Annotated in this window: 40 protein-coding genes (1 of these 40 only partly in view); 14 read left to right on the forward strand and 26 right to left on the reverse strand. The window is 66.1% G+C overall.

All coding sequences use genetic code 11. The features are described 5' to 3' along the window. From AC1DCU_RS11345 to AC1DCU_RS11390, 10 genes are all read right to left on the reverse strand, one after another. A protein-coding gene (locus AC1DCU_RS11345; RefSeq protein WP_032976023.1) for an aspartate aminotransferase family protein crosses the window boundary here: on the reverse strand, positions 1-943 show its 5' portion. 458 nt of this gene lie to the left of the window's left edge; 943 of the gene's 1,401 nt are visible here — the first part of the coding sequence; it begins with the start codon at positions 941-943; the stop codon falls past the left edge of the window. A 48-nt stretch (positions 944-991) separates the two neighbouring features. Then, positions 992-1,678 (reverse strand): MtnX-like HAD-IB family phosphatase, encoded by a 687-nt coding sequence (locus AC1DCU_RS11350; RefSeq protein WP_025873783.1) that lies wholly within the window; start codon positions 1,676-1,678, stop codon positions 992-994. 162 nt (positions 1,679-1,840) lie between these two features. Continuing rightward, positions 1,841-3,043, reverse strand: coding sequence for a DegT/DnrJ/EryC1/StrS family aminotransferase (locus AC1DCU_RS11355; protein WP_032976024.1), 1,203 nt, complete (start codon positions 3,041-3,043; stop codon positions 1,841-1,843). Continuing rightward, positions 3,040-3,438, reverse strand: coding sequence for a DMT family transporter (locus tag AC1DCU_RS11360; protein WP_025873781.1), 399 nt, complete (start codon positions 3,436-3,438; stop codon positions 3,040-3,042). The genes AC1DCU_RS11355 and AC1DCU_RS11360 overlap by 4 nt, the downstream gene beginning before the upstream one ends. After that, on the reverse strand, positions 3,435-3,794 hold the full coding sequence (locus tag AC1DCU_RS11365) for an EamA family transporter (RefSeq protein ID WP_032976025.1): 360 nt from the start codon (positions 3,792-3,794) through the stop codon (positions 3,435-3,437). Before AC1DCU_RS11365 ends, AC1DCU_RS11360 begins: the two co-directional genes overlap by 4 nt. Before the next feature lies 1 nt (position 3,795). Next, positions 3,796-4,632: an alpha/beta hydrolase gene (locus AC1DCU_RS11370; RefSeq protein WP_025873779.1), complete on the reverse strand. Its 837-nt coding sequence runs from the start codon at positions 4,630-4,632 to the stop codon at positions 3,796-3,798. A 79-nt stretch (positions 4,633-4,711) separates the two neighbouring features. Further along, entirely contained in the window at positions 4,712-6,091 is a 1,380-nt protein-coding gene (locus tag AC1DCU_RS11375) for a sensor histidine kinase (RefSeq protein WP_025873778.1), read from the reverse strand. Next, a complete protein-coding gene (locus AC1DCU_RS11380; RefSeq protein ID WP_025873777.1) occupies positions 6,088-6,759 on the reverse strand; it encodes a response regulator in 672 nt (223 codons plus the stop codon). The genes AC1DCU_RS11375 and AC1DCU_RS11380 overlap by 4 nt, the downstream gene beginning before the upstream one ends. Positions 6,760-6,889: 130 nt before the next feature. Then, entirely contained in the window at positions 6,890-8,014 is a 1,125-nt protein-coding gene (locus tag AC1DCU_RS11385) for a metallophosphoesterase (protein WP_032976027.1), read from the reverse strand. A 74-nt stretch (positions 8,015-8,088) separates the two neighbouring features. Beyond that, positions 8,089-8,538, reverse strand: coding sequence for a winged helix-turn-helix transcriptional regulator (locus tag AC1DCU_RS11390; protein WP_032976028.1), 450 nt, complete (start codon positions 8,536-8,538; stop codon positions 8,089-8,091). A gap of 79 nt (positions 8,539-8,617) precedes the next feature. Between AC1DCU_RS11390 and AC1DCU_RS11395 the strand changes: the two genes are divergently transcribed. Next, on the forward strand, positions 8,618-9,799 hold the full coding sequence (locus AC1DCU_RS11395; protein ID WP_032976030.1) for an MFS transporter: 1,182 nt from the start codon (positions 8,618-8,620) through the stop codon (positions 9,797-9,799). Between the two features lie 40 nt (positions 9,800-9,839). Here the strand turns inward: AC1DCU_RS11395 and AC1DCU_RS11400 are convergent, their stop codons facing one another. After that, complete coding sequence (locus tag AC1DCU_RS11400; RefSeq protein ID WP_032976031.1) at positions 9,840-11,255, reverse strand: GGDEF domain-containing protein; 1,416 nt, start codon at positions 11,253-11,255, stop codon at positions 9,840-9,842. A 287-nt stretch (positions 11,256-11,542) separates the two neighbouring features. Between AC1DCU_RS11400 and AC1DCU_RS11405 the strand changes: the two genes are divergently transcribed. Further along, positions 11,543-13,789: a TonB-dependent siderophore receptor gene (locus tag AC1DCU_RS11405; protein WP_442251705.1), complete on the forward strand. Its 2,247-nt coding sequence runs from the start codon at positions 11,543-11,545 to the stop codon at positions 13,787-13,789. Between the two features lie 45 nt (positions 13,790-13,834). Here the strand turns inward: AC1DCU_RS11405 and AC1DCU_RS11410 are convergent, their stop codons facing one another. Next, positions 13,835-14,761 carry a hypothetical protein gene (locus AC1DCU_RS11410; protein ID WP_032976034.1) on the reverse strand — a complete coding sequence of 309 codons (927 nt, stop codon included), beginning with the start codon at positions 14,759-14,761 and terminating at the stop codon, positions 13,835-13,837. A gap of 221 nt (positions 14,762-14,982) precedes the next feature. Here AC1DCU_RS11410 and AC1DCU_RS11415 point away from each other — a divergent pair, with 221 nt between their 5' ends. Beyond that, a complete protein-coding gene (locus AC1DCU_RS11415; RefSeq protein WP_032976035.1) occupies positions 14,983-15,957 on the forward strand; it encodes a cation diffusion facilitator family transporter in 975 nt (324 codons plus the stop codon). A 27-nt stretch (positions 15,958-15,984) separates the two neighbouring features. On the opposite strand, the gene nfi is transcribed toward AC1DCU_RS11415, so the two are convergent. Further along, positions 15,985-16,665, reverse strand: a complete 681-nt coding sequence (gene nfi / locus AC1DCU_RS11420; RefSeq protein ID WP_025873770.1) for a deoxyribonuclease V — start codon at positions 16,663-16,665, stop codon at positions 15,985-15,987. A 94-nt stretch (positions 16,666-16,759) separates the two neighbouring features. Here nfi and gpmA point away from each other — a divergent pair, with 94 nt between their 5' ends. Beyond that, positions 16,760-17,509 carry a 2,3-diphosphoglycerate-dependent phosphoglycerate mutase gene (gpmA, locus tag AC1DCU_RS11425; RefSeq protein WP_032976037.1) on the forward strand — a complete coding sequence of 250 codons (750 nt, stop codon included), beginning with the start codon at positions 16,760-16,762 and terminating at the stop codon, positions 17,507-17,509. Positions 17,510-17,572: 63 nt separating this feature from the next. Here the strand turns inward: gpmA and AC1DCU_RS11430 are convergent, their stop codons facing one another. Both AC1DCU_RS11430 and AC1DCU_RS11435 read right to left on the reverse strand, forming a co-directional pair. Next, entirely contained in the window at positions 17,573-18,385 is an 813-nt protein-coding gene (locus AC1DCU_RS11430; protein ID WP_442251706.1) for a hypothetical protein, read from the reverse strand. Positions 18,386-18,410: 25 nt separating this feature from the next. After that, positions 18,411-19,388, reverse strand: coding sequence for a 5'-nucleotidase (locus AC1DCU_RS11435; protein WP_081794552.1), 978 nt, complete (start codon positions 19,386-19,388; stop codon positions 18,411-18,413). 179 nt (positions 19,389-19,567) lie between these two features. Here AC1DCU_RS11435 and AC1DCU_RS11440 point away from each other — a divergent pair, with 179 nt between their 5' ends. After that, positions 19,568-21,658, forward strand: a complete 2,091-nt coding sequence (locus AC1DCU_RS11440) for a M13 family metallopeptidase (protein WP_032976040.1) — start codon at positions 19,568-19,570, stop codon at positions 21,656-21,658. 81 nt (positions 21,659-21,739) lie between these two features. Here the strand turns inward: AC1DCU_RS11440 and AC1DCU_RS11445 are convergent, their stop codons facing one another. From AC1DCU_RS11445 to AC1DCU_RS11470, 6 genes are all read right to left on the reverse strand, one after another. Further along, positions 21,740-22,300: a hypothetical protein gene (locus tag AC1DCU_RS11445; protein ID WP_032976041.1), complete on the reverse strand. Its 561-nt coding sequence runs from the start codon at positions 22,298-22,300 to the stop codon at positions 21,740-21,742. 99 nt (positions 22,301-22,399) lie between these two features. Next, positions 22,400-23,005 (reverse strand): HD-GYP domain-containing protein, encoded by a 606-nt coding sequence (locus tag AC1DCU_RS11450; protein ID WP_025873766.1) that lies wholly within the window; start codon positions 23,003-23,005, stop codon positions 22,400-22,402. Positions 23,006-23,187: 182 nt separating this feature from the next. Continuing rightward, positions 23,188-23,703 carry a hypothetical protein gene (locus tag AC1DCU_RS11455; protein ID WP_032976043.1) on the reverse strand — a complete coding sequence of 172 codons (516 nt, stop codon included), beginning with the start codon at positions 23,701-23,703 and terminating at the stop codon, positions 23,188-23,190. A gap of 82 nt (positions 23,704-23,785) precedes the next feature. Further along, positions 23,786-27,250: a transcription-repair coupling factor gene (gene mfd / locus AC1DCU_RS11460; protein ID WP_478014170.1), complete on the reverse strand. Its 3,465-nt coding sequence runs from the start codon at positions 27,248-27,250 to the stop codon at positions 23,786-23,788. A gap of 126 nt (positions 27,251-27,376) precedes the next feature. After that, the gene (locus AC1DCU_RS11465) at positions 27,377-27,922 is read right to left on the reverse strand and encodes a GNAT family N-acetyltransferase (protein ID WP_025879325.1); all 546 of its coding nucleotides are present in this window, start codon (positions 27,920-27,922) and stop codon (positions 27,377-27,379) included. Between the two features lie 95 nt (positions 27,923-28,017). Next, positions 28,018-28,875, reverse strand: coding sequence for a 23S rRNA (adenine(2030)-N(6))-methyltransferase RlmJ (locus AC1DCU_RS11470; RefSeq protein ID WP_025879326.1), 858 nt, complete (start codon positions 28,873-28,875; stop codon positions 28,018-28,020). A gap of 35 nt (positions 28,876-28,910) precedes the next feature. Here AC1DCU_RS11470 and creB point away from each other — a divergent pair, with 35 nt between their 5' ends. The 7 genes from creB to AC1DCU_RS11505 all read left to right on the forward strand — a co-directional run bounded on the left by creB (position 28,911) and on the right by AC1DCU_RS11505 (position 36,808). Next, positions 28,911-29,636: a two-component system response regulator CreB gene (creB, locus tag AC1DCU_RS11475; protein ID WP_081794553.1), complete on the forward strand. Its 726-nt coding sequence runs from the start codon at positions 28,911-28,913 to the stop codon at positions 29,634-29,636. A gap of 3 nt (positions 29,637-29,639) precedes the next feature. Beyond that, complete coding sequence (creC, locus tag AC1DCU_RS11480; RefSeq protein WP_025879328.1) at positions 29,640-31,100, forward strand: two-component system sensor histidine kinase CreC; 1,461 nt, start codon at positions 29,640-29,642, stop codon at positions 31,098-31,100. An 81-nt stretch (positions 31,101-31,181) separates the two neighbouring features. Next, positions 31,182-32,495 (forward strand): cell envelope integrity protein CreD, encoded by a 1,314-nt coding sequence (gene creD / locus AC1DCU_RS11485; RefSeq protein WP_032976046.1) that lies wholly within the window; start codon positions 31,182-31,184, stop codon positions 32,493-32,495. Positions 32,496-32,505: 10 nt separating this feature from the next. Next, complete coding sequence (locus AC1DCU_RS11490) at positions 32,506-32,916, forward strand: hypothetical protein (protein WP_032976047.1); 411 nt, start codon at positions 32,506-32,508, stop codon at positions 32,914-32,916. Between the two features lie 257 nt (positions 32,917-33,173). Next, complete coding sequence (locus AC1DCU_RS11495) at positions 33,174-34,730, forward strand: M28 family metallopeptidase (protein WP_051584977.1); 1,557 nt, start codon at positions 33,174-33,176, stop codon at positions 34,728-34,730. Between the two features lie 154 nt (positions 34,731-34,884). Beyond that, positions 34,885-36,288: a glutamate--tRNA ligase gene (gltX, locus tag AC1DCU_RS11500; RefSeq protein WP_442251708.1), complete on the forward strand. Its 1,404-nt coding sequence runs from the start codon at positions 34,885-34,887 to the stop codon at positions 36,286-36,288. Between the two features lie 34 nt (positions 36,289-36,322). After that, a complete protein-coding gene (locus AC1DCU_RS11505; RefSeq protein ID WP_025879333.1) occupies positions 36,323-36,808 on the forward strand; it encodes a Fur family transcriptional regulator in 486 nt (161 codons plus the stop codon). 139 nt (positions 36,809-36,947) lie between these two features. On the opposite strand, the gene AC1DCU_RS11510 is transcribed toward AC1DCU_RS11505, so the two are convergent. The 4 genes from AC1DCU_RS11510 to AC1DCU_RS11525 form a co-directional block, all read right to left on the reverse strand. Next, positions 36,948-38,111 carry an HlyD family secretion protein gene (locus AC1DCU_RS11510; protein WP_032976052.1) on the reverse strand — a complete coding sequence of 388 codons (1,164 nt, stop codon included), beginning with the start codon at positions 38,109-38,111 and terminating at the stop codon, positions 36,948-36,950. A gap of 10 nt (positions 38,112-38,121) precedes the next feature. After that, the gene (locus tag AC1DCU_RS11515) at positions 38,122-39,795 is read right to left on the reverse strand and encodes an MFS transporter (RefSeq protein ID WP_032976053.1); all 1,674 of its coding nucleotides are present in this window, start codon (positions 39,793-39,795) and stop codon (positions 38,122-38,124) included. Then, positions 39,795-40,361 (reverse strand): TetR/AcrR family transcriptional regulator, encoded by a 567-nt coding sequence (locus AC1DCU_RS11520; protein ID WP_025879336.1) that lies wholly within the window; start codon positions 40,359-40,361, stop codon positions 39,795-39,797. The genes AC1DCU_RS11515 and AC1DCU_RS11520 overlap by 1 nt, the downstream gene beginning before the upstream one ends. Before the next feature lie 303 nt (positions 40,362-40,664). Further along, positions 40,665-42,863: a TonB-dependent receptor gene (locus AC1DCU_RS11525; protein WP_032976054.1), complete on the reverse strand. Its 2,199-nt coding sequence runs from the start codon at positions 42,861-42,863 to the stop codon at positions 40,665-40,667. A gap of 133 nt (positions 42,864-42,996) precedes the next feature. Here AC1DCU_RS11525 and AC1DCU_RS11530 point away from each other — a divergent pair, with 133 nt between their 5' ends. Together AC1DCU_RS11530 and AC1DCU_RS11535 are read left to right on the forward strand one after the other, a co-directional pair. After that, positions 42,997-43,410: a MerC domain-containing protein gene (locus AC1DCU_RS11530; RefSeq protein WP_025879338.1), complete on the forward strand. Its 414-nt coding sequence runs from the start codon at positions 42,997-42,999 to the stop codon at positions 43,408-43,410. A 110-nt stretch (positions 43,411-43,520) separates the two neighbouring features. Continuing rightward, complete coding sequence (locus AC1DCU_RS11535; protein ID WP_025879339.1) at positions 43,521-43,703, forward strand: 30S ribosomal protein THX; 183 nt, start codon at positions 43,521-43,523, stop codon at positions 43,701-43,703. Positions 43,704-43,785: 82 nt separating this feature from the next. Here the strand turns inward: AC1DCU_RS11535 and AC1DCU_RS11540 are convergent, their stop codons facing one another. Then, positions 43,786-45,051: an alkaline phosphatase family protein gene (locus AC1DCU_RS11540; protein ID WP_032976055.1), complete on the reverse strand. Its 1,266-nt coding sequence runs from the start codon at positions 45,049-45,051 to the stop codon at positions 43,786-43,788. Between the last annotated feature and the right edge of the window lie 490 nt (positions 45,052-45,541).

Consider the following 45,541-nt stretch of genomic DNA (forward strand, 5'->3'; position numbering starts at 1 on the left):
GCTCTTCGCGCGCCCACAGGCCAGACAACGGGTTGAGGCCATTGGTCAGCGCCTTGCCGAACACCAGCACGTCCGGGGTGACATCGAAGTGTTCGATGGCCCACAGCTTGCCGGTGCGCCAGAAGCCCATCTGGATCTCATCGACGACCATCAGGATGCCGTACTTGTCCAGCACGCGCTTGAGGCCCTTGAAGAAGTTGCGCGGCGGAATGACGTAGCCGCCGGTGCCCTGGATCGGCTCGACGTAGAACGCGGCGTACTCGGCCTGGCCGACCTTGGGATCCCACACGCCGTTGTACTCGCTTTCGAACAGGCGCTCGAACTGGTGCACACAGTGGTCGGAGTACTCGTCCGGGGTCATGCCCTTCGGGCGACGGAACGGATACGGGAACGGGATGAACATCGCGCGTTCGCCGAAATGGCCGTAGCGGCGGCGGTAGCGGTAGCTGGAGGTGATCGACGAGGCGCCGAGGGTGCGGCCGTGGTAGCCGCCTTCGAAGGCGAACATCAGGCTCTTGCCGTTGCGCGCGTTGCGGACGATCTTCAGCGAATCCTCCACCGCCTGCGCACCACCGACGTTGAAGTGCACACGGCCATCAAGGCCGAACTTCTCGTGCATGTCCACCGCGATGGTCTTGGCCAGCTGCACACGGGTGGGGTGCAGGTACTGGCTGGCGACCTGCGGCAGGGTGTCGATCTGGTCCTTCAGCGCATTGTTCAGGCGCTGGTTGGCGTAACCGAAGTTGCACGCCGAGTACCACATCTGCAGATCGAGGTACGGGGTGCCGGCGGCATCGAACATGTAGCTGCCTTCGCAGCGCTGGAAGATCTTCGGCGGATCAACGTAGTGCACGGTGTCGCCGAAGGAGCTGTAGCGGGCTTCATCTGCCAGCAGCTGTGCATCGGTGATGGCGGCATCGGCGTTCTTGTCAAAAATATTCATCGGTTCGATTCCGGAGAGGGCATTCAAAGGAAGCAACGGGCGGAGCGATCAGGCGGTGGCGAGCAGCCGCGGAAGCGAGGGCTGAAGCAGGCTGCCGTCGAGCAGGCGCGGCAGCAGCGCAGTAGCGTCGTGGAAGGTGTCGATGGCGGCGTGGGGAATGCCGGCGTCGGTGCAATGGGCAATCAGGCGACGCTTGGCGAACACGAAATCGGCGTGTTCGGATACGCAGAAATCGGAGGCGCCATCGCCGATCATCAGCACGCGGGGAGCTTCGTCAGCACGCGCCTGCGCCGCGCAGGTGCACTTGCAGGTGCCGCTGCGGCAGCCTTCGGCCTGGTAGGGAGATTCAAGCTGCCAATGGCCGTCAGACCAGCGCAGGTGATTGGCCACCACAGGCAGCGGCGGCAGGCCGTGATTGGCGAGGATGCGATGGATTGCGTAGTCCAGGCCGTCGCTGACGATGCGCAGTGGCAGGCCCAACGCCTGCGCGCGTTTGACGAAAGCGGCGAAGCCCGGATCGATCCGTACCTGGTCCAGGTGTGCATCGAGGGTGGCCGGATCAAGCTTCAGCAGGCGGACCTGGCCCTGCATGCATTCACGCGAACCGATCTCGCCTGAGCGCCACTGGTCTTCCAGCTGCTGCCAACCGGGCTGGCCGAAGTTTTCCAGCAGCGAATCAATGACGTCCTCGAGGCTGATGGTGCCATCGAAGTCACACAGGATGCTCCATTGCATGGGCAGCTCCGTCGATGAAGAGAGGCCTTGGCACGATGCCGGCGACGGGGCCAATGTAGGCAGGCCGTCTTTCTCGTTCCTTTCCACCTGAAAGCCCGAACGGAGGCACTCGGGAAGCGTTCAGCCAGTGAGCGCGAAGCAGGCTTTGCCCGGCTTCAACCTCTACTGACCAGCCAGTACCTTCACGATCTCGCAGCTGTCTTCGTGGGTCAGCCAGGGGCTGTTGCCCACGGTCAGGGAGCGGGCGGCGAAGTCGCGGGCATTGGGTACGTCCGCGTCTGCGACGACGCCTCGCAGATAGGCATAGTCCGGCAGGGCGTGGATGAACATGCGGCTGACACCCAGGCCGCGCTGCCACAGCGATGAAAGCGCTTTGTCACGCGCAAGTTCGCTGGGCAGCAGCAGCATCAGCATCGGCCAGGTGCCAAGAGTGCCAGGCATCCCGTCCACCACTTCAACGGCAGGCAGCGATTCCAGCTGCACGCGCAGCTGCAGCGCGCGCAGGCGGGCGGCCTGCAGGAAGGCGGGCAGGCGCTGTGCAGCGTGTGCCCCGACGTTCTGCCGCCAGCGGCTGACGCGATGCTGCGGAATATCCAGTGGAAACACATCACCCACCGCAGCTTCCAGGTCGCCACGGCGCAGGGCACGCCGCAGCGGATTTCCATACACCAGCGACAGCAGGGAAGGGCGGTAGCAGGCCGCCAGGCCCAGCAGCTGCAGGCTGCGCGTCAGCTCCCAGCGCGGGTTGAAGGGCGTGTGTCCTGCGGCCTGCTCGATCAATGCCGCACGCAGTTCTTCATCACGTGTCAGCAGCAGGCCGCCCTCATGCAGGCTCAGGCCCTTGCCGGCGGCCAGGCTGAAGAAGCCGATGTCGCCGCGCAGGCCGACGCTGTTGCCGGCCACGCGTGCACCCAGTGCCTGTGCAGCGTCCTCGATCACCCACGCACCGACGCGGTGCGCAATGGCACATGCGCGATCAACATCGGTGATGCGCCCGCCCAGATGCGTGGGAATGATCGCCAGCGTGCGTGCATCGGCTGCGGCGTGCAGCGCCACCGGGTCGAAATCGAAATGGTCGCGGCGGGTATCGCACAGGTGTATGCGCAGGCCTAGGCTGTGCACGGCAATCGGTACCAGCGGACAGGTATAGGCCGGCAGGATCACCGTATCGCGCTGCGGCGCGCGCCTGCGCAGGGTGCGCAGGGCGATCAGCAGGGCATGGGTGCCCGAGCAGGTCAGCTGCAGCGGCGGCGTGCCCAGCTGCCCGGCCAGAATCGTGCACAGGTCGCCGCCGCCGGGAAGGAAATCGCTGGCCTGCAGGGGCAGGCCAGCGGTGGGAGGCAACTCGCGCGACAGCAGGCTCACGGGGCCGCTTCGGTAACTGCATGCGGATCATCCGCCTCGGCACGGCCCAGGCAGATGATGCCGGCCACGATCAGCACCGCACCGATCAGGTGATGCAGCGTCAACGGTTCGTGCAGCAGCCACGCCGACAGCAGCAGCACGCTGATCACTTCCAGGTGTGAGGCCGCGAACGCAGGGCCGATCGGCGCGTGCCGCAGCAGGCTCATCCAGGTGAAGAACGCGCCGACGTAACCGAGCATCGCGCCGTATACCCAAGGCTGTGACAGCACGCGCAGCAGCCATGCGCTGTTGGCCTCGACCGGCAGCGCGGCGTCTCCGGCATACTTGAAGCACAGCTGGGCCAGGGTGTCGAAGGCCATCAGCAGCGGGAAGCCGACCAGGTACAGCCGCCTCATGTTCCGGCTCCGACCACGGCAACGCCGGCGCTGACCAGCAGCATGCCGGTCACCCGCAACGGCGTCAGCCGCTCGCGGAACAGGATGCGGCCGGCCACCATCAGCGCGACGATGTTGATCGAGCCGAGCAGCACGCCCTGCGACAACGGCACCAGCGACAGGAAGGCGATCCAGGCGACGAATTCAAGCACGTAGCAGGCGATGCCCAGCCACAGCCAGGGACGGCCGAACATGTGTTTCCAGCGCTGCAGGCCTTCGACATCCTGCGGGTCGCTGGCGGCAGCCTTGAAGGCCAACTGGCCGCCGGTATCGAGCACCACGTTGACCAGCCACAGCAGGGTCGCAAGCGATCCCATCTCAGGCGACCGCCTGCAGCACGCCCGCACGTTCGCCGATGTCGCTGAAGAAGCGCGCGCTGCGGCGGATCACTTCGCGCCGTTCGCGATCGATGGTGATCATGTGGTAGCTGTCTTCCAGTACAACCAGTTCGGTCGGTCCGCTGACGCGCGAGATCACCAGTTCGGCATTGCCCATGCTGGCCACGTCATCCTCGCGGGCATGCATCACCAGGCATGGTGCCGTGACCTGGTGCAGGTGACGGCGTGTCCAGGTGCTCAGTGCACGCATTTCGGCCAATGCATGCCACGGGTTGCCTGGCAGGCCGGCAGCGGCACTGTCACCAGAGAGCATGGCGGCGCTGACCTGCGCACGCAGGCGCTCGTCGCGCAGGCCGTACGGCGGCTCTTCCATGAACATGCGGTCGCGGCCGATCCCCAGGCGCTTGAACCACGGCAACAGGAACGAGAAGCGTGCGACCGCCGGAATGTTCCAGCCGTCGTAGCGGAAGGTGGCGCCGTACACCCCCACGCCGGAGACCCAGTCCGGCCGCCGCGCGGCCAGCGCCAGCGCCAGTACCGCCCCCATCGACAGGCCGCCGACGAACAGCTGGTCGACCTTGCCACGCAGGTCCGCCGCCGCGTCTTCCACGCCCTGGTACCACTGTTCCCAGCGGGTCTGCAGCAGGTCTTCGACGCTGCCGCAGTGACCCGGCAGCTGCACGCCATGCACGCTGAAGCCCGCGTTGTTCAGCCCTTTGCCCAGCATGCGCATTTCGGCGGGCGTGCCGGTCAGGCCATGGATCAGCAGGACACCCTGCGGGCCACCGGGAAGAAAGAACTCATGGGATGCAGGCACCAGTCGGCTCCAGCGCGGCAGTCGGGAAGGCCAGCATCGCAAGCGCGATTTTCGGCAACCTTTCAGCGGTTCGTCTGGATCAAGGGCCCTTCAGCAATGGTATGGTGATGGACACCTTCAGGCCACCGCCGGGACGGTTGAGGTAGCCCAGGCGTCCGCCCAGGTGCTCGACGGCCTCATGGGCGATGGCCAGGCCCAGGCCGGTGCCGCTGGCTGCAGTGCCGGGCGCACGGAAGAAGCGCTCCCCCAGCCGCGACATCACGTCCTCGGGCACGCCCGGGCCATTGTCTTCGACGTACAGCTCGACATCGTTGTCGTCCAGGGCCTGCACGCCGACGGTGACGGTCGCATCCGCGCCGGCGTAGCGCAGGGCGTTGTCGATAAGATTGTCCAGCGCCTCGTGCAGCAGTGCGCCGTTGCCCAGTATCCGCACCGGCTGCTGCGGACCCAGGTAGCCCAGGTCGATGCCATCGCGGATCGCTTCGGGCACGCGCATGCCCACCCATTGCGGCACCAGCTCGGACACATCCAACGCCTCCACCGTCTCCGGCACGGTCTGTGCCCGGCTCAACGCCAGCAGCTGGGTGCTGACGCGTGCAGTGCGCTGGTTGAGCCGGCGGATGTTCTGCAGCGCTTCGCGCACGGTCTCTGGATCGCCGTGCGCCAGTGCCTGGTCCACGTGCAGTGCCATGCCCGCCAACGGCGAGCGCAACTGGTGGGCGGCGTCGGCAATGAAGCGGTTCTGCAGCGTGATCATTTCCGCCTGCCGCGCGAACAGGCCATCGATGGTGCTGATCAGGGGCTGGATTTCCTCGGGCACGTCCGCGTCGGAAATCGGTGCCAGCTCGCCGCGGCGCTGGGCCAGGCGCGAGGTCAGCGGGGTCAGGATACGCAGGCCGTGGGTGACGCCGAACCAGACCAGCGCGGCCATTCCCAGCGCCAGCATGGCCATCAGCGGAATGACGATCATCAGGATTTCGCGCGCACGCTGGCGACGGTCGGCCATGCTTTCGGCCACGGTCACTGCCAGCTGGTCCTGCGGATCGTTCATCGCCTGGGTGCAGACCGTCGACATGCGCACCTGCTGGCCGTTCAACTCACCTTCGTACAGCGCCGGGTGCGTACCGCTGCAGTCCTGCGAGGGCGCATAGGCGCTGAAATCTGCGTTGCCGGCGATGGTGCCCAAGCGGCTGCTGTCGACGTTGAAGTAGCGATGACCGTCGGGGTCGTACTCGATCAGAAAACGTGCCTGCGGAGACAGGTCGCTGCTGACCGGCATCGTGCTGAGCATCTGTGCGAACGACACCGTGTCATCGGTCAGGTTGCGGTCGTGGATGCGGTTGGAGTAGTCCAGCGCCACGTAGTAGGCCAGCAGCGTGTTGAAGGTCAGCAGGCCCAGCATCGGCAACGCCAGGAAGGCGAGCAGGCGCCGGCGCAGGCTGGGCGGTCCGCTGATCACGCGCTGGCGTCTTCCAGCATGTAACCCAGCCCGCGCACCGTGCGGATGCCCATACCACCCGGCTGCAGCTTGCGGCGCAGGCGGTGCAGGGCGATGTCCAGGCCGTTGTCGGTCAGGTCCTGGCCCCAGTCGCATAGGGCCTCCACCAGCTGCGCACGCGAGACGATGCGCTCGGCACGCACCGCCAGGGCGGACAGCAGGCCGAATTCGCGCGCGGTCAGCTCCAGCGTCTGCTCGTCTATCCACACCCGGTGCCCGGTCAGGTCCAGGCGCAGCCGGCCGATGCGCAGGTCGGGGTTGCCGTTGCTGGTGACCCGGCGCAACTGCGCGCGCACGCGTGCTTCGAATTCGTCCAGGGCGAAGGGCTTGACCAGGTAGTCGTCGGCTCCCAGGTCGAGCACGCGCACGCGCTCGGCCAGGCCATCGCGTGCGGTGACCACCAGCACGGCCAGGCCATCGCCGCGCTGGCGCAACCGCTGCAGCACATCGCGGCCGTCCAGCTGGGGCAGGCCCAGGTCCAGCACCAGCAGCGCGTACTGGGTGGAGTTCAGGGCGGCATCGGCATGCGCGCCGTTGTCCACGTGGTCGACCACGTGGCCCTGCCGGCGCATCGAGGCGCACAGGCCAGAGGCGATGTCCGGATCGTCTTCTGCGATGAGTACGCGCATGCGCGGGGCTCCTGGGGGCGGATGGGCCGCCCGCTGGACAGGGCGGGCCTCTCGGCTGCCGAGGGTAGCGGCAAACGGGGGGAGGTGGCAGGCGTGAGGGGGCCAGGCGCACCCGGCGCTGGCCCTTCGTTCAGTCCTGCAGGCCAGGCTGGCCCTTGGCCAGCGGCACCCGCGATCCGTCCAGCAGGCCGCGGCTGAGCTTGCCGTCCTCGATGAACAGCAGTTCGCCGTTCTCGCCATTCTTGATGCTGCTGTCGATGGCAATCACGCGGCCGTCGTGGAAGCTGCTGACGTGTGGCATCGAGGTGTGGCCGACCACGATGCGCTTGAGCTGGAGACGGTCGAGCACCGCCTGTACGCCCTGGCTGTCCAGGCGCCCGTCGAAGTAGCCGCGGTACCAGATCGGGCTGGTCTTGCCGTCGTACAACGGTGCGGTGACGGGGTCTGCCTTCACCTCGGCCTTGGGAATGCCCAGCGAGGCCTGGTAGGCGGCATTGGTGTGGGCCGGGTCCAATGCCATCTGCACCGCTTCGGGCGAGATGCCGCCATGCAGGAACAGGGTATCGCCGATCTGCAGCAGCACCGGCCACGTGCGCAGCCACTGGCCGATCACCGAGTCGGCAGCATACAGCTGCGGATAGCTGCGACCGAGCAGCTGCGCGCTGCGCAGGTATTTCGGATTGACGTAACGCAGGTCGTCGTACAGCACCATGGTCTCGTGGTTGCCGAGCACGAAATGCACCGCGCCACCGGCGGCGGCCGCCTGCTGCTGCAGGCCATACAGCAGCCAGAACGCTTCGGTCACCTGCGGGCCGCGATCGAACACGTCGCCGGCGATCACCAGCGTATCCGTGCCCAGTGCCCAGCGGTCCTGCGTGTCGATCACCCGGTTGGCGCGCAGCAGGCGGACCAGCAGCGCGTACTGGCCGTGGATGTCGGACACGGCGACGATGCGTGGCACGGCCGGCAGTATCGATGCCGACGGCGCGTTCGGCGGCAGCACATGCACCGCATGCGGGTAGCCGCAGCGCGCGGCAACCTCCGTGCCATCGGTGCCGGCCTGCACGCTGTGGGTTTCCACCTGGTCCTGGCAGATCCACTGCGCTTTCAGCTGCGCGCCTTCACGGAACAGGTAAGGGCCGTCGCTGTCCACGTGCTCTGCAGGTGCTGCCACGTCGCGGGCAGAGGCCAGTGGTGCGGCCAGCAGCAGGACCAGTGGCAGCAGGATCGACAGGGTTCGGGCGTGGTTCGGCATCGGCGGCATCCAGCGGCAGGAGACGAGCGATGCTAACCGTCCACGGACGCCATCGGTGTGCGCGAACGGGCGGATCAGGCCCGGCCGCCTTCCCCCTTGAGCTTGCGCACGCGGGTATCGGCGGCGCGCACGGGCTGGCCGTCACGGCCATGGGGTTGCATGTAGGGCAGTGGCCGGCGGCTGCTGGATTCGATCAGTTGCGAGTGCGCTTCGCCAGCAGCGAAGCAATGCCGTTCTCCCCATTGGCGCAGGGCCACCAGCAGCGGAAACAGGTCCTGGCCGGCCGCGGTCAGCACATAGTCGTGGTAGGCGCTGCCATCGGCGGCGGGCTGCTGCACCAGCAGCCCCGCCTCGACCAGGCGCCGCAGGCGGTCGCTGAGGATGTTGCGCGCCGCGCCCAGGCTGCGCTGGAAATCGCCAAAGCGACTGACGCCATCGAAGGCATCGCGGATGACCAGCAACGCCCAGCGGTCGCCGAGCAGATCGGCGCTGCGGGCCACGGGGCAGGGGCTGTTGGCGTGCATGGCGGACTCCCTCGATTGTGGTTGCAGTTTAAAACCAGTGGCGCTACCGTGCACCTGGTTTCAAAATGCAACCACACTGATGATGCCTTCGCTGTCCCGCCCCGTGTTGGGCCTGCTCGCCATTGCTGCCGGTGCCAGCGTGGCCAATGTCTATTTCGCGCAGCCGTTGCTGGAGCGCCTGGCCCGCGATTTCGCCCTGGATGCCGCCGTGGCCGGTGCAGTGCTGGCTGCCACCCAGGCCGGCAGCGTGCTGGCCCTGCTCGGGCTGCTGCCGTTGGCCGACCGTGGCGACCGCCGTCGACTGCTGCGGGTGCAACTGCTGGCGCTGGTGGTGGCGCTGCTATGGCTGGCCGCCGCCCGCAGTACCGCGTGGTTGCTGTCGGGCATGCTGCTGGCGGGTCTGCTGGGTACCGCGCTCACCCAGGGACTGATCGCCTACGCCGCCAACCTCGCTGCACCGGAGCAACGCGGGCGGGTGGTCGGCATGGTCCAGGGCGGCGTGTTCATCGGCCTGCTGTCGGCACGCGTGGTCTCAGGTGCGGTAGCCGCCGTAGCGGGATGGCGCGCGGTGTACCTGCTGTCGGCATTGCTGATGGCGGCGCTGGCACTGCTGCTGTGGCGGCGCCTGCCGCACGTGCCGGTGCCCGCAATGCCGCCGTCGTGGCGCAACCTGCTGCGTTCGATGGCCGATATGCTGCGGCAGGATCGCGCGCTGCGCGAACGCGGGCCGCTGGCATTGTTCCTGTTTGCCGGTCTCAACGTGTTCTGGGCCGCGGTGCCACTGCCGTTGTCGGCGCCGCCGTTGAACTGGTCGACCGCCGCCATCGGCGCGCTGGGCCTGGCCGGCATCATCGGCGCACTACTGGCAGCGCGGGTCGGGCACTGGATGGATCGTGGCCTTGCCCACCGGGTGAGCCTGGGGGCGCTGCTGCTGATGCTGGTCGCCTGGCTGCCGTTGCTGGGCCTGCCGTACTCGCTGGCCCTGTTGCTGCTGGGCGTAGTGGTGCTGGATCTGGGCGGGCAGGCGTTGCATGTGTCCAACCAGGCCCTGCTGCTGCGTGCACCGGCCGAACAGCATGGACGCCTGGTGGCGCTGTACATGATGTTCTATGCCGTGGGCAGCGGTGTGGGGGCTGCGGCAGGCACCTGGACGCAGGCGCGCCATGGGTGGCCGGCGGTGTGCGCGCTGGGCGCGGGCATCGCGCTGCTGGCACTGACGTGGTGGGCGACGTGGCGCATACCGCGCAAGGACGCTGCGTAGCGTCGAGACCGTCCGGCGCCACGTCACGCGCGCTGCAGGCTCAACGTTGCAGCGCGCGTCGTCCCGGAGCTTCCGGCAGTGCGTCGTCGGCCACCACCACCCGGTTGCGGCCCTGTCGCTTGGCGGCATACATCGCCGCGTCGGCGCGCGCCATCAGCCGCTCGTAATCGGGATGCCCATCGTGTCCGGCCACGCCGATGCTCGCGGTCAGCGCCAGCGTCTGTCCGTTGGGCAGGGTGATCGGCGACTGTGCGATCTGCCGGCGCAGGCTTTCGGCGATCACCTCCGCCTGTGACTCGCTTGCCGCCACCAGCACCACCACGAACTCCTCGCCGCCGTAGCGGAACAGGTAGTCGCTGCCTCGGGTCTGCTGGCCGAGCAGGGCTGCGACGTGCTGCAGCGCGCGGTCGCCGGCGTCATGACCGTGGCCATCGTTGATCGCCTTGAAATGGTCCAGGTCCAGCAGCAACAACGAGAACGGCGTGTGGTTGCGCGTGGACAACTCGATCTCACGACGTAGCACGGTCGGCAGGAAGCGCCGGTTGAGCAGGTTGGTCAACGCATCGCTGCCCGCATCCAGTTCACCGATGCGTTCGAACAGCAAGGTCATCAGGTTGCGGATGGTGGCCAGGTCTTCGCGGATCATCGGCAGGGCGGTCAGCCGCCGTGCCGGATCTTCATCGGTGGCGCGCTGCAGGCGGTTGTCGATGCGGGCCATCAGCTGGCCCACCTGCTGCGTCTCGCTGCTTTCGCCGAAGCTGGGAATGCCCTTGTGGGTGAACCACAGGCCGAATTCCGAGCTCGCCAGACTGGCGTTGTCGGCACCGGTCGCATGGCCGGCGAGGGTGTACAGCAGGCTGTTTTCCCAATCCAGCAGCAGGGCGCGCTGGCGCTCGCGCTCGGTGCTGACGTTCTGCACCAGCGAGAACAGCCGGTACGCCGCATCGGTGCGCGAAGAGCGCTCACGGGCGTGCGTATAGGCCAGCGTCATGCCTTCCATGGCGATGTCCATGATCGCGCTGAGGCAATCGATGGCGGCGAAGGCGGTGTCGTTGTCAGCGGCATCGGCGCGCAGGCGGATGAACAGCTCGTGCTTGAGTACGCGCGCACCGCGGGCCACCAGGTCCACCGGAATACCGACCCGTGCGTGCACATCGCCGATCACCCGTTGTGCGGCGACGGTAGCGGCAATGCCATCCGCATCGGTGGTCAGCAGCTGGGCCAGCCAACGCTGCATCGCCGGTTGCAGGCGCTGCTTGACCTGTTCGTGGGACAGGAAGCGGCGCGCACGCGTGTCCTGCAGCAGCACTTCGTAGAAGCGCTGCGCCAGCGTCGGCGGTGCATCGGCGGCCACGGCATGCAGCAGCGCGGCGGCGGCGGGGCCGGCCAGCAGCAGACACTGCTGCCAGGCCTGAGCCAGCGGTTGGCTGGCTTCGTCCAGTTGGGGTGTATCCACGTCGATCTCTAACGGCGCACAACAGACCACGGTATCGGCCGCAGCTGTCGACGGTTGATGGCAGGGAAGCCGGCCAGTTTAAGCGCCATGCAGGCCGAAAAACGCGGATGAAGCACATGCCGGCCGATGCCGCAATGCGTTGACGCATTTGAGAATCACTCGCATTTATGAAAAAATGATGGCAGGAACCGGCATGCGGGCATCCCGCAGTGATCGTTCCGCCTCCCCCGTCGCCGCCTCGTGCCCTATGCCAGAGGCTTCCGTTGCCCTGCCAGAAGGTTCAGAACATGCCTGCAAACACTCTTTCACCGCGCCCGCTGGCGCTTGCCATCGCTGCGCTGCTGGCCACCGCTGCCGTCACCGCCCATGCGGAAACCGATGCCACCGATATCGACACCGTGCATGTCACTGCCTCGCAGATCGCGCGGCAGGCGCTGGGCACTTCCACCATTACCGCCGAGGACATCGCCAAGCGGCCGCCGGTCAACGACATCGCCGAACTGCTGCGGACGATGCCCGGTGTCAATCTGACCGGCAACAGTGCATCGGGCCAGTACGGCAACAACCGGCAGATCGATCTGCGCGGCATGGGGCCGGAAAACACCCTGATCCTGATCGACGGCAAGCGCGTGGGTGCACGCGACGCGGTGCGCATGGGCCGCAGTGGCGAGCGCAACACGCGCGGCGATACCAACTGGGTGCCGGCGGAAATGATCGAACGCATCGAAGTGCTGCGCGGCCCGGCAGCGGCACGCTATGGCTCGGGTGCCTCCGGTGGCGTGGTCAACATCATCACCAAGCGCCCGACCGGCGACCTGACCGGTGCGGTTGACCTGTACGGCCTGGTACCCGAACACAGTGCCGAGGGCGGCAGCGAACGCCTCGGCCTGCAGCTGAGCGGGCCGATGACCGACACGCTGTCGTTCCGGTTGTACGGCAACCTCAACAAGACCGATGCCGATTCGCTGGATCTCAACCGCGACTTCGCCACCGGTGCCAATGCGGTACCGCCAGCGGGCCGCGAAGGCGTCAAGAACCGCGACGTCAACGCGCTGCTGCGTTGGGACGTGACCGCCAACCAGGTGGTCGAGTTCGAGGCCGGTACCAGCCGCCAGGGCAACATCTATGCCGGCGATCGTGCGGTCAGTACCACTGGTACCTCCACCGGTGTCGACCTGGCCGCGCTGGCCGAGCAGCAGGCCGAGACCAACCGCATGTATCGCACCACCGGCGCGATCACCCATCGCGGACGCTGGGGCGATGTCAGCTCGCGGCTGACGGCAGCGGTGGAAGGGGTGAACAATTCGCGCATCAACGAAGGCCTGGCCGGCGGTCCGGAAGGCAGCTTCAATGGCGCCGACTGGTCGACCTCGCGCCTGCGCAACTACCAGCTGGACGGCGAGGTCAGCTTCCCGACCACCCTCGGCGGCGCGGAGAACGTGTGGACGCTGGGCTTCGAGTACCTCGACAGCCGACTGACCGATCCCTATTCGATGAGCCAGTCCAGCAGCAGCGGTGGCGGCATTCCGGGCCTTTCGGCCGATCGTGCACGCGGCAAGTCCGAGGCACAGACCACCGCCGTCTACGTGGAAGACAACATCTATCTCGGTGAACGCTGGATCGTGACCCCGGGCCTGCGTTTCGACCATCACAGCCAGTTCGGCAACAACACCAGTCCGAGCCTCAACGCGCAGTTCCGGCTCAACAGTGACTGGGTGGTCAAGGGCGGCATCGCACGCGCGTTCAAGGCGCCGAACCTGTACCAGTCCAACCCGGACTATCTGTATTACACCCGTGGCAACGGCTGCCCGAACGCGTTGCCGAGCCTGGGCGCCGGCTGCTACATGCAGGGCAATGCGGATCTCAGGGCAGAGACCAGCCTGAACAAGGAACTGGGCGTGGAGTGGGCACCGCAGAGCGGCTGGCAGGCCTCGTTGACCTATTTCCACAATGACTACAAGGACAAGATCCAGGCCGGTTACACCCAGATCGGCCTGACGGCCGACCGCAAGGGCCGCATCTTCCGCTGGGAGAACGCACCCAAGGCCATCGTGCAGGGGCTCGAGGGCAACCTGGTGATCCCGCTGCTGGGCGAGCAGGGTGACCGCCTGAAGTGGAGCAACAACTTCACCTACATGGTGGAGAACGAAAACAAGAGCACCGGCCAGCCGCTGTCGGTGATTCCCAAGTACACCGTCAACACCATGCTGGACTGGCAGGCCACCGAGCAGCTGTCGCTGCTGCTGACCGGCACCTTCTACGGCAAGCAGGAACCGGCCACGGCCAACATCAACAACGATCCGCGCTGCACCGCCAACTGCGATGCGTCCACCGTGCTGCAGACCCGCGGCGCGTACAACGTCTGGGGCGTGAGCGCGCGCTACAAGGTGACCGACACGGTCAGCGTGGGCTTCGGCGTCAACAACCTGGCCGACAAGCGCCTGTTCCGCGAGGCCAACAGCAGTGACGCCGGTGCGGCGACCTACAACGAACCCGGCCGCGCGTACTGGGCCAGTCTGCGTTTCGGCTTCTGATCCGATGAGCGCTGCGCCGGGAGGGTTCCGGCGCAGCCTGATGGCTTACTTTACCTGGCGGCAATCGCGAAGGTGGACACCACCGGTGTCCATCTTGTCGACCACGCCGTCCAGCTTCACCCAGTCGTTCTCGCGCAGGGTGGCGCCCAGCGCCATCTGATCCGGGGCCAACGCACAGTGAACGGTGAAATTGGCATTGTTGTTGTCGTTCGACTGGCGCCCGCCGATGCCACCGATGCCCTTCATCTTGGTGACCAGATAGCCCACCTCGATGGTGTTTGTAAAGCGGTTGGGCTGGGCGGTGTAGACCTGGCCATCGATGATGAAACGACGGCCGAAATACTTGACCAGCAACGGCTGGTACATTGCTTCCGTGTCGGGCGGGGTGCTGGAGCCGGAGAACAGCGCCTTGAGCGGTGCGGTATTGATTTCCCGCTGCAGCCGCTTGGAGTCCTTGCCCATTTCGGTGGACATGCCGACCGCGGTGGCCTGGATCGGCTTGTCGAAGCCACTGGAGACACGCACGGCTTCGGCGATCGCCTCGCCCTCGGGGCCGGTCTTGAGCTTGTCCAGCCAGCCACACAGCGCGCTGCGTGCGTCCTCTTCCTTGGCGGTCTGCCCCCGTGACAGTTTGGTGCCGACCGCCACGTTGCCGCCATTGGAGGCGGTGATGACGCTGACCAGCGGCACCTTCGTGTCGGTCTGCAGCACGTACATCTGGCCTTCCGTCTCGGTGATGACGTCACCGCTGACGAAATTGTTGCCCTCATCAAGTGCCGCCTTGCGCAGCTGGCCCAGCGCACTGCGCGGCTTCAGGCCGGGAAGAGTGACCTCGGAGGTAAAGAACTGGCCATTGCGGGGGTCACCTACCGAGCGGAAATTCTGCTGGCAGGTCTTGGCCGAGGCGCTTGCGGCCATGCCCAGCGTACAGGCCACGGCGACGGCGACCCAGGGAGTCTTGGTAGTCCACATGTTCCGAATTCCTTGTGCTTGTGTGTCCATTGCGGGCAGCCACGCCGAGGCGATACGGCTGCCCGTCCCCGTCCAGAGGGGATGCGGCCATCATAGTGTGGCCCGGCACGGGCGCAAGCCGCAGCGACCCGCGTCGCGGATTCTGCAATGTTATAAACACCGTGATAGTTTCCCGACACCCGCCGGCGTAGCCTGACTCCCATCGCCAAGGAGCTGTTGCCATGGGTCACGACCACGATCACCTGCCATCCGAGATCCGCCACGAGAAACCCTTGTGGTGGGCGCTCGGCCTGACCTCCACCTTCCTTGTCGTGGAGGTGGTCGGTGCGTTCTGGACCAACAGTCTGGCACTGCTGTCCGATGCCGCGCACATGGCTACCGACACCCTGGCGCTGATGATCGCGCTGGTGGCCGTGCGGCTGAGCCGGCGCCCGCCGGATGCGCGCCGCACCTACGGTTATGCACGTCTTGAAGCACTGGGCGCGATGATCAACGGCGCAATGCTGTTCGTGGTTGCCGGCTACATCCTGTGGGAAGCCATCGGTCGCTTCCGCCAACCGCAGGAGATCGCCTCCACCGGCATGCTGGTGATTGCAGCGGTCGGCCTGGTGATCAACATGATCTCCATGCGCCTGCTGCAGGCCGGCAGCGGCGAGAGCCTCAACGTGAAGGGCGCCTACCTGGAAGTGTGGGCCGACATGCTCGGCTCGGTGGCGGTGATCGCCGGCGCGCTGTTGATCCAATGGACCGGATGGAAGCCGATCGACCCGATCCTGGCCGTTCTGATCGGTTTGTGGGTGCTGCCGCGCACGTATGTGCTGATGCGCGAGGCCATCAACGTGCTGCTGGAAGGCGTGCCCAAGGGCATGGACGTGGCCAGGGTCCGCGACCGCCTGTCCGACCACGACGCAGTGCTGGACGTGCATGACCTGCACGTGTGGGCGCTGGCGTCCAGCACGCCGGCACTGACCGCGCACATCGTGATGCGCGAAGGCGACGACGCCGACCGCCTGCGGCGCGAACTCGGTGATCGCCTGCACGATGATTTCGGTATCGAACACGTGACCTTGCAGATCGAAGCCGACCACTGCGGCGAAGCCTGTGGCCAGCCGTCGGCGACGAGGGACGACGATCACGCCGGGCACGATCATGCAGCTGCCGATGCGCAGGGCCATCGCGGTCACGTGCATCGCTGAAGCGGGTGTGGCGGCCGGTGCCCGGCGCTACCTCTGTTCGTCGCGCCGCGAGGCCAGCCGATCCGCCAGCCGGGTCGGCTCGGGCAGGCGATAGCCGCGCAGCGTGCGCTGTACCCAGGCCAGCGCGGTATCGGCACTGACCCGATGCCCGCCGGCGACGAACAGCGGCTTGCAGCGAAGCTTGCTGCGCAACACCCAGCCGAGCTGCTCGCCGCCGTCCAGCAACGGCGTGTGCGCGCCGGCCTCAGGGTCGGGCTCGATGAAGCGGCCCACCAGCTTCGATTTGGCCACGCCGATGCTCGGCAGGTCGGTCACCACGCCCAGGTGTGCGGCAATGCCCAGCCGGCGCGGATGGCTGATGCCATGGCCATCGACGAACACCAGGTCCGGTGCGCGCGGCAGCAACGCCAACGCAGCCAGCAGCGCCGGCAGTTCGCGGAAGCTGAGCAGGCCCGGGATATAGGGCATCACGGTGGGGATGCGGGCGATTTCCTGCGCCACCGGCTGCAGGGTGTCCGCGTCGAGCAACACGGCCGCAGCGCGGGTGATCGCGCCGTCTTCCTCGAAGCCGACATCCAGCCCGGCCAGCCAGCGCACGGTAGCGGGCAGCCGGTCCTGCCGCTGCACGCGGGTCGCCAGCTGCTTCTGCTGTTCGCGGGCGGCGCTGACGCTGCCTTCCCAGCGCCCGGGGTCGATCAGTGTATTCATCGGCCACAGGATGACATCCACACCGCCACGGCGCGGTGAGCGGGCGCCGGGGCTACAATGGCCGCCTGCCTTTCCTCGCGTTGGAGACCCTGCAGTGACCCGTAAACTCGTACTGTTGCGCCATGGCCAGAGCCAGTGGAACCTGGACAACCGCTTCACCGGCTGGGTCGATGTCGATCTGACCGAGCAGGGGCGCCGGGAAGCGGCTGCCGCCGGCCGCCTGATGCGCGAGGAAGGCCTGCAGTTCGACGTCGCCCACACCTCCGTGCTCAAGCGCGCCATCCACACCCTGCAGGGTGCGTTGGCCGAGCTGGAGCAGGACTGGCTGCCGGTGAACAAGTCCTGGCGCCTCAACGAGCGCCACTACGGTGGCCTGCAGGGCCTGGACAAGGCCGAGACCGCCGCCAAGCATGGCGAGGACCAGGTCAAGGTGTGGCGCCGTTCGTACGACATCCCGCCGCCGGCGATGGACCTGGAAGATCCGGGCCACCCGATCCACGACCGCCGCTATGCCGGGCTGGATCGCAACGCGCTGCCGGGCACCGAATCGCTGGCCACGACGCTCGACCGCGTGCTGCCGTACTGGCACGACGCCATCGCGCCGCAGTTGAAGGATGGCAGGACCGTGCTGGTCACCGCCCACGGCAACTCGCTGCGCGCGCTGTACAAGTACCTCAACAACGTCTCGCGCGAGGAAATCCTCGAGCTGAACATCCCGACCGGCATTCCGCTGCTGTTCGAGTTGAACGACGACCTCACCGTGAAGTCGTTCCGTTACCTGGGTGACCCGGAAGCGGCACGCAAGGCCGCCGAAGCCGTGGCCAACCAGGGCAAGGCCAAGTAAGAACGAAGGGCCGGCGCAAGCCGGCCTTTCTAAGACTTGGAGTTTCAAGACCGAAGAAGCTAGTCAAAACGGAATATCATCGTCTTCAATGAAGCGGGTGCTGGGACGAATGGGTTCTCTGCGGGTAACAAGAAGATCCTTGTGAAGCTTCATCCATTGGATGCCTTCAGGAGTTATTTGGTAGTGCTTGACGGGGTATGTTTGCCCGTTTGAATCCTCCTCAACAAGGCTCCGGGAAATTAGGAAACTCTTTTCGGTCAGTGTCGCGACGCCGAGGGCGATGCCCACCTCAGTTAAGCCGGCGCTTGAGAGCTTTCTATCCAGTTCCCAGTGGCTGATGCTTCCGATTTCGGTGGGCCAGAATGCAAACGCCAAGGACAAGACCGCGATCTCATTTGCATCAAGGTCTGTGTTGTTCGCGATGTTGGGATTCAACGTTGGCGCAAGCTGTGATCGTTGCTCGTTGCGCAATTCGTGTTGAATGAGTTTGACAAGATTGGCTTCCAGTTCTTCGTAGCCGCTTCTGGAGTCAGTTCGGTAAAAGACAACAGGTCGATGTTGAACATCAAAAGGAAGCCTGGGGCGCTTTCCTTTTTCACAGAGTATGACAACAGGTCGATTGAGGGCTAGTGCGTAACCGAGTTCTAGCCAGACGTTGGGGTTGTCTTCGGAAACTTCGGCGATACAGGTGGATGCGCTGGCGATTGCGCTTTCAATTTTTTCAATTATCGGATTTAGACCAAGGATTTCATCTGCTCTTTGAGGCTCCACTTCTGCAAGAAGAAGTGCCGGGCGTATGGTCTCTCTATATCTTCGGTCGTAGACGTTCCCATCGAAAGTCTGAATCACAAAGCAGGTCGGTTTTGCCTGTTGCATGTGAGGTTCTCTTGGGTGATCCAATTTATTGACCGGTCGCCGCTAGCTCTTCCGTCTGTGGCGATGTCGTCTTCGGTTTGTTCGTTATTCCGAAGGGAATGTGTACAGATGGTGCGGCTTGGCTTGCTGCGGCAAGGTGCAGTGATTGATCGTCGAAAAATATATGAGGCTTGAGGACTTCGAGGATCAAGCGTTTTTCAATTCCACCCAAGAAGAATGCGTCGTTTACAATTACGCCCCAACTCTTCAGTGTGTTGATTGCGCGCTCATGCGATGGAGCATTTCGGGCGGTGACGATGGAGACACGAAGCCTATTTTTGTATGTTGGGTCCGACTTCCTTTTCAGCTCCTCGGCCTTCTGGATTGTTGAGATCTTGAGGAGGAACTGCTTTAGTGGGCCGCCACCGTGAGGTTCCATGACATTGGCTGTCTCGTGAGTGTGGAATTGCGCAAGGTTTCCATTCTGCATCACGGTTTCGGATGAGTCGTCAGCAAGAACTCCATCGAAGTCGAAGGCAATGCGAAGTGTTGTGTCGCTTGGGTCGTCAATTTTCTTTGAATCCATTACATATCCGGCCGGCAGTCCAAGTGCAATCGCTTCGAGAACATCGCTCTGATTGCCTGATAGGAATAGGGATATGTTGAGCGCAGGCACATATGCGTAGGGCGAAAGGCCTTGCTGAAAAATTGCGCGAGAGATGCTCAAGTTGTGGTGGGCAATTGAATTCATCACCCGAAGTCCCGTATCTGGATCATTACGAGATAGAAGGACGACTTCGACCAGCGGAGCGTGGGGGGCGGGACTTAGGTCATTGAGAGAGAGAAGGCGTCGGATGAAGGAGAAAGCCATTCCCGGCTGGAGTGCATCGTTCCTGTGCTGCTCTTGATATGTGCGATAGGCTTCCTCCCCCTCGTTTCGAAAGACCCTATCCGACTCGCTCAAGTCGAACATTGCACTAGATGCGACACCTACCACCAAACGATCCTTTAGTTCGTAAGGCATATCTTCTCCATTTTTTATGATTTTTGCGGTAGATCCGATTGGGGCGATGTTAGCAAGCACGATAGCGGAAAACCCCAAAGGCGAAATCCAACAGCTGTGGAGCCTGCGGCGTGACCTTTGGCCGGTCCCCACCATCGCCGCAGCGGCTACGCTGGACGATTCGCCGTTGGAGACACGCCATGAACGTCCGTAATCTGGTCCCGCTGGGCCTGACCATCGCCATCGCCGCTTCGCTCGCCGCCTGTGGCAAGAACGAGACCGCGCCCGCTGCCGACGCCGCCAAGCCGGCGTTCGACCAGTCGCAGATCAAGACCGCGCTGATCAGCCTCAACAGCGCCGATCTGGATCCGTCCATCGCCGCGTGTACCGACCTCAACGGCTTCGTCAACAGCAAGTGGCTGAAGGCCAACCCGGTGCCGGGCGACCAGACCACCTGGGGCAGCTTCGAAATCCTGCGCGAGCGCTCGCTGGAAGTGCAGCACGCGCTGGTGCAGCAGGCCGCCGCCAGCCAGGCCAAGGCCGGCTCGGTGGAAGCCAAGATCGGTGACATCTGGAAGACCGGCAACGACGAAGCGAAGATCGAGGCCGCCGGCCTGGCGCCGCTGCAGCCGACGCTGGACAAGATCACTGCGCTGAACGACACCGCCGCCATCACCCAGTACCTGCGCGACAGCCAGGCGCAGGGCCAGGGCGTGCTGTTCTCGCTGTTCGCCAATGCCGATTACAAGGATTCGGCCAACGTCATTGCGTACGTCGGCCAGGGCGGCCTGGGCCTGCCGGAGAAGGGCTATTACTTCGACGACGCGCAGGCCAAGATCCGCGACGCCTACGTGGCCTACATCGCGCAGGTGCTGACGCTGTCCGGCGTGGACGCGGCGCAGGCTGCCGAACAGGCCAAGGCGGTGATGGCGTTCGAGACCCGCCTGGCCAAGGCCTCGATGTCGCGCATCGAAATGCGTGACCCGGCCAAGCGCTACAACCCGCTCAGCGCCGCCGACGCGGACAAGCTGACCCCGAACTTCAGCTGGACCGCGCTGTTTGACACCCTGAAGGTGCCGGCCGCGCAGAAGTTCTCGCTGGCCCAGCCGGGCTTCTTCAGCGAAATGGACAAGATGCTGGCCGACGTGCCGGCCGCCACCTGGCAGTCCTACCTGCGCTTCCACACCATCGACGACGCCTCGCCGTACCTGAGCAGCCAGTTCGAGAAGGCCAACTTCGAGTTCTACGGCAAGACCCTGCGCGGCCAGCAGGAAATGCAGCCGCGCTGGAAGCGCGTGCTGGAGTCGGTGAACGGCGGCATGGGCGAAGCCCTCGGCCAGCTGTACGTGGACGCGGTGTTCCCGGCCGAATCGAAGGAGGCCATGCAGCACCTGGTGCAGAACCTGTCGGTGGCGCTGAAGGCGCGCCTGGAGCAGCTGCCGTGGATGGGCGAGGAAACCAGGAAGAAGGCACTGGAAAAGTGGGCCAGCTTCACCCCGAAGATCGGTTACCCGGACAAGTGGCGTGAGTGGACGGGCCTGCAGACCAACGGTGACAGCTACCTGGGCAACATGCAGGCAGCGCGTGCGTTCAACTACCGCTACATGCTGGACAAGATCGGCAAGCCGGTGGACAAGACCGAGTGGGGCATGACCCCGCAGACCGTCAATGCCTACTACAACGCCACCAAGAACGAGATCGTGTTCCCGGCGGCGATCCTGCAGGCACCGTTCTTCGATGCCAAGGCCGATCCGGCATTGAACTATGGCGGCATCGGGGCGGTCATCGGCCACGAGATGATGCACGGCTACGACGACTCGGGCAGCCAGTTCGCCGCCAACGGCAACTTCGACAACTGGTGGACCGACAGCGACCGCAAGGCCTTCACCGAACGCACCGACCAGCTGGTCGCGCAGTTCGACGGCTATGAATCGGTGCCGGGCGTGTTCGTGAAGGGCAAGCTGACCCTGGGCGAGAACATCGGTGATCTGGGTGGCCTGACCGTGGCCTACGATGCCCTGCAGATGGCGCTGAAGGAGAACCCGAAGGCGAACGTCGAGGTGGACGGTCACAGCCAGGACCAGCGCTTCTTCATGAACTGGGCCACCGTGTGGCGTCGCAACTTCACCGACGGTGAGCTGCGCGTGCGCCTGAACACCGATCCGCATGCACCGGCGAACTTCCGTGCCAACGGCGCGCCGTCGAACATGCCGTCCTATGCCGCCGCGTTCCAGTGCAAGGCCGGCGATGCGATGGTGCGTGCGGACGACAAGCGCGTGGTGATCTGGTAAGCGATCGCCGGTAACGCGTGAAGCAGAAGGCCCGGCGAATGCCGGGCCTTCTCGTTGCAGTCGGCTAGAACAGGCGGCAGATCAGCCCGGGCATTTCAGGTACTGAGACAATGTGGCCTGCCATGCGCTGGCCGGGTCGAAGCCTGGCACCAGGCCACCGCCCTTGCCGGTGAAATTGGACATGCCATGGGCCAGCATGTAGGTCGGGGTGTACGAGGGCGGCCCCATGCGCTTGCTGAAGGTGCAGATGCCAGCGACGTAGGCTGGCGCCTTGTCGGGGCTCAGCTGCGCCTTCAATGCGCTGTCGAAGCGACCGAGATTCTCCTCGCCCATGGCCGAACCGGCCATCGCCTTGAGCGCGTTGTAGGCAGCGTGTCCCGTCTCGTCTGCGACGCGCTGGCGATCGAAATGAGCGAACACGCCGGCGATGTTGTAGAGATCGATGGCGTCCTGCATGCGTCCATCCTGCACGCAGCGCGGCAGGGCATTCATCAGGGTGGCAGGTGAGGTGCCAGCGGTGACCTGGTTGCGCGACAGGCATGCGGCGGCTGGCGCGGTGCCATCCTGCTGGGCCTGCGCGAACGGCGCCAGGGCCAACAGCAACAAGCCCAGCGGTGCGGCGATACGGGTGTTTCCTTTCATGGGTGATGCTCCTCGTAAGCAGGGCCGTCTGCGGCCGACCCTCAGCTTGCGGGGATCGGCGCGGCTGCGCAAGCGAGGCGCCGTCCAGCCGGTGAAGGCTCAGGCCAGCGCCGGCTCGTTCCTGAGCATGCCGTGGAAACGCTGCAGCACGTAGGGATCGATCAGGCCACCGGCCTGCTCATCGAGGATCCGCAGCACCGTCTCGTGCTCCATCGCCGCGCGGTAAGGGCGCACGCTGGTCATTGCATCGTAGGCATCGGCAATGGTGACGATGCGGGCGCCGAGCGGAATGGCCTCGCCGTGCAGGCCATCGGGATAGCCGCTGCCATCGAACGCTTCATGATGGGCACGGATCAGTCGCGCGACCGGCGCGGCATCACTGCGGCCGGTGGCCAGGAAAATGTGCTCGCCGCGCACCGGGTGCTCGCGCATGATCGCGCGCTCTTCGTCGCTGTGCCGGCGCGGGCTCAGCAGTACCTCGTCGGGGATGCCGATCTTGCCGATGTCGTGGAAGCGTGCGGCCAGGCCGACCTGCGCACAGGCGTCCTCATCCAGGTCGCAGTGCAGGGCAAGGTGCTGCGCAAGAAGGCCCACGCGGTCACAGTGGTGGCGGGTATAGGCATCACGCATCTGCAGTGACATCGACAGGGCGTCGATCAGGCAGGCCTGCGCGTGCAGGAGGTCGGGAGGTCTGGGCTGGGGCATCGGAACTGGCGGCGCGGCGAAGCTGCGCAGAAAACGGAAAGGCCCGCGAGAGCGGGCCGGGGCGGCGCATAGGGTACCCGCATCGGTGTCACGCGGGGGGCATCGACGGTCCCGCGTGGGGCTGTGCGTTCAGTCGCATGCAGCATTTGGCCCCGGCCGCATCGCAACCGGGGCTGCGCGGATCAGCCGGTGGTCTGCAGGTGGATGCGATGGGCTTTGGCGAAGGCGTCCTGCGCGTCGCTCAGGGTCTGCATGTCTTCGTCCATCCTGGTCACGGCCTCATCCAGCGTCTGCAGCAGCGGGGTGACCTGTTCTTCGCTGTAGCCATCGGGCAGGGCGGCCAGCTGTTCCATCACGGCGAACATGTGTTCGGTGCTCTTCAGGGAATCGAGCAGGTTCTGGTGCAGTGCGTCGGCGTCCTTGCCATGGGTGAACTGCTGGACGAAGACCAGCCGGTCGGCGATTTCCTTGTGCGCGTTCTTCAGGCCGAAGCGATGCTGCTGCATGCTCTTGCCGTCCTGCAGCGACGCATGGAAGGACTCGCCGTTCGGGCCGTTGGTCCATTGCTCGACCACGCTGACCGTGCCGTTCCAGCTGGCGACATTCTCATGCAGGTAATCGCGGTTGCTCATGCCGCTGTGGCAGGCCGCAAGCAGGCCCAGGCTGGTGGCGAGCAGAAGGGGGGCGAAACGATTCACGGCAACACTCCTTGTCGCGGGCGCAGGAAACGGAAAGGGCGCCGGTCTGCCGCCCGCGGCGGACCGGCACCCTGCAGATCGATCAGCGCAGGGCCAGGGTCAACAGCAGTGCCCGCGCGGCATTGAAGCGGTCTTCGGGCAGCGGCAGCGGATGCTTGACGCGCAGCTTGTCCGGACCGTCCATGGCATAGAGGTTCGGTTGTTTCTGGATCAGCTGGATCACCGCCATCGGATCGATGTTCGGCTTGGATTCGAACACGATGCGGCCACCGTTCTCGCCCAGGTCCAGCTTGCGGATGCCCAGCGAGCTGGCCTGCAGCTTCAGCTCGGCAATGGCGAACAGGTTCTTGGCCGCATCCGGCAGCAGGCCGAAGCGGTCGATCATCTCCACCTGCAGTTCGCGCAGCGCATCGCTGTCGCGCGCGCTGGAAATGCGCTTGTACAGCGTCAGGCGGGTGTGCACGTCCGGCAGGTAGTCGTCCGGAATCAGCGCCGGCACGTGCAGCTCGACCTCGGCGCCCCGCGCTTCTTCGCCGGCATCGATGTCGGGCAGATGGCCCTGCTTGATGCTGCGCACTGCGCGTTCCAGCAGCTCGGTGTACAGGCTGAAGCCCACTTCGGCCATCTGCCCGCTCTGGTCCTCGCCCAGCAGTTCGCCGGCGCCGCGGATTTCCAGATCGTGGGTGGCCAGGGTGAAGCCGGCGCCCAGTTCGTCCATCGAGGCGATCGCTTCCAGGCGCTTTTCCGCATCCGGCGTGATCGAACGACGGTCGGGCACGACCAGGTAGGCATAGGCGCGGTGGTGCGATCGACCGACGCGGYCACGCAGCTGGTGCAGCTGGGCCAGGCCGAAGCGGTCGGCACGGTTGATGATGATGGTGTTGGCGTTGGGGATGTCGATGCCCGATTCGATGATCGTGGTCGACAGCAGCACGTTGAAGCGCTGCTTCTGGAAGTCCAGCATCACCTTTTCCAGCTCGCGCTCGGGCATCTGCCCATGGGCGATGCCGATGCGCGCTTCGGGCACCAGCTCGGACAGCTCGCGCTGCATGCGGCCGATGCTTTCCACGTCGTTGTGCAGGAAATACAGCTGGCCACCGCGTGCCAGCTCGCGCTGGAAGGCTTCGCGCAGCAGCGCGTTGTCCCACTGGGTGATGAAGGTCTGCACCGCCAACCGGTTCGGCGGCGGGGTGGCGATGATCGACAGGTCGCGCAGGCCGGCCATGGCCATGTTCAGCGTACGCGGAATCGGCGTGGCGGTCAGGGTCAGCAGGTGCACGTTGGCGCGCAGTGCCTTCAGCGCCTCCTTCTGGCGCACGCCGAAGCGCTGCTCCTCGTCGACGACGACCATGCCCAGGTCCTTGAACTTCACGTCCGGCTGCAGCAGGCGATGGGTACCGACGATGACGTCGATGGTGCCGGCGGCGACCTTTTCCAGCTCGGCCTTGATCTCCTTGGTGCTCTTGAAGCGCGACAGCACCTCGACCTTCATCGGATAGTCGGCGAAGCGGTCGCGGAAATTGCGGTAATGCTGTTCGGCCAGCAGCGTGGTCGGCACCAGCACCGCCACCTGCTTGCCAGCGCTGGCGGCAGCAAATGCGGCACGCACGGCAACTTCGGTCTTGCCGAAGCCCACGTCGCCGCAGACCACGCGGTCCATCGGCTGGCTGCTGGCCAGGTCACGCAGGGTGGCGTCGATGGCGGCCAGCTGGTCCGGGGTTTCCTCGAACGGGAAACCGGCGGCGAACGGCTCGTACATCGCGCGGTCCACCTGCAGTGCCAGTCCGGCACGCGCCTGGCGGCGGGCCTGGATCTCCAGCAGTTCGGCGGCCACATCGCGCACCTTCTCGGCGGCCTTGCGCTTGGCCTTGCTCCACTGTTCGCCACCCAGCGAATGCAGTGGCGCGGTTTCGGCGGACGCGCCGGAATAGCGGCTGATCAGGTGCAGCTGTGCGACCGGCACGTACAGGCGGTCGCCCTTGGCGTACTCGATTTCGAGGAACTCGCCGGGCATGCCGCCGACGTCCATCGCGATCAGTCCGCGGTAGCGGCCGACGCCATGGTCCTCGTGCACGATCGGCGCGCCTTCGGTCAGTTCGCCCAGATCGCGGATGATCGCTTCCGGCTCTCGTCCGGCGCGGCGCGTGCGACGGGTGCTGCCGGCGCGCTCGGGGAACAGCTGGCGTTCGGTCAGCACCGCGATGTGCGGCGCATCCAGGGCGAAGCCGTCTTCCAGCGGCGCCACGGCAATGGCGAAGCGTTCGTCGCTGGCCAGGAAGGACAGCAGGTCGGCCACCACCGGTGGCTTCAGCTCGGCGGCCTGCAGCACTTCCAGCAGGGCCTCGCGACGGCCCGGCGAATCGGCGGCGATCAGCACCCGGCCAGGGTAATGGCCAAGGAAGGATTTCAGCGCGTCACCGGCCGGTGCTTCACGCGCGGCCACCGGCAGCGGCGGCAACGGCTGGTCGCCCAGCGCATGCGCCTCGGCGATGCGGGCGTGATCGGCAGCCCATACTTCGATGCGCGGTGCGTCGTTCAAACGCTCGCGCAGCAGGTCCGGCGACAGGTACAGCGCCGACGGTGGCAGCAGCGGCCGTTCAACGTCATGGCGGCGTTGCTCGTAGCGCTCGCCGGTCTGCGTCCAGAACGTCTCTGCCGCTTGAGCGGCGCCCACGCAGACGACCGGCAGGCTGCCGGCAGGCAGGTAGTCGAACAGGGTGGCGGTGCGCTCGAAGAACAGCGGCAGGTAATACTCGATGCCGGCCGGGGCCAGGCCCGATTTCAGGTCCTGGTACAGCGAACTGCGTCGGGTATCGACGTCGAAGCGCTCGCGCAGGGTCGCCAGCACCCGGGCGATGCTGGCGTCGTCCATCGGTACTTCGCGGCCGGGCAGCATGTGCACCGCCTCGACCTTGTCCAGCGAGCGCTGGCTTTCCGGATCGAACGCACGGATCGAATCGATGTCCTCGTCCAGCAGTTCCACCCGCAGCGGCTCGTCGGCGCCCATCGGGTAGACGTCAAGCAGGCCGCCACGCACGGCGAAATCACCCGGGTCCATCACCTGCGGCACGTTGCGGTAGCCGGCGCTTTCGAGGCGACGCTTCTCCGCTTCCAGGTCCAGGCGCTGGCCGACTTCAAGATTGAAGCTGCCGCCGATGACATAGCTGCGGGGAGCCAGATGCTGCAGCAGGGTCTGCACCGGCACCACCACCAGGCCGCGCTTCAGCGTGGGCAGGCGGTGCAGGGCCGACAGGCGCTGCGAAATGATGTCCGGGTGCGGGCTGAAGCGATCGTAGGGCAGCGTCTCCCAGTCCGGGAACGCCACCACCGGCAGGCTCGGGTCGCCTCCCAGCAGGGTATGCAGATCCGCTTCGATCTGGTTGGCACCGTGGTTGTCACGGGCCACCACCAGCAGCGGTGCGTCATGCGTGCGCGCTGCCTGGGCCAGATACCAGGCCAGGGCAGTGGGCGAGGCGGGGGCGCGCCACCAGGCGCGAAGCTGGCCGGCACGTGGCAGCGGCGGGGCGGGGTATTGAGTACGCGACATGAACCGCGGATTTTAGCAGAAGCCCCCGCCTGGCCCATGATCGTTACGTGACCGGGGTAGCGCCGGGCCATGCCCGGCGAGCGCAGCGGTCGGATCAACATCGCCGGGCAGGGCCCGGCGCTGCCGTCAGTTGTCCAGTTCCAGCACCATCCGCACCAGGCCTTCGGCCCCGTTCGGATGGGGGACCGGCTTGAAGCCCAGCGAGGCGGCCAGCTGCTTCATCGGCTCGTTCTCGGCGGCGACATCGCCATACAGGCGGTCCAGGTACTTGCCGCGGCCCCATTTCACCAGCTTGCGCATCAGCTGGCGGCCGAGGCCCTGGCCGATCAGGAAGCGGCTGATCAGGATCGCGTACTCGGCTTCCCGGGTACCGGGGATGATCGAGGCACGGGCCACCGCGCCGACCACGGCCTCACCGGCCGGCAGCGACTCGGCGGCGACCAGGGTGATCTCGGTCTTCGGGTTGGGATGGGTCAGGCGCTGGGTGGTTTCCGGTGACAGCTCGGTCACCGATTGCAGGAAACGGTCGCGGATTTCTTCCGGCCCGAACAGGCTGAAGGCGGCCTGCAGCGGCGCGCCATCTTCGGGGCGGATGGGGCGGATCAGCAGCTCGTGGCCGCTGGGAGCCTTGAAGATCTCATGCCAGGGCGGCATGCGGTTGCGAGTGGCCATACCGGGTGATTCCTTGGTGGTCCATCGATTGTGTCATCACCGGGGCTGCATTCCGTGAACGAAAGGCTCACGGTCGTACAGCCTCGTGAAGGCCCCTATTCGGCCGTCTTCAGCCAGTCCAGGCGGGTGCTGGCACCGGGCTCGCCCAGATGCTGGCGCAGGGCCGGCAGGGCCGGGCCGACCACGCGGTCGAACTGCCAGGGGGCATTGAGCACCAGCATGCCGCTGCCGTTGAGGCGCAGCGGGGAGTCGTCCGGGCGGACCAGGAACTCGATGGTCATCGCCGACTTCACCGGCAGTGCGGTGGCCTTGCGCAGGAAATGCAGGATGGTGCGGCGCTGCTTGATCGGGAACCAGACCGCACAGGTGGCCTGCGGCCAGCGCGCCAGGGTCTCGGCCAGCGCGGCAAGGATCGCCTGGTACTCGGCGTCCTGGGCTTCGTAGGGCGGGTCGATCAGGACCAGGCCGCGGCCGATCTTGGCACCGTTGGACTTGGGCGGCAGCAGCGAGCGCAGCAGCGCATAGCCGTCACCGGGGTGCACGCCGACGCGGCTGTCATGGGCGAACAGGGTCTTCAGCGAAGCGGCCTCATCCTCCTGCAGCTCGCACACCGCCATGCGGTCCTGCGGGCGCATGGCCTGCGCGCTGAGCAGCGGCGAGCCGGGGTAGGCGATCATCGCGCCGACCGGATTGTCGGCCTGCACCGCCTTGAGGTAGCGCTCGACCACCTCCGGCAGCTTGGGCTGGGCCATCAGCCGCATGACCCCGGATTCGACTTCCAGGGTCTTGCGGCTTTCTTCGCTGGCCAGCAGGTAACGGCCGGCACCGCCGTGGGTGTCGAGCACGAAGAACGGGCTGTCCTTGCGCTTGAAGCTGTCGATCAGGGCCAGCTGCACGATGTGCTTGAGGACATCGGCGTGGTTGCCGGCGTGGAAGGCGTGGCGATAGTTCATGGGCGGCAGTGTACGGGGCAAGGGCCGCAGCGGCTATGCTGCGCGCCATGACAGCCCCTGTTACCCATGTCCTGGTGGTCGAAGACGAAGCGGCCATCGCCGAAACCGTGCTCTATGCGCTGCGCAGCGAAGGCTACGCTGCCAGCCATTGCCTGCTGGGCGGGCAGGCGCTGCAGCAGCTGCAGGCCGGCGATATCGACCTGGTGGTGCTGGATGTCGGCCTGCCGGACCTCAGTGGTTTCGAGGTCTGCCGCCGGCTGCGGGCCCTGACGGGGCCGGTGGCGCAGGTGCCGGTGATCTTCCTGACCGCCCGCAACGACGAACTCGACCGCGTACTGGGCCTGGAGCTGGGGGCGGACGACTACATGGCCAAGCCGTTCTCGCCGCGCGAGCTGGTGGCGCGGGTGCGTGCCCGGCTGCGGCGTGCCACGCCCGCTGCGGTGGCCCCGTCCGTCGAGAGCGGCTGGCAGGAACACGGTGCCTTCGCCATCGATCGCGATGGCCGCCGCATCCGCTTCCAGGGCCATGCGCTGGACCTGACCCGCTACGAATATGCGTTGCTGGAGGCGCTGCTGCAGCGCCCCGGCGCGATCCTCAGCCGTGCCCAGTTGATGGACCGTGGCTGGGACAGCGCCGCCGACAGCGCCGACCGCACCGTCGACACCCACGTCAAGACACTGCGCGCCAAGCTGCGTGCGGCCGGCGCCAGCGGTGAACCGATCCGCACCCATCGCGGCCTCGGCTACGCCCTGGAGGTCTGACGCGTGCGTCTGGTCCTGAAACTGTTCCTGGGCTTCTTCCTGATCGTTGGCATCGCCGCGTTCTTCGTGATGCGTGTGTTCGTCAACGAAGTGAAGCCGGGTGTGCGCCAGGCGATGGAATCGACCCTGGTGGATGCGGCCAACGTGCTGGCGGAAATGGCCGCCGCCGACGTCAAGGCCGGCACCATCCGCAACGGCACCTTCACCCGCAACCTGGCCAAGGCCCGGCAGCGCGACCTGAAGGCGATGGTCTGGCGCTTCCCCAAGCGTGCGCTGGACTACCGGGTGACGATCACCGACGCCAAGGGCATCGTGATCTACGATTCGCTGGGCCGCGACGTGGGCCGCGACAATTCGCGCTGGAACGATGTCTATCGCACCCTGCGCGGCGAATACGGTGCGCGCTCCAGCCCGGAAACGCCGGGCGATGACAGCAACACGGTGATGCACGTGGCCGCGCCGGTGTATGACCCGGCCGATGGCAGCACACTGATCGGCGTGCTCAGCCTGGCCCAGCCCAACCGCAGCATCGATCCGTTCATCGCCGCCAGCCAGCGCGCCATCATCGAGCGCGGTGCGTGGCTGATCGGCCTGTCGGCGCTGGTGGGCGTGCTGGTGACGATGTGGCTGACCAACGGCCTGGGCCAGCTCAGCCGCTATGCGCGTGCGGTCAGCGCCGGTGAACCGGTGCCGCCGCCGAAGCGGCGCAGCGACGAGATCGGCGATCTTGGCCAGGCGCTGGAGACCATGCGGCGCAAGCTGGAAGGCAAGGCGTACGTCGAGCAGTACGTGCAATCGCTGACCCACGAGATGAAAAGCCCGTTGGCGGCGATCCGCGGTGCCGCCGAACTGCTGCAGGAGCCGATGGCCGACGCCGACCGTGCGCATTTCGCACGCAGCATCGTCGACCAGCAGGAACGGCTGACTGAAACCATCGACAAGCTGCTGGCGCTGGCCGAGGTCGAGCAGCACGGGTGGTTGCAGACCCGTGATCCGATCGCCTTGCCGGTGCTGCTGCAGGAAGCCGCGGCGGCGGCGCAGGTACGCGCGCAGGCCGCAGGTGTCCAGCTGCATATCGAGCAGGTGCCCGACCTGCGCGTGCAGGGCGATGGCTATCTGCTGCGGCAAGCGCTGCACAACTTGATCGACAACGCCATTGCGTTCTCGCCGCCCGGGGCACAGGTGCAACTGGATGCCCAACTGGACGGGCAGGGCGTACGCCTGCAGGTTGCCGACCGTGGCGCGGGCATTCCCGACTACGCACGCGAGCGCGTGTTCGAGCGCTTCTATTCGCTGGCCCGACCCGGCACCGGCCGCCGCAGTTCCGGCCTCGGCCTGCCCTTCGTGCAGGAAGTTGTGCGCCTGCATGACGGCCGCGCCAGCCTGCAGCCGCGCGAAGGCGGCGGCACCGTGGCCAGCCTGTGGCTGCCGCTGGCGATACCGGGCCAGCGTCTGCGGCGCTGACTTCACACCCACTTCAAATTCGCCACAAACCCTGCTCACCGCAGCCGTCCATCCTGCAGTCCTCTCCAACGAGGACGGACGATGAAATCCCTGAAGATGCTGCTGCGGTTCGCCATTGTCGGCGGCCTGATCCTGCTGCTGCTGATCCCGCTTTTCCTGATCCGCAGCGTCATCACCGAGCGCAGCGCCTATCGCGAAGAGGCCTACTCGCGGGTGGCCGAAAGCCGTGCCGGTACCCAGCGCGTGGTCGGGCCGGTGCGCGTGGTGCCGTGGTCCAAGCGCGAGCAGGTGGAAGTGGTCGATGCGCAGGGCAACAAGAAGACCGAGCTGCAGACCACCGAGGGTTACTGGTTGCAGCCGCCGGCCACCCTGCAGATCAGTGGCGAGCTGCTGCCCAGCCAGCGCTCGGTCGGCCTGTTCAAGGTGCCGGTGTACAGCTGGAATGGCCAGCTCAAGGCGACCTTCAGCGAGGACGACTACCCGGAGCACGATGGCATGACCTATGGCGAGGCCTACATCGCGCTGGGCGTGTCCGATGCGCGTGGCCTGGTTGGTACGCCGAACCTGCGGGTTGATGGACAGCAGGTCAAGCTGCTGCCGGGCGTGGCCGGCGCATCCGCACTGGGCCGTGGGCTGCATGCACCGATCGCCGGCATCGCCCGCACCGGAGGCACCCTGGCGGCCAGCAGCGTGGAACTGGAACTGCAGCTCGATGGCAGCCGCTCGCTGTCGGTGGTGCCGGTGGGCGATGACAACCAGATCGCGCTGCGGTCCAGCTGGCCGCACCCGTCGTTTGCCGGTGCGTTCCTGCCGAACGAGCGGCGTGTGGATGCACAGGGCTTCGATGCACGCTGGGCCGTGTCCTCGCTGGCATCGGACGCACAGCAGCGACTGCGCGAGGGCGATGACCTGGATGCGCAGGCGGTGCAGGTTTCGCTGGTCGACCCGGTCGATACCTATACCCAGGCCGACCGCGCGTCCAAGTACGGCGTGCTGTTCGTGGTGCTGACGTTCGTTGGTTTCATCCTGTTCGAACTGATCAAGTCGCTGCGCATCCATCCGCTGCAGTACCTGATGGTCGGCCTGGCGCTGGCGATCTTCTTCCTGCTGCTGATCAGCCTGTCCGAGCACATCGCCTTCTGGCAGGCCTACCTGGTTTCCGCGCTGGCCTGCATCAGCCTGCAGGCGGTGTACCTGGCCAATGTGCTGGGTCACTGGAAGCGGGGCCTGGGCTTCGCCGCGATGCTGACGGTGCTGTACGGCGCGCTGTATGGCCTGCTGGTCTCGGAAAACAATGCACTGCTGATGGGCTCGCTGCTGCTGTTCGTGATCCTCGCGCTGGCGATGTGGGTGACCCGTCGGGTTGACTGGTACGCCCTGGCCGAACAGAAGTAAGGAGCACGCCATGGGCTGGCGCCAAGGATTGCAGCAACGGGCACGACAGGGCATTCCCGCGCTGTTGGAGGTGGATGCACTGCTGCAGGCCCATGGGGTACTGGCGGCCTTGCCAGGGGCACGGATCGCGCCCGGCCTGGTCCGCTTCCAGCTGGCCGCCGTCACCTGCGAAGGATTGCAGCGGCGCGGGCTGGACTGGTTGCGGGAGGCGCGGCACGGACGCGGCGCGCTCGCCGGCAAGGTGCCCCGTTACCGGCCATGGAAGGCCGGGGCGGGGGCATTGTCGGAGATCGGCATCGATGGGCTGCCGGCAGACTGGCCGGAACATGCGACGGTGTTTGGTTGCAGCAGCATCGACCAGCGGCACTGGCTGCTGCTGTTGCCCGAACGCGCGCAGCTGTGGCTGGGGTGGAAGGGGTGACAGCGGAAGGCCCATCCACGCGTGGCGTGGTTCTACGGGGCCTCTGCTGGGTGCGAACCTTGGTCCGCACCGCTCTTCGGTGGGAAGGCGCCATCCACGCACGGCGTGGATCTACCAGATGCCCATGACCGATGGGACGGGGGCCGGGCGCCCCGGCTGGCTAGACTCGAGCGGATGATGATCGAGCCGAAGGGCAGGGGTGCGGCGTGTTGACGTGGAGCGGGCTGAAGTGGGGCGTGCTGGCAGTAGTGCTGGCGATGGGTGGCAATGCGGTGGCGCAGCAGCGCGAGCCGGTGGACCTGGACATGGTCGGCAAGATCCGCCAGCAGGCGTTCCACAAGTCGCAGGTGATGGATACCTTCAGCTACCTCACCGAACGCATCGGGCCGCGCCTGACCAATTCGCCGGCGATGGGGCGTGCCAACGCCTGGACCCGCGGCAAGTTCAGCGAATGGAAGCTGGACAATGTCCATGACGAAGCCTTCGACGAATTCGGCCGTGGCTGGGAATTCACCTCGGCCAGCGTGGAGATGCTGGGCGATCGCGTGCAGCCACTGCATGCGCTGCCCAAGGCGTGGACGCCGGGCACCAACGGCCCGGTCGAGGGCGACCTGCTGCAGGTGGACATCAAGAAGCCCGAGGACATCGAGAAATATCGCGGCAAGCTGCGTGGAAAGATCCTGCTGCTGGGCGAGGCACGCGAATACAAGCGCGGCACCGACGCCGATTCGCACCGGCACGACGCCACCTCGCTGGAAGGCCTGCAGCAATTCACCCTGCCCAAGGACAAGGACGTGGCCGCCGACCGCGCCAAGCGGGTCAAGGAATACCAGGAGAAGCAGGCGCTGGCGGCGAAGGTCAACGCATTCTTCGTTGAAGAAGGCGCGCTGGCCTCGATCAGCATCAGCAGCTGGGACAACGGCATCATCCGCGTGGCCGGTGGCGGCTCGCGCAAGGCCGGTGAAGCGGCCGGCATTCCCGAACTGGCGATGATCGCCGAGCACTTCAATCCGCTGGTACGCGCGCTGGAAGCCAAGCAAAGCGTGCGCCTGCGCGTGGATGTGGCCGCACGCTTCACCGACGAGGCCGACCAGCCCGGCTACAACACCCTGGCCGAGATCCGTGGCAGCAGCAGGCCGGACGAGGTGGTGATGATCGGCGCGCACCTGGATTCCTGGCACAGCGGCACCGGCGCGGCCGACAACGCCGCCGGCGTGGCGGTGATGATGGAGGCCATGCGCATCCTCAAGGCCGGCGGCGCCAAGCCCAAGCGCACCATCCGGGTTGCGCTGTGGAGTGGCGAGGAACAGGGACTGATCGGTTCGCAGGCGTACGTGGCCAAGCACTTCGGTCGATTCCCCGAGCCCACCGACCCGGCGCAGAAGGCGCTGCCGGCCTCGCTGCGTGAACCGACCGGTGCCCTGCAGAAGACCCGCGACTACGGCAAGTTCCAGGTCTACTTCAACATGGACAACGGCTCGGGCCGCTTCCGTGGCATCTACGCACAGGAAAACCTGGCGGCGATGCCGATCTTCGAAGCCTGGCTCGCCCCGTTCCATGACGTGGGTGCAACCACCGTGGCCACCCGCAACACCGGCAGCACCGACCACATCAGCTTCGACCGCATCGGCCTGCCGGGCTTCCAGTTCATCCAGGACAAGCTGGACTATTTCAGCAACGTCCACCACAGCCACCTGGACACCTGGGACCACGCCGAACCGGAAGACCTGAAGCAGGCCGCCGCCATCGTCGCCTCCTTCGCCTACCACGCTGCCATGCGCGAGCAGCCGTTCCCGCGCAAGCCCGAGCCCTGAAAAAGGGACGGAGGGGATCAAGTCGTGTTTCCCCTCCGCTGCATCGGCGTTCTCCCGGGAGCGCGGCAATAGTGACTTGCCCCCCTCCGTCCCCTTTTTCCGCAGGGGGCGGAGGGCTGGTAAAATCGGGGGATACCCGTTCCTCGAGCCCTCCATGACCTGCCGCACCCGCTTCGCCCCCAGTCCCACCGGCTACCTGCATATCGGTGGCGCCCGCACCGCGCTGTACTGCTGGCTGGAGGCCCGCCATCGTGGCGGCGAGTTCGTGCTGCGCATCGAGGACACCGACCGTGAACGCAGCACCCAGGGTGCGATCGATGCGATCCTGGAGGCGATGGAGTGGCTGGGCCTGGACTACGACGAAGGCCCGTTCTACCAGACCGAGCGCGTCGCCCGGTACAAGGAAGTGGCCGAGCAGCTGATCGCCGACGGCAAGGCGTACTACGCCTACGAAACCCGCGAAGAGCTGGACGCCATGCGCGAGGCCGCGATGGCCAGGCAGGAAAAGCCGCGTTACAACGGCGCTGCCCGCGAGCAGGGCCTGCCGTACAGGGACGACCCGAACCGCGTCATCCGCTTCAAGAACCCGCTTGAAGGCACGGTGGTGTTCGATGATCTGATCAAGGGCCGCATCGAGATCGCCAACAGCGAGCTGGATGACATGGTCATCTTCCGTCCGGACGGCTACCCCACCTACAACTTCGCGGTGGTGGTGGACGACTGGGACATGAAGATCTCCGAAGTCATCCGTGGCGACGACCACATCAACAACACCCCGCGCCAGATCAACCTGTACGAAGGCATCGGCGCACCGGTGCCGAAGTTCGGCCACATGCCGATGATCCTGGACGAGCAGGGCGCCAAGCTGTCCAAGCGCACCGGCGCGGCCGACGTGATGCAGTACAGGGACGCCGGCTACCTGCCTGATGCGCTGCTGAGCTACCTGGCCCGGCTGGGCTGGTCGCACGGCGACCAGGAACTGTTCAGCCGCCAGGAACTGATCGACCTGTTCGATGTGAAGGACTGCAATTCCAAGGCCTCGCGCCTGGACATGGCCAAGCTGGGCTGGGTCAACCAGCACTTCCTGAAGACCGAGGAGCCGGCCGCGATCGTGCCGCACCTGGTCTACCAGCTGCAGAAGCTGGGCCTGGATGTGGCCGCTGGCCCGGCGCCGGTGGACGTGGTGATCGCCCTGCGCGAGCGCGTGCAGACCCTGAAGGAAATGGCCGAGAAGGCCGTGGTCTGGTACCAGCCGCTGAACGAATACGATGAAGCGGCCGTGGCCAAGCACTTCAAGGCCGGTGCGGAACTGCCGCTGGGCAAGGCCCGCGAGCTGCTGGCAGCCCTGCCGGAGTGGACCGCCGAGGCCGTTGGCGTGGCCCTGCACGATGCAGCCGCCGCGCTGGAAATGGGCATGGGCAAGGTCGCCCAGCCGCTGCGCGTGGCCATCACCGGCACCCAGGTCAGCCCTGACATTTCCCATACCGTGTACCTGGCCGGCCGCGAGCAGGCCTTGAAACGCATCGATGTGGCCATCACCAAGGTAGCAACGGCCTGAGCCCTGCGGCCCACGCCCGAACTGGAGAACGCGCATGTCCGCCAAAACCGCCTGTACGGCCCCGCACCACCATGTCCACGACGCTTCGGATTTCGTGGCGGTGGTCGAGCGTGTCTCGCGCGAGCGCGGGCTGCGCCTTACCCCCATCCGCGCCAACGTGCTCAAGCTGATCGCCGAGGCCGGCAAGCCGGTCAAGGCCTACGAGCTGCTGGAGTGGGTGCGCAACGGCAAGGGTGTGGGCGCTGACGCCCCGCCCACCGTGTACCGCGCGCTCGACTTCCTCATGGCCAATGGCTTCGTGCACAAGCTGGAATCGGTCAATGCCTTCGTGGCCTGCCACCACCCCAGCAGTGCGGCCCATTCGGTGCCGTTCCTGATCTGCAACAGCTGCCACAGCGCGGTGGAACTGGAAGACCGCGAGATCGTGACCCAGCTGGAAAAGCGGGCCAAGGAGCTCGGCTTCCAACCGCAGGCACAGACATTGGAAGTACACGGACTCTGCGCCCGCTGCGCAGGCTGATGCGAGGGCAGTGCCGGCCGCTGGCCGGCTTCCTCGGGATTGGGGTCAGATCCCTTTGCCAGTGGCAAAGGGATCTGACCCCATTTCATAACAATGCAGCCGAGCATGGAGCATGGCTCGACTCCACCGGGCCGGCGCCCTAGTCCATCGGCTTGGTCGCGGTATCCACCCGCACGATCACCGACATGCCCGGCCGCAACCGCGCCGCCAGTTCCTGGTCCCCGTTGATCGAGATACGCACCGGCAGCCGCTGCACCACCTTGGTGAAATTGCCGCTGGCATTGTCCGGGCGCAGCACGCTGAACTCCGATCCGGTGGCCGGCGCGATCTGCTCCACCCGTCCGCGCAGCACCTGGCCCTGGAACGCATCCACCGAGAACGAGGCGGGCTGCCCGATCTTCATCTGCCAGGTCTGGCCTTCCTTGTAGTTGGCCACCACCCACAATGCATCGGGCACCAGGAACAGCAGCTGCGAACCGGCGGCTACGTACTGTCCCACGCGCACGCTCGCCTCGCTGATCTGCCCATCGCGCGGCGCATGGATCACCGTATTGGCCAGGTCGATGCGGGCCAGCTCAAGCTGTGCCTGCGCACTTTCCACCTGCGCTTCCAGGCTCTTGCGCGAGACCTGGGTCGAGACCAGGGTTTCTTCGGCGATGCGGATCTGCGCCTGCGACTGCTGCACGCTGGCCTGCGCCGAGGCCTGGCTGGTGCGGAACTTGTCGCGGTCGTTGATGGACACCAGCTGCTGCGCCGCCAGTTCCTCGTAACGCTTGGCCTCGTTGCGCGAGCGCTGCAGTTCGGCCTGGCCGGCCGACAGCGTGGCCCGCGCCGCAGCGATCTGCGCGCGGTTCTGCGCCTGCGACTGGTCCGAATTGGCCAGGGCCGCGCGCGCGCTGTCCAACGTGGCCTGCGCCTGCGCCACCCGCTGCGCGTAGATGCGGTCGTCGATGCGCAGCAGCGGCTCGCCCTGCTTCACGTGCTGGAAGTCCTTCACCAGCACGTCGGTCACATAGCCGTTCACCTGCGGCGCCATCACCGTGATCTGACCGCGCACGTAGGCGTTGTCGGTCACCATCACGGTGCTGGTGAACGGCCACAGGTGCCAGGCGCGCAGGATCAGCGCGATGCCCAGCAGGGCCACCACCACCATCACCACCACGCTGCGCGAACTCGGCTTGAGGTACTTCGGCGCGGCGGCGGGCGCGGCAGGCGTCGCCGCCGGTGCCGCATCGGTGGGCGGCGGCGGGGTGACGTTCTCGGCAGCGTCGGTGTCGTCTGGACGGGGCGGGACGGGAGGCATGACGGTGGACTCAGCGCGGTGCCGCGGTCGCAGCCGCAGCGGGGGAGGAAGGATGGCGCTTGCGCCATTGTTTGCGTACGGCGGTACGCAGCGACAGCAGCAGCAACCAGCACAGGAAACCGATTGCCAGCCAACCGCTCAGGGTGAACACATCGTTGAAGCCTCGCACGTTGGCTTCGCGGCGGGTGGTCTGCGCCAGCTGCGCGCTGCCCTGGGCACTGCGCAGCACCGGGTCGGTGATCTGCGCTGCGTACAGCTGTTGCTGGATGCGCAGGCGCTGTGCCACCACCGGGTAGGCTGGATCGAGCTGGCTGGTCAGCGCGCTGGAATACAGCTGCTCGCGATGCAGCTGGAATGTTCCCAGCACGGCTGAGCCGGCCAGTCCGCCCAGCGTCTGCGTGATCGACAATGTCACCAGGAAGGTGATCATGTGGTCCACGCCCTGTTTCAACGCGGCGGAAATGCCAAGCATGATCAGCGGGCCCATGAACATGCCGGCGCCAACCGACGCCAGGAACTGGCTGATGTAGAAGTCGTGCGGGCGATCCAGGCTGGTGCGGTGCTGGTCGAAGAACGCGGCGGCACCCAGCAGCAGGATCGCCATCAACAGCTGCGCAATCAGGCGCTTCGGGCCGAAGGTCAGTGACGCACCGGCGATGCCGGTGACCACGCCGGCCAGGATCACCACGAACAGCGGCCGCATCTGGTCCGGTCCCATGCCCAGCGTGCGCATCAGGTTGACCACGCCGTAGGACTGTTCAGTGGTCAGGAAGCGGATCAGGAAGGCGCCGACGATGAAGTGCATCACCGGCAGGGTCGACAGCCAACGGATCTGCAGCAGCGGGTTGCGCCGGTAGTGTTCGATGATCAGTGCGGTGGTGGTCAGCACGATGGAGGCGATCAGCGCCCAGCCCAGCCACGGCGTGTTCAACCACCAGCGCGTGTAGCCCTGGGCCAGCACCACCACCAGCAGGGCGACGGCAGGCGCGAGCAGGGCGAAGGTGAGGAAATCCAGCGGTTCGAAGGCCTTGACCTGGATTCCCGGCGGCAGCTTCAGCACGACCACGGCGGCAAACGCGCACAGCGCCAGCCCCGCTTCGAACGAATACAGCTGGTGCCATTGGCCGGTATCGACCAGGCCGGGTGAGACGATCCAGGCAATCGGCACCGCCAGCTGCGACAGGCCGACGCCGATCACCAGCAGGTTGCCGGTGAATCGCCGCGGCAGCGCCTGCAGCATGTACAGCGTCCCCAGCGTCGAACAGGCCGCGCCGGCGAAACCGCTGGCGGCGCGGGTCAGCATGGTGGTCTCGAAACTGCCGACGAACAGGTGCAGCACCGCCAGCGCCGCGTACAGCCCCAGGCCGATCTCGGCAAACAGGCGGATGCCGTATTGCTGGCGGAACTTGAAGGCCAGCAGGTTGGCGGTCACGTTGACCATGGCGTAGGCAGCCACCAGCCAGCTGCCCTGGGTGGGAGTGAGTGCCAGTTGCCCCTGCAGGAAGGGCAGGTTGGCCGTTACCAGCGCGTTGCCAAGGCCGCCGGTGATGGCCACCAGCAGCGACACCAGTGCATAGGCTGCACGCCGATAAGGCGGGTGCCAGGGCATCGATGCCGAACCGGGCATGGTCGGCTTCTCGTGCTCCTCCCAATCCGGAACCGGCTTGAGGTACGGCTGCACCATCAGCGTTCCCCGCTGGCTGCTCCCTGGAGTCCCCCGCGCAGCAGCTGCAGGGCACGCCCGGCCAGCTGGGCGCGCTCATCGCGGGTCTTGCCGCGCAGGGCCGCCCCCAGCATGCCCGAGATCAGTGAAATATCCGTCTTCTCCAGGTCGGGCCGGCACAGGCCAGCAGCCTTGGCGCGGGCGATGGGGGCTTCCAGCAGGTCGCGCACGGTCTCGCGTGCGGTGCGCATGGCCGGCACGTCCGAATCGACCGCGCGCCAGTAATCGGCCAGTGCCGGCGAATCGACGATGCGCTGGGCCATGCCTTCAAACACCTCGAACAGGGCGTCGTCGCGGTCGCCAAGCTGCTCGACCTGGCGGCGGATGCGGTCGACCGTGCGCTGCAGCAGCGCCTGGATCAGCGCGGTGCGGTCAGGGAAATTCCGATACAGGGTGGCGCGGCCGACTTCGGCACGCTCGACCACCAGGTCCAGCGGCGCGGTGACGCCGTGTTGGCCGAACACATGGTCGGCAGCATCGAGGATGAGGGCTCGGCGGGCAGCGGCATCGGCACGTTGGGTGGTCATGGCTTCATTTTCGGACACAAATGTCCGGATGGCGAGAGACAGATGGCGACGGGATTGTCCGCTTGTTGTCGTACGCACATCTTTGTGACGGATGCGTGAGGGTCGATCGAGGTCATCAAAAAAGACGGGGGGCCAACCTGGCCCCCCGGGAGAGAACGACAGCATGCCGCCGTCAAAGTCAGTAGATCCACACCACGCGCGGATGCACTTCAGTAGATCCACGCGATGCGTGGATGCACGTCAGTAGATCCACGCCATGCGTGGATGCACTTCAGTAGATCCACGCCATGCGTGGATGCCTCATCAGAAGAACGCGCGGATCCCGAAGGCGACGCCACGACCCGGCAGCGGCGAGTAATCCTTCAGCAGCGAGGTATGCGGACGCACTTCGCGGTTGGTCAGGTTGCTGCCATCCAGGAACAACTCGTAGCTGTTGCTGTCGCTGCGGTCCCAGCGGTAGGCCAGGTGCGCATCGACCAGGGTGTAGCCGTTGCTCGGCTCCTCGTTCTGCGCAACGTCCTTCTGCCGGCTGTAACGCACCGCGCCCACCGAGGCACGCCAGCCATCCTTCGCCCAGCGCAGGTCGGCGCCGACACGGGCCGGGGCGATGCGCGGCAGGTAACCGGTGTTGGCCAGTTCCACGCTGTAGTTGTGGTTGTGGTCACCGTGCGGCACGGCGATGTCCAGGGTACGGCTGCCGTTGCCGTCCAGCTTGGCCTGCACGTAGTCGCCGAACACGCGCAGGTCCCAATCGCCGGCGCCGCCTTCGAACAGATGCACCAGCGCTTCGGCTTCGGCGCCCTTGAACACCGCGTCCTGCTGGGTCCAGGTGCGCACCGGCAGGCTCTCGGTGATGCCGGTGTCGGCCAGGTAGATGAAGTCCTTGAACCTGGTCTGGTAGATCGCGGCAGAGAAGTCCAGGCGCTCGCTGTGGGTGTGGATGCCCAGTTCAATGCGTTGGCCGCGCTCGGTCTTCAGGTTGGCATCACCGATTTCCAGCGAACGGGTGGCGATGTGCGCACCGGCGGCGTACAGCTCCTCATTGGTCGGTGCACGCTCGGAGCTGTCCACGCCGATGCGCAGGTCGACCGCATCGTTGAGCTTCCAGATACCGGCGGCCGACAGGTTGGTGGCGTCGAACTTGCGGCGGCGGTAGTCGCCGGTCGGGTCCAGCTTGACCTGGTCGTGGCGACCGCCCAGTTCCAGCTTGAACGGGCCGAACTGCTTTTCCTGCAGAACGAACAGGCCGATGTTCTTGGTTCCGGTATCGGGCACGAACGCTTCTTCGCCCTTTGCGCCGAAATCGCTGTTGCCGAACTGCAGGCCGAAGGCGCCGTCCCAGCCGCCGATCTGCTGCTGCACCGCTTCCAGGCGGCCTTCGATGCCGCGGTTGGTGAAGCGGGTGGACGGCGTGCCGGCTTCCAGCTCCACGTGTTCGTAGTCGGTGTAGGCCACGCGCGCGTTGACGTTCTTCAGGAACGATACCGGGTTGTAGATGCCGGCCTTGGTCTCGAAACGGTTCTGCACCATGTCGATGCGCACGTCGTGCTCTTCACCTTCCTCCTCCTCGCCATGGTCGTGGTCGTGACCATGGTCGTGGCCATCGCCGTCGGCATGCACGTGGGCGCCGTTGGGGATGCCGTAGTTGGTGCGGTAGGTGCTGGCCGAGGCGCCGAAGTAGCCGCCTTCGCCCAGCCAGGTGGCGCCGACGCCACCGGCGCGGGTGCGGATGGAACTGTTGTCCAGGCGGCCGCGACGCGGCTCTTCGCCTTCCTCGCCCGCGTGGTCGTGGTCATCGTGGTGGTCTTCCAGGCCCTCGATCACCGCGTAGCCGGGAATGCGGAAATCATCGCCATTGCGCACCAGGCCATCCACGTGCAGCACGACATTGCCGCTCACGCCGTCCAGGCGGAACATGCCGCTGCGTTCGTCGTTGACCGAATTGCCACGCAGCTCGGCACGGCCGCTGAGCGGGCGATCCGGCAGTTCGCGCGCAATGCGCCCATCGACCACGTTCACCGCACCGCCGATCGCGCCGCTGCCGAACAGCAGGGTAGCCGGGCCTTTCAGTACTTCGATCTGGTCGGCCAGGAACGGCTCGATGCTGGTGGCATGGTCGGCGCTGACGGTGGAGGCGTCCATGTTGCCCATGCCGTTGGACAGCACGGCCACGCGCGGACCTTCCTGGCCACGGATGATCGGGCGGCCGACGCCGGGGCCGAAGAAGGTGCTCTGCACGCCGGGCAGCTTGGCGACGGTGTCACCGAGGGTGCCGGCCTTCTGCTCATCGAGGCGCTCACCGGCCAGCACTTCAACCGGCCGCGCCAGCGATTCGGCATCACCCTGCAGCGGCGATGCCGTGACCTGCACCGAGGACAGCTCGGTCAGGTGGCGGTCACGATGCGAATCATCGTCGGAGGCCGCAAAGGCGACGGAGGGCAGCAGCGCAGCAAGCGCCAGGGCCAGGGAATGCGGCTTGAGGCGAGGGTGACGGGAGGGCATGGGCGGTCCTTTGTTACATTGTATCAATCGGGTGGCGCACGAATCCCGTCGGCGGGACAGGGGGAGGGGAACCGTGCGGGTCGGGAAACGATGTTATATTATTCCATAACGATTCGCCGCCCTGCTGGAAGTCATGCCTTTGCCCTCACGCCTGCGCCACCTGCTCGATCGCTTCGGCGCCACCGGTTCGATGCTGTGCGCGGTGCACTGCGCGGTCATTCCGCTGCTGCTGGCCGCTGCCCCCTCGCTTGGCCTGTCCTTCTGGCTCAGCGATGGCGTGGAGAAGGCGCTGGTGGTGTTCGTGACCCTGCTGGGCTTGTTCAGCCTGGTCTGGGGCTATCGGCGGCACGGTGCGCTGCGTGCGCTGGCGTTCCTGATTCCCGGCCTGGTCGCGTTGTGGGCCGGCGTGCTGTACGACCCGCTGCACCACAACGCGGTGCCGCATGCGGTAGTGATGACCCTGGGCGGCCTGCTGGTCGGCATCGCGCACCTGGTCAACCTGCGCCTGAACCACGGCCACGTGCATGACGCCAGCTGCGCGCACTAGGCGCTCCGTGGTAGGCTTTCCGATCGTGCGCGGGGGCGCCCAGCAAGGCGGCCCCGCCGAACCCGTGTCAGTACGGGGTAACCAGATTTCACATTTGAGGAGTTGAAGACATGGGTAAGGGTGACCGCAAGACCGCCAAGGGCAAGCGCTACAACGCCAGCTACGGCAACGCCCGTTCGCACACCGCGAGCAAGGTCGCCGTAGGCGCCGCCGCCCCGGTTGCCAAGAAGACCGTGGCCAAGGCTCCGGCGAAGAAGGCTGTGGCCAAGAAGGCAGTGGCCAAGGCCGGCTGATCCGCCGACCGACCGCTCCAAAAAAAAACGCGGCGCTCGGCGCCGCGTTTTTTTTGGCCGTGGCCAGGGCATGGCGCCGCGATCAGCGCAGGGTTTTCTGCAGCGTCTGCGCGTTGCCATCGTTGGCCGCTTCCGGCACCTGCAGCAGGTGCACCAGCAGCGGGTAGACGTCGACATTGTCGAAACCGTCGATCACCAGGCCTTGCCGGAATGAAGGGCCACGGGCGACGAACACCGCGCGCATCGACGGCAACGCGTTGTCGTAGCCATGTGAGCCGCGATCGGCGTGCTCGCGCTTGGCGATCTTCTCGCGCGTCAGCGCGTCCCAGCCTTCATCCATCTGGCAGACGATGGCCGGCACGCGCGGATGGGTGCCGTAATGCCAGCGGGCCGGCAGATTCTCCTTCTTCCAGCATTCGTAGTGTGCGTGGCGACCGAGCAGGGCACGCTCGGCCTCTGCTTCGCGTCCCACCTCCGGCGTGAAGCCGACCGACTGGCCTGCGCTGACGTTGCGCGCGATGGCAGGGTCAACCATTGATTCGAGGGCGATCACCTGGCCCTCCGGCACCGACGCCATGCCGTGATCGGAGACCACGATCACGTTGGTGCTGTCGGCCAGGCCGTGCTGCTGCAGGCCATCGAGCACCTGGCCGATGACCTGGTCGGCATGCACGATGGCCTCGGTGTACTGCCTGGATTCGGGGCCAAAGTTGTGGCCGGCCTTGTCCACGTGCTCCATGTACAGCGTGGTCAGGCGCGGCGCATCGGCATCGGTCTGCGACAGCCAGTCGAGCACTGTCTGCGCACGCTGTTCCAGCGGTTCCTTGGCGTCGTAAATGCGCCATTGGCTGGGCCGTGTGCCTTGGATCTCGGCTTCGCTGCCCGGCCATGAGGTGGTGGCGGTGCGCACACCGACCTTCTCGGCACCGACCCAGATCGGTTCGCCGCCCCACCATCCGCTGGTGGTCACCGCAGCGCGGTCGTGCAGCGCGAAGCGACCGAGCGCAGCATCGTCCATGCTGTTGTTGATGATGCCGTGGTGGTCCGGACGCAGGCCGGTGACCAGTGTGTAGTGGTTGGGGAAGGTGAGCGAGGGATAGGAGGGCGTCATCCAGCGCGCACGCACGCCCCCATCGATGATCCGCTGAAGGTTCGGGGTGAGGCCGCGATCCAACGCATCGGCGCGCAGGCCGTCGATGGAGATCAACAGCAGCTTCGGCGGGCTGGCGGGCGGCGTATTCGCCTCCGCAGCAGGTGCAGCGATGGTTGTCGAAGGCGAAGGCGTGGTGGTGCATGCGGCCAGGGGCAGCAGCAGCGCCAGCGTGCAGGTCAGGCGTACGGAAGTCATCCGCCCATGATAATCCGCAGCAATGACGTACCCAAGACACGCCATCGCGCCTGTGGCGCGCTGGCGTGTCCACGCATTTCACCTTCCCCGCCCCCTTGAACAACAAGGGGGCTCTTCTCCAGACAGATTACGGATGCTTCCATCCACGCATGGCGTGGATCTACCGGAACGAATCAAGCCGTCACCGGGAACCTGTCGAAGGCGGGGCGGTGTCGGATTGCGGGGTGTCCGCGGCATGGATGCCGCGGCCAAGCCTTATCTGATTGGAATCTGGCACCGTAGGTGTCGAGAGCCGGCGTGGGCCGCCGTGTAAGCCTGGATCTCGACGATCGCCATGTAGTTTGGCGCCCACGCCGGAATCTCCCTTGATCCGCCCGAACAGTTGCTGGAGCTGACACTCGCAGTGATAAGACTGGGCAAGCGGGGGAGCTCTCGACCCTTCCAGACTATACGGAGTCCGGTGATGAACGGGATCGGGATTGATGTCAGC

The sequence above is a fragment of the Stenotrophomonas sp. 10L48 genome (assembly GCF_056395105.1).

Coding starts and splice junctions, on each gene's coding strand:
- AC1DCU_RS11495 (WP_051584977.1), top strand. CDS start 33,174: ATGGGTGGCAATGCGGTGGCGCAGCAGCGCGAGCCGGTGGACCTGGAC.
- AC1DCU_RS11530 (WP_025879338.1), top strand. CDS start 42,997: ATGCCTTTGCCCTCACGCCTGCGCCACCTGCTCGATCGCTTCGGCGCC.
- AC1DCU_RS11365 (WP_032976025.1), bottom strand. CDS start 3,794: ATGGGATCGCTTGCGACCCTGCTGTGGCTGGTCAACGTGGTGCTCGAT.
- AC1DCU_RS11385 (WP_032976027.1), bottom strand. CDS start 8,014: ATGCCGAACCACGCCCGAACCCTGTCGATCCTGCTGCCACTGGTCCTG.
- AC1DCU_RS11430 (WP_442251706.1), bottom strand. CDS start 18,385: ATGCAACAGGCAAAACCGACCTGCTTTGTGATTCAGACTTTCGATGGG.
- AC1DCU_RS11515 (WP_032976053.1), bottom strand. CDS start 39,795: ATGGTGCAGCCGTACCTCAAGCCGGTTCCGGATTGGGAGGAGCACGAG.
- AC1DCU_RS11440 (WP_032976040.1), top strand. CDS start 19,568: ATGAACGTCCGTAATCTGGTCCCGCTGGGCCTGACCATCGCCATCGCC.
- AC1DCU_RS11410 (WP_032976034.1), bottom strand. CDS start 14,761: ATGTGGACTACCAAGACTCCCTGGGTCGCCGTCGCCGTGGCCTGTACG.
- AC1DCU_RS11465 (WP_025879325.1), bottom strand. CDS start 27,922: ATGGCCACTCGCAACCGCATGCCGCCCTGGCATGAGATCTTCAAGGCT.
- AC1DCU_RS11525 (WP_032976054.1), bottom strand. CDS start 42,863: ATGCCCTCCCGTCACCCTCGCCTCAAGCCGCATTCCCTGGCCCTGGCG.
- AC1DCU_RS11520 (WP_025879336.1), bottom strand. CDS start 40,361: ATGACCACCCAACGTGCCGATGCCGCTGCCCGCCGAGCCCTCATCCTC.
- AC1DCU_RS11510 (WP_032976052.1), bottom strand. CDS start 38,111: ATGCCTCCCGTCCCGCCCCGTCCAGACGACACCGACGCTGCCGAGAAC.
- AC1DCU_RS11395 (WP_032976030.1), top strand. CDS start 8,618: ATGATGCCTTCGCTGTCCCGCCCCGTGTTGGGCCTGCTCGCCATTGCT.
- AC1DCU_RS11450 (WP_025873766.1), bottom strand. CDS start 23,005: ATGCCCCAGCCCAGACCTCCCGACCTCCTGCACGCGCAGGCCTGCCTG.
- AC1DCU_RS11470 (WP_025879326.1), bottom strand. CDS start 28,875: ATGAACTATCGCCACGCCTTCCACGCCGGCAACCACGCCGATGTCCTC.
- AC1DCU_RS11445 (WP_032976041.1), bottom strand. CDS start 22,300: ATGAAAGGAAACACCCGTATCGCCGCACCGCTGGGCTTGTTGCTGTTG.
- AC1DCU_RS11505 (WP_025879333.1), top strand. CDS start 36,323: ATGTCCGCCAAAACCGCCTGTACGGCCCCGCACCACCATGTCCACGAC.
- AC1DCU_RS11380 (WP_025873777.1), bottom strand. CDS start 6,759: ATGCGCGTACTCATCGCAGAAGACGATCCGGACATCGCCTCTGGCCTG.
- AC1DCU_RS11405 (WP_442251705.1), top strand. CDS start 11,543: ATGCCTGCAAACACTCTTTCACCGCGCCCGCTGGCGCTTGCCATCGCT.
- AC1DCU_RS11490 (WP_032976047.1), top strand. CDS start 32,506: ATGGGCTGGCGCCAAGGATTGCAGCAACGGGCACGACAGGGCATTCCC.
- AC1DCU_RS11435 (WP_081794552.1), bottom strand. CDS start 19,388: ATGCCTTACGAACTAAAGGATCGTTTGGTGGTAGGTGTCGCATCTAGT.
- creD (WP_032976046.1), top strand. CDS start 31,182: ATGAAATCCCTGAAGATGCTGCTGCGGTTCGCCATTGTCGGCGGCCTG.
- gltX (WP_442251708.1), top strand. CDS start 34,885: ATGACCTGCCGCACCCGCTTCGCCCCCAGTCCCACCGGCTACCTGCAT.
- AC1DCU_RS11535 (WP_025879339.1), top strand. CDS start 43,521: ATGGGTAAGGGTGACCGCAAGACCGCCAAGGGCAAGCGCTACAACGCC.
- AC1DCU_RS11390 (WP_032976028.1), bottom strand. CDS start 8,538: ATGCACGCCAACAGCCCCTGCCCCGTGGCCCGCAGCGCCGATCTGCTC.
- AC1DCU_RS11415 (WP_032976035.1), top strand. CDS start 14,983: ATGGGTCACGACCACGATCACCTGCCATCCGAGATCCGCCACGAGAAA.
- AC1DCU_RS11350 (WP_025873783.1), bottom strand. CDS start 1,678: ATGCAATGGAGCATCCTGTGTGACTTCGATGGCACCATCAGCCTCGAG.
- AC1DCU_RS11360 (WP_025873781.1), bottom strand. CDS start 3,438: ATGAGGCGGCTGTACCTGGTCGGCTTCCCGCTGCTGATGGCCTTCGAC.
- AC1DCU_RS11540 (WP_032976055.1), bottom strand. CDS start 45,051: ATGACTTCCGTACGCCTGACCTGCACGCTGGCGCTGCTGCTGCCCCTG.
- creB (WP_081794553.1), top strand. CDS start 28,911: ATGCTGCGCGCCATGACAGCCCCTGTTACCCATGTCCTGGTGGTCGAA.
- nfi (WP_025873770.1), bottom strand. CDS start 16,665: ATGAATACACTGATCGACCCCGGGCGCTGGGAAGGCAGCGTCAGCGCC.